This window comes from Terriglobales bacterium (genome assembly GCA_035567895.1).
In the GTDB taxonomy this organism is placed as follows: domain Bacteria; phylum Acidobacteriota; class Terriglobia; order Terriglobales; family Acidobacteriaceae; genus Gp1-AA112.
On the sequence record DATMPC010000034.1, the window covers coordinates 57,213 to 104,529 of the forward strand.

General features: G+C 56.5%; 39 protein-coding genes and 1 tRNA gene. 18 read left to right on the forward strand and 22 right to left on the reverse strand.

All coding sequences use genetic code 11. The features are described from left to right. Positions 1 to 194: 194 nt before the first annotated feature. From VNX88_08160 to VNX88_08180, 5 genes are all read left to right on the forward strand, one after another. Positions 195 to 1,805: a hydantoinase B/oxoprolinase family protein gene (locus VNX88_08160; protein ID HWY68625.1), complete on the forward strand. Its 1,611-nt coding sequence runs from the start codon at positions 195 to 197 to the stop codon at positions 1,803 to 1,805. Positions 1,806 to 1,831: 26 nt separating this feature from the next. Then, positions 1,832 to 2,215, forward strand: a complete 384-nt coding sequence (locus tag VNX88_08165) for a DUF3566 domain-containing protein (protein ID HWY68626.1) — start codon at positions 1,832 to 1,834, stop codon at positions 2,213 to 2,215. A 112-nt stretch (positions 2,216 to 2,327) separates the two neighbouring features. Beyond that, positions 2,328 to 3,383: an L-threonine 3-dehydrogenase gene (tdh, locus tag VNX88_08170; protein HWY68627.1), complete on the forward strand. Its 1,056-nt coding sequence runs from the start codon at positions 2,328 to 2,330 to the stop codon at positions 3,381 to 3,383. A gap of 116 nt (positions 3,384 to 3,499) precedes the next feature. Continuing rightward, positions 3,500 to 5,041 carry an acetyl-CoA carboxylase biotin carboxylase subunit gene (accC, locus tag VNX88_08175; protein ID HWY68628.1) on the forward strand — a complete coding sequence of 514 codons (1,542 nt, stop codon included), beginning with the start codon at positions 3,500 to 3,502 and terminating at the stop codon, positions 5,039 to 5,041. Then, positions 5,038 to 5,532, forward strand: coding sequence for a biotin/lipoyl-containing protein (locus VNX88_08180; GenBank protein HWY68629.1), 495 nt, complete (start codon positions 5,038 to 5,040; stop codon positions 5,530 to 5,532). Before accC ends, VNX88_08180 begins: the two co-directional genes overlap by 4 nt. Before the next feature lie 433 nt (positions 5,533 to 5,965). On the opposite strand, the gene VNX88_08185 is transcribed toward VNX88_08180, so the two are convergent. The 4 genes from VNX88_08185 to lptD form a co-directional block, all read right to left on the reverse strand. After that, positions 5,966 to 6,961 carry a Gfo/Idh/MocA family oxidoreductase gene (locus VNX88_08185; protein HWY68630.1) on the reverse strand — a complete coding sequence of 332 codons (996 nt, stop codon included), beginning with the start codon at positions 6,959 to 6,961 and terminating at the stop codon, positions 5,966 to 5,968. Beyond that, the gene (locus tag VNX88_08190; protein HWY68631.1) at positions 6,958 to 8,004 is read right to left on the reverse strand and encodes a SurA N-terminal domain-containing protein; all 1,047 of its coding nucleotides are present in this window, start codon (positions 8,002 to 8,004) and stop codon (positions 6,958 to 6,960) included. The genes VNX88_08185 and VNX88_08190 overlap by 4 nt, the downstream gene beginning before the upstream one ends. 165 nt (positions 8,005 to 8,169) lie before the next feature. Then, the gene (locus tag VNX88_08195; protein HWY68632.1) at positions 8,170 to 9,135 is read right to left on the reverse strand and encodes a thioredoxin domain-containing protein; all 966 of its coding nucleotides are present in this window, start codon (positions 9,133 to 9,135) and stop codon (positions 8,170 to 8,172) included. 57 nt (positions 9,136 to 9,192) lie between these two features. After that, the gene (gene lptD / locus VNX88_08200; protein ID HWY68633.1) at positions 9,193 to 11,682 is read right to left on the reverse strand and encodes an LPS assembly protein LptD; all 2,490 of its coding nucleotides are present in this window, start codon (positions 11,680 to 11,682) and stop codon (positions 9,193 to 9,195) included. Here lptD and VNX88_08205 point away from each other — a divergent pair. From VNX88_08205 to VNX88_08220, 4 genes are all read left to right on the forward strand, one after another. After that, positions 11,667 to 12,737, forward strand: coding sequence for an RDD family protein (locus tag VNX88_08205; protein HWY68634.1), 1,071 nt, complete (start codon positions 11,667 to 11,669; stop codon positions 12,735 to 12,737). The genes lptD and VNX88_08205 overlap by 16 nt on opposite strands. Positions 12,738 to 12,787: 50 nt before the next feature. Further along, positions 12,788 to 13,552, forward strand: a complete 765-nt coding sequence (locus VNX88_08210) for an ABC transporter ATP-binding protein (GenBank protein ID HWY68635.1) — start codon at positions 12,788 to 12,790, stop codon at positions 13,550 to 13,552. A gap of 2 nt (positions 13,553 to 13,554) precedes the next feature. Then, the gene (locus tag VNX88_08215) at positions 13,555 to 15,282 is read left to right on the forward strand and encodes a hypothetical protein (protein HWY68636.1); all 1,728 of its coding nucleotides are present in this window, start codon (positions 13,555 to 13,557) and stop codon (positions 15,280 to 15,282) included. A gap of 363 nt (positions 15,283 to 15,645) precedes the next feature. After that, complete coding sequence (locus tag VNX88_08220) at positions 15,646 to 16,104, forward strand: GatB/YqeY domain-containing protein (protein HWY68637.1); 459 nt, start codon at positions 15,646 to 15,648, stop codon at positions 16,102 to 16,104. Between the two features lie 218 nt (positions 16,105 to 16,322). On the opposite strand, the gene galT is transcribed toward VNX88_08220, so the two are convergent. The 4 genes from galT to VNX88_08240 form a co-directional block, all read right to left on the reverse strand. Further along, positions 16,323 to 17,354 carry a galactose-1-phosphate uridylyltransferase gene (galT, locus tag VNX88_08225; GenBank protein ID HWY68638.1) on the reverse strand — a complete coding sequence of 344 codons (1,032 nt, stop codon included), beginning with the start codon at positions 17,352 to 17,354 and terminating at the stop codon, positions 16,323 to 16,325. A gap of 33 nt (positions 17,355 to 17,387) precedes the next feature. Further along, positions 17,388 to 17,831 (reverse strand): YraN family protein, encoded by a 444-nt coding sequence (locus VNX88_08230; GenBank protein HWY68639.1) that lies wholly within the window; start codon positions 17,829 to 17,831, stop codon positions 17,388 to 17,390. Between the two features lie 123 nt (positions 17,832 to 17,954). Next, positions 17,955 to 19,322, reverse strand: a complete 1,368-nt coding sequence (locus VNX88_08235; GenBank protein HWY68640.1) for an acetyl ornithine aminotransferase family protein — start codon at positions 19,320 to 19,322, stop codon at positions 17,955 to 17,957. 310 nt (positions 19,323 to 19,632) lie between these two features. After that, positions 19,633 to 20,073 (reverse strand): response regulator, encoded by a 441-nt coding sequence (locus VNX88_08240; GenBank protein ID HWY68641.1) that lies wholly within the window; start codon positions 20,071 to 20,073, stop codon positions 19,633 to 19,635. Positions 20,074 to 20,318: 245 nt separating this feature from the next. Here VNX88_08240 and VNX88_08245 point away from each other — a divergent pair, with 245 nt between their 5' ends. Together VNX88_08245 and VNX88_08250 are read left to right on the forward strand one after the other, a co-directional pair. After that, on the forward strand, positions 20,319 to 21,302 hold the full coding sequence (locus tag VNX88_08245) for an EamA family transporter (GenBank protein HWY68642.1): 984 nt from the start codon (positions 20,319 to 20,321) through the stop codon (positions 21,300 to 21,302). 119 nt (positions 21,303 to 21,421) lie between these two features. After that, positions 21,422 to 22,171 carry an acyloxyacyl hydrolase gene (locus VNX88_08250; GenBank protein ID HWY68643.1) on the forward strand — a complete coding sequence of 250 codons (750 nt, stop codon included), beginning with the start codon at positions 21,422 to 21,424 and terminating at the stop codon, positions 22,169 to 22,171. Between the two features lie 100 nt (positions 22,172 to 22,271). Here VNX88_08250 and VNX88_08255 read toward each other — a convergent pair whose 3' ends face one another. From VNX88_08255 to VNX88_08265, 3 genes are all read right to left on the reverse strand, one after another. Continuing rightward, positions 22,272 to 22,577, reverse strand: coding sequence for an FmdB family zinc ribbon protein (locus tag VNX88_08255; GenBank protein ID HWY68644.1), 306 nt, complete (start codon positions 22,575 to 22,577; stop codon positions 22,272 to 22,274). Positions 22,578 to 22,800: 223 nt separating this feature from the next. After that, a complete protein-coding gene (locus tag VNX88_08260; GenBank protein ID HWY68645.1) occupies positions 22,801 to 23,184 on the reverse strand; it encodes a hypothetical protein in 384 nt (127 codons plus the stop codon). Positions 23,185 to 23,365: 181 nt separating this feature from the next. Then, positions 23,366 to 24,178 carry an ATP-binding cassette domain-containing protein gene (locus VNX88_08265; protein HWY68646.1) on the reverse strand — a complete coding sequence of 271 codons (813 nt, stop codon included), beginning with the start codon at positions 24,176 to 24,178 and terminating at the stop codon, positions 23,366 to 23,368. Between the two features lie 16 nt (positions 24,179 to 24,194). Here VNX88_08265 and VNX88_08270 point away from each other — a divergent pair, with 16 nt between their 5' ends. After that, entirely contained in the window at positions 24,195 to 24,782 is a 588-nt protein-coding gene (locus VNX88_08270) for a DUF2393 family protein (GenBank protein HWY68647.1), read from the forward strand. On the opposite strand, the gene VNX88_08275 is transcribed toward VNX88_08270, so the two are convergent. The 3 genes from VNX88_08275 to VNX88_08285 all read right to left on the reverse strand — a co-directional run bounded on the left by VNX88_08275 (position 24,783) and on the right by VNX88_08285 (position 29,042). Further along, positions 24,783 to 25,604, reverse strand: coding sequence for a lysophospholipid acyltransferase family protein (locus tag VNX88_08275; GenBank protein ID HWY68648.1), 822 nt, complete (start codon positions 25,602 to 25,604; stop codon positions 24,783 to 24,785). 148 nt (positions 25,605 to 25,752) lie between these two features. Next, on the reverse strand, positions 25,753 to 27,102 hold the full coding sequence (locus tag VNX88_08280) for a folylpolyglutamate synthase/dihydrofolate synthase family protein (GenBank protein HWY68649.1): 1,350 nt from the start codon (positions 27,100 to 27,102) through the stop codon (positions 25,753 to 25,755). 188 nt (positions 27,103 to 27,290) lie between these two features. Further along, positions 27,291 to 29,042, reverse strand: coding sequence for a multiheme c-type cytochrome (locus VNX88_08285; GenBank protein HWY68650.1), 1,752 nt, complete (start codon positions 29,040 to 29,042; stop codon positions 27,291 to 27,293). A 255-nt stretch (positions 29,043 to 29,297) separates the two neighbouring features. Between VNX88_08285 and VNX88_08290 the strand changes: the two genes are divergently transcribed. Continuing rightward, positions 29,298 to 30,599, forward strand: coding sequence for an enolase C-terminal domain-like protein (locus VNX88_08290; GenBank protein HWY68651.1), 1,302 nt, complete (start codon positions 29,298 to 29,300; stop codon positions 30,597 to 30,599). 192 nt (positions 30,600 to 30,791) lie between these two features. Here the strand turns inward: VNX88_08290 and VNX88_08295 are convergent, their stop codons facing one another. Together VNX88_08295 and VNX88_08300 are read right to left on the reverse strand one after the other, a co-directional pair. After that, the gene (locus VNX88_08295) at positions 30,792 to 31,760 is read right to left on the reverse strand and encodes an aldo/keto reductase (protein ID HWY68652.1); all 969 of its coding nucleotides are present in this window, start codon (positions 31,758 to 31,760) and stop codon (positions 30,792 to 30,794) included. Further along, complete coding sequence (locus VNX88_08300) at positions 31,757 to 32,551, reverse strand: aldolase/citrate lyase family protein (protein ID HWY68653.1); 795 nt, start codon at positions 32,549 to 32,551, stop codon at positions 31,757 to 31,759. Before VNX88_08300 ends, VNX88_08295 begins: the two co-directional genes overlap by 4 nt. Before the next feature lie 158 nt (positions 32,552 to 32,709). On the opposite strand from VNX88_08300, the gene VNX88_08305 reads away from it, so the two are divergent. After that, positions 32,710 to 33,966, forward strand: coding sequence for an MFS transporter (locus VNX88_08305; protein HWY68654.1), 1,257 nt, complete (start codon positions 32,710 to 32,712; stop codon positions 33,964 to 33,966). Between the two features lie 142 nt (positions 33,967 to 34,108). Beyond that, positions 34,109 to 35,809, forward strand: a complete 1,701-nt coding sequence (locus VNX88_08310) for a dihydroxy-acid dehydratase (protein HWY68655.1) — start codon at positions 34,109 to 34,111, stop codon at positions 35,807 to 35,809. 75 nt (positions 35,810 to 35,884) lie between these two features. On the opposite strand, the gene VNX88_08315 is transcribed toward VNX88_08310, so the two are convergent. Next, a complete protein-coding gene (locus VNX88_08315) occupies positions 35,885 to 37,594 on the reverse strand; it encodes an IlvD/Edd family dehydratase (protein HWY68656.1) in 1,710 nt (569 codons plus the stop codon). A gap of 77 nt (positions 37,595 to 37,671) precedes the next feature. Next, positions 37,672 to 38,718 (reverse strand): 2-dehydro-3-deoxygalactonokinase, encoded by a 1,047-nt coding sequence (locus VNX88_08320; protein ID HWY68657.1) that lies wholly within the window; start codon positions 38,716 to 38,718, stop codon positions 37,672 to 37,674. A gap of 161 nt (positions 38,719 to 38,879) precedes the next feature. Here VNX88_08320 and garD point away from each other — a divergent pair, with 161 nt between their 5' ends. Next, positions 38,880 to 40,430, forward strand: a complete 1,551-nt coding sequence (garD, locus tag VNX88_08325) for a galactarate dehydratase (GenBank protein HWY68658.1) — start codon at positions 38,880 to 38,882, stop codon at positions 40,428 to 40,430. Positions 40,431 to 40,457: 27 nt separating this feature from the next. On the opposite strand, the gene VNX88_08330 is transcribed toward garD, so the two are convergent. Both VNX88_08330 and VNX88_08335 read right to left on the reverse strand, forming a co-directional pair. Then, on the reverse strand, positions 40,458 to 40,946 hold the full coding sequence (locus VNX88_08330) for a hypothetical protein (GenBank protein HWY68659.1): 489 nt from the start codon (positions 40,944 to 40,946) through the stop codon (positions 40,458 to 40,460). Positions 40,947 to 41,057: 111 nt separating this feature from the next. Beyond that, positions 41,058 to 41,133: transfer RNA gene (locus VNX88_08335), tRNA-Ile, on the reverse strand. Between the two features lie 301 nt (positions 41,134 to 41,434). On the opposite strand from VNX88_08335, the gene VNX88_08340 reads away from it, so the two are divergent. Together VNX88_08340 and VNX88_08345 are read left to right on the forward strand one after the other, a co-directional pair. Further along, positions 41,435 to 43,228, forward strand: a complete 1,794-nt coding sequence (locus VNX88_08340) for a 2-oxoacid:acceptor oxidoreductase subunit alpha (GenBank protein HWY68660.1) — start codon at positions 41,435 to 41,437, stop codon at positions 43,226 to 43,228. 13 nt (positions 43,229 to 43,241) lie between these two features. Beyond that, on the forward strand, positions 43,242 to 44,138 hold the full coding sequence (locus VNX88_08345; GenBank protein HWY68661.1) for a 2-oxoacid:ferredoxin oxidoreductase subunit beta: 897 nt from the start codon (positions 43,242 to 43,244) through the stop codon (positions 44,136 to 44,138). Between the two features lie 103 nt (positions 44,139 to 44,241). Here VNX88_08345 and yidC read toward each other — a convergent pair whose 3' ends face one another. Both yidC and rnpA read right to left on the reverse strand, forming a co-directional pair. Further along, the gene (yidC, locus tag VNX88_08350; GenBank protein ID HWY68662.1) at positions 44,242 to 46,005 is read right to left on the reverse strand and encodes a membrane protein insertase YidC; all 1,764 of its coding nucleotides are present in this window, start codon (positions 46,003 to 46,005) and stop codon (positions 44,242 to 44,244) included. Between the two features lie 300 nt (positions 46,006 to 46,305). Continuing rightward, on the reverse strand, positions 46,306 to 46,782 hold the full coding sequence (gene rnpA, locus VNX88_08355) for a ribonuclease P protein component (protein HWY68663.1): 477 nt from the start codon (positions 46,780 to 46,782) through the stop codon (positions 46,306 to 46,308). Between the last annotated feature and the right edge of the window lie 535 nt (positions 46,783 to 47,317).

Here is a 47,317-nt window from a genome sequence, read left to right on the forward strand (position 1 = left end):
TTCTTTGTGGCCTTCTTTTTCATTGGCATGGTTATGTTCCTCCTTGTGGAACGTTCTCCCTTGATTTTGGAGAAGCTGCGAAAGCTGCTCCGCTTATTGCGTGGCCCCACTAACTACCACAAGATATTGTGCTCACTCTTTTCGGATGTCAAGAAATATTCATAAAAGTTCCGGCTCTTATAATCGCGATTCACATGCCCGATCCGGTTGAACTCGAAATTTTTCGCGAGCTTTTTCACTCGATCGCAGAAGAGATGGGCGCCTCGTTGCGACGCAGCGCGTTTTCTCCGAACATTCGAGAGCGGCGCGATTACTCATGCGCAGTCTTCGATCGGAGTGCGCAAGTAATCGCGATGGGCGATCACATGCCGGTCCATCTTGGTTCGATGCCGATGTCGGTGCGAGCCGTGATCGAGCGCTTGGATCTTGGTCCCGGTGACGTCGCGATGGTGAACGATCCTTTCGCCGGCGGCACGCATTTGCCAGACATCACACTAGTGGCTCCTGTTCACATCTCTCCGCGAAAGTCTTTAACCAGGAAACCCGATTTCTACGTTGCCTCACGCGCGCATCATGCGGATGTCGGCGGAGCAGCGGCTGGATCAATGGGACTCTCGCGCGAGATCTATCAGGAAGGACTGCGTATTCCGCCTGTCTTTCTTGTTCGCGCGGGAGCGATGCAACAGGATGTTCTAGAGATGGTCCTGGCGAATGTTCGTACTCCAGAGGAGCGTGAGGGGGATTTGGGCGCGCAGATAGCTGCCTGCAACACTGGAGCGCGACGACTGCAGGAGGTCTGCGAGCGTTATGGCCTGGCGCGCGTGCGCCGCGCTACTGAGGAACTGCAGGACTATGCCGAGCAGATGACGCGATCGCTGCTCGAAGGCGTCCCTCCCGGCGTGTATTCGGCGGAGGACTTTCTCGATAACGATGGTATCAACGATCATCCGGTGCGTGTCGCTGTCAGCATTCGAATTGACAAGCATAAGCGCGGAAACTCACAGCCGCTGGTCACGGTTGACTTTGCTGGGAGCGATCCTCAAGTTGAAGGCAGCATCAACGCCGTCGAGGCGATCACCTACTCTGCATGCTTCTATGTATTTCGTTGCCTGCTGGCCGAAGATGTTCCGGCCGCGGCGGGCATCATGCGACCGATTCGCGTGATTGCACCGAAAGGAACTGTGGTGAATGCCGATCCTCCGGCGGCCGTGGCGGGAGGGAACGTCGAGATGTCGCAGCGCATCGTAGACACTTTGTTTCGCGCATTGGCGCAAGCTATGCCGGATCGTATTCCTGCTGCGTCTTCAGGAACAATGAACAACCTCACCATCGGTGGACTCTTCCCCAGCGACCATGCCCGTGCGGGCGAGCCGTTCGCATACTACGAGACCATCGCCGGCGGGATGGGCGCGCGTCCGACCCAAGACGGAATCTCGGGTGTACATACGCACATGACCAACTCACTGAACACTCCAGCTGAGGCGCTGGAGTATGCGTATCCATTTCGGGTAACGAAGTACTCGCTGCGGCCGAACAGTGGAGGAGTGGGAAGGCATCGAGGGGGCGACGGAATCGTACGCGAGCTGGAGTTGCGGTGTGAGGCCGAGGTCACCTTGCTCGCGGATCGGCGTCTGCGTGGTCCCTACGGGCTGGACGGCGGAAACGATGGGACGCCAGGACGAAATGTCATCATTCAGAGTGATGGCTCCGAGGCGCCGATTCCGGCGAAAGGAAGCGTTCGTCTCCGGCGCGGTGACCGGATTAGGATTGAATCGCCCGGCGGTGGAGGTTGGGGAAGGGCTTGATCCAGTTTGATAGCGAGGCGTGACTAATGACCAAAATTCGAACCGTTCGCGTCTTCTCAGCAGCGAAAGTAAATGCACTTCTGTATGGAATTCTGGGATTGCTCATCGCTCCCTTTCTGATGCTTGGGCCGGGACTTGCAATGATGGGCGGTGAAAAACGTTCTGGCGGATTCGGTGGGGTCATCGCCGTTGCTGCAATCGCTCCCATCTTTTATGGGTTGATCGGCTTCGTCGCCGGAGCAATCATGGCTTTTATCTACAACGCGATTTCACATTCGGTTGGTGGAATTGAAGTCGAACTTGATTTTCCACCCTCGCCAATCACGACTGTGCCTTCCTTGCCGGTCTCCGCGCCGCCAATCGCTGCGTCGAGCGAGCCTGCTCCACCAGTTCGCCCTGAATTCGAGTGATAAACTGAGAAGTTTGGCCACGCTGCTTTGACGACTATGAGTCAGCAGCTTCGAGACGCAGTCCGCCGCGGCGGATGTCTCTACCCTATGCCCTACGAAGGATCGTCGTCGCATGCCTGAAACAATGCAGGCCATCGTTAAGCCGCAGGCAGGACCCGGCTCAGAGTTGCGGGCGGTGCCACGGCCGGAGATTGGGCCCACAGATGTTCTCGTCAAGGTTCAAGTAGCCTCCATTTGCGGTACCGACCTGCACATTTACGAATGGGACGCGTGGGCACAGAAGCGCATCCATCCTCCGCTGGTTCCCGGACACGAGTTCTGCGGGACCGTCGCCGCGATAGGCCGCGAAGTCACGAGCGTGAAAGAAGGCGACTTCGTCTCGGCGGAGATGCACGTAAACTGCGGCAAGTGTTTGCAATGCCGCACTGGCGAAGCGCACATCTGCCAGAACGTGAAGATTATTGGCGTCGATGCTGATGGCGCGTTCGCGGATTACGTAAAGATTCCCGAATCGAATATTTGGAAACTCGATCCGTCTATTCCTGCCGACTATGCCTCGATCCTCGATCCGCTGGGGAATGCTGTGCATACGGTTCTCGCCGGCGAGATTGCAGCCAAGACCGTCGCGGTGATTGGCTGTGGTCCCATCGGGCTGTTCTCCATTGCCGTTGCGCGAGCGGTTGGAGCTTCACAAGTGTTTGCACTCGAAGTGAATGAGCATCGCCGAAAGTTAGCGAAGGCGATGAAGGCTGACCATGTGTGCGATCCGAGCAAAGGTAACGTGAAGCAGTTTGTTCTGGAGCGCACCGACGGAACCGGTGTGGACGTAGTGCTCGAGATGTCGGGACATCCAGATGGCATCAAAACGGGATTCGATATTTTGCGTCTTGGCGGCCGTGTCTCGTTGCTTGGGATTCCTTCAGTTCCGATCAAAATGAATTTCGCTGAAGATCTGATCTTTAAGGGCGCAATCGTGCAGGGCATCAATGGCCGCCTCATGTACAAGACCTGGTACCAGATGCAGGCTCTGCTCAAGGCCGGCAAGCTCGATCTTTCTCCGGTGATCACCGACCGCATGCCTCTGAAAGACTTCAGCAAAGGTATGGAGCGTTTGAAGACCGGTGAGGCGAGCAAGATATTGCTCTATCCGAATGGGATGGAAAGATAACCCCTCCAAACTACAGAGGACACAGAGAGCAGAGAGGGGGTTGAGGGTCGGCTGGGACTTATGTTCATTTTCCTCTGTGTTCTCCGTGTCCTCTGTGGTTAGTTGAACCACCGTTCATGACATCAGCTGCCCCATTCAAGAAGATCCTTATCGCGAATCGCGGCGAGATCGCGGTGCGTGTTATTCGCGCGTGCCGCGAGATGGGCATTCTTTCGGTTGCCGTTTTTTCCGATGTTGATCGTGCTGCGCTGCACGTGATAAAGGCTGATGAGGCTTATCACATCGGTCCTGCTGCTGCCGCCGAATCCTATTTGAATATTCAGCGGATTCTCGATGTCGCCAAACGAAGCGGCGCCGACGCCATCCATCCTGGCTACGGATTTCTTTCCGAGAACGCGCAATTCGCCAAGGCTTGTGGCGAAGCTGGCGTTAAGTTCATCGGACCCTCACCGGCCGCCATGGAGGCAATGGGATCGAAGACGCGTGCACGCGAAGCTGCCGATCGTGCCGGGCTCCCGCGTGTTCCCGGTTCGGTACGCGCGCTGGAGTCCGTGGCAGAAGCAGAAAATGTGGCAGCGTCGGTTGGGTATCCCGTGATGCTTAAGGCGGCGGCTGGCGGAGGGGGCAAGGGAATGCGTCGCGTTAACAAGCGCGACGAGTTGGCCTCGGCGTTCAGCGCCGCGCAGAGCGAGGCTCTACGGGCCTTTGGCAACAGCGATGTGTACATCGAGAAGCTGATTGTCCAGCCTCGTCACATAGAAATTCAGGTGCTCGGCGACGAGCACGGCAATCTTATGTATCTCGGCGAACGCGAGTGCTCGGTACAACGGAGGCATCAGAAGGTAATCGAGGAAGCGCCGTCTCCGGTTGTTGATGGAGCCATGCGTCAAGCCATGGGTGAGACCGCAGTGGCCCTGGCGCGAGCCGCTGGATACTACAACGCGGGGACCGTCGAGTTTCTGGTTGACCAGAACATGAATTTCTACTTCCTGGAGATGAACACCCGTCTGCAAGTGGAACATCCGGTGACGGAGCTAGTGACGGGACTCGATCTCGTGCATTTGCAGATCTTGATAGCCGCAGGAGCGAAGCTTCCGTTCGCGCAGAGCGATCTGCAGCTTCGCGGACACGCTATCGAAGTGCGAGTCTACGCAGAAGATCCGGACAACAACTTCTTTCCCTCACCTGGGAAGATCATGCGCTTGCTTACACCCTCTGGTCCAGGAATTCGCGAGGACAGTGGCATCTACGAAGGCTGGACAGTGCCGCTAGACTATGATCCGATGCTGGCAAAACTCATCGCGTATGCTCCAACACGCGAACAAGCAATTCGCCGCCTGCGACGCGCTCTGGATGAATATTTCGTTGGAGGGATAGCCACTAATCTGGGACTCTTTCGAGAGATCCTCGATGATAGCGAGTTCGTCTCCGCAAAGATCGACACTGGTTACCTCGATCGCCTCATCCCAGCTCGCACCGCATCGGTATCTCCGATGAACGATACAGGGGAGAGAGTGGCTGCAATCGCTGCCGCGCTAATGCAATCAGCCCAGAATGGCAAGGCGTTGTCTACGAATAACGGGGTGAACGGCGGCAGCCACTCTCCGAGCGATCGGTGGAAGCGCGTTGCGCGCCAGGAGGCGCTGCGCAAGAGATGACCTTCGATGTGACGGTCAACGGCCGCGATTACCGCGTCGAACTGGAACAAGCAGAGACTGGAAGCTGGGCGGCCCGCGTAAACGGCGAGCAGGTTGCAGTCAACGCCGCGAATACTGCCGCTGGAGTGCTGTCCGTGCTGATCGGGAGCGAGTCTTACGAGATTGTTGCCAATGCTGCTCAGCAGCAGATTGCGATTGGAGGCGTTCGTTATTCAGTTGAAGTTCGCGATCCGCGATCCTGGCGTACACGCCGCGCGCGTGCCGGCGGTCAGGATGGGGCAAAGAAAATCACAGCTCCCATGCCAGGGAAGGTTGTCCGCATCATCGCCCAACCGGGCACCGAGGTGGAACAAGGCTCAGGCGTCATCGTGATCGAAGCAATGAAGATGCAGAATGAGCTCAAATCGCCGAAGAAAGGTATGGTTGTGAAGATCCTTGCCGCCGTGGGAGCGTCGGTCAATGCGGGAGATGTGTTGGCGGTAATTGAATAAGAACCGCACGCGAATTTGGAACCGATTCCCCTTGAGGTCAGCGCGTCGTTGTCCGATCCGGCTTCTGCTTTGTTCCTCCTGAATGATCTCGAAGCCAAAAACGCGACAAGAGCTGCTATAAGGCACATCACCGGAATCACAAAGATGTCGATCCTGATGTTGTAACGGGCAGGCACGGTGGCAACGCAACACCATCCAAGCAGCCAATTAGCACCCACGATAAAGATCGGGTGAAGAAACAGCTTCGGCCGGTAATGTGTTCCCTGGTAACCGCGCCTTATCCCATCGTAGAGTGCCTGGATCGATGCATAGAAAACTGCACCGAGGAAAGTTGCGAAAAACGCGGCGCAAACAACATCGTTGTTTTCCATGCTCCAGCTAACGAACCGTGCCCCAACTAGCGATTGCCACTTTCATCATGACAACTTTCAACTCAAATCTCTTCCCGGCTTCCGCTTTTGACACTGCGATAAGCAGCATCGAGCACCTGCTGGTTACGCAGTCCTTCGGTTCCCGGCGCCACGAATGGAATCCCTTGTTCTACGTGAAGCGCGAAAGCGTCCACCTGATCCGCATACGTTGTGTCGTTGGAGATGTGTTCGGTGGAGATCTCGCCGCCAATCGGTCTAGTGTGCAGTGCAATCGCGTGATCGACGGCCAGGGCATCTTCAGCTCCCACCAGTCCTCCGTCTCCCATAATCCATAGTGGGCTGCGGTATTCGCCTCGCGTGGAAACTGTTACAGCAGCAATCGGTCCTTTCTGGAACTCCAGCACCAACGTTGCCGCCGACTCTACCGCTCCTGATTCATTGTCGTAAAGAGCCCGAGCGAATACTGCACTGACTTCGTCCTGAAGGATGTATCGAAGAGCATCGATGCAGTGGACGCCAACGTCTCCCACAGGACCACCGCACGCCAGGCTCGGGTCTGAGATCCAGGTCCTGGCATGCTGGCGGGTGTAGTAGTGAAATTCCGAACGGGCGAGCAATGGCTTGCCGATCGTGCCTGCAGCGACAATCTCGCGAATCCGGTTGACACTCGGTTCAAAGCGAAAGTTTTGCGCAACGCCCAGCGGCACTCTGGCGCCTTCTGCAGCGGCAAGCATGCGCTCGCACTCCCCTGCATTCATCGCCATCGGTTTTTCGCACAGCACCGGTTTACGGTGCTCAAGCGCAACGAGAACGTGCTGAAGGTGTAGCGCGTCTGGCGATGCGACGAAAATTGCGTCGACGTCTGACGATGCGCAGAGAGCTTCCGGAGAATCGTAGACCTGAAGCGGGAATTGACTGTACTCATTTCTCGCTTCCTGCGCTTTTCGCTGATCTCGGCGCCAGAGACCGGTCACTGTGCAGTGCTTCGCCTGGGAAAACCCCGGCATAAGTCGCTTGACTGCGTGAAGGCCGAAGCCCAGGATTCCGTAGCGGATCACTTCACGTTCTTGAGCAGATCTTCGGCGTAATAGTTGGAGATCTTCGCCTCATTGTGCACGACGTCGTAGTAGGCAGCCTTCAGTAGCTGCTCGCAGCCGTCGCGCAGTTGTTCGCGGACGAATTGCTGCACGCGCGGATCGTTGAGTTCGCGTTGCCCTGCGGGTTCCTTCGAAATCAACCGAACGATGCTGTATCCGATGGTGCGTTTGCTGGCGCCGTCGACCATGGGAAGAGGATGACTCACCTCGCCCGGCTTGAGTTTTGAGACAGCAGCATAAATCTCGGGATTGGTGCGCAACTGCGATTCCGAGATCATGCCCATGTCGCCACCGTTTCCCGCAGTATCGGGCTGCTCGGAATAGTTCATCGCGACCTGGGAGAAGTCATCGCCGCTTTCAAGGCGGTTTTCGATCATCTGGATCTTCTTGCGAGCATCAGCCTCGTTTTGCGCTTTGTCGTTCTTGAGATTGCTCACCTGCTGCGCCGGCTGCGCCGTAACCACGATCTGCGCGAGATGATAACGCGGCTCGATCAGGTTGAACTGCGCCTTATTCGCGTTGTAGAAATCGGTGATCTCTTTGTCGCTGATGTTGATCTTCGAAGTAATTTCTTTGTTCAGGACCTTCTCGATGGTGAGATTCCGCCGCACGTCGCGCTTCAGATCGTCGAGCGACATGTGGCTGTCCTTCAGCTTCTGATCGAATTGTTCTTTGGTGTATGGAGCTTTCAGCTCGTTAAGCTTGCGATCAACTTCATCGTCCGTGGCGAGCAAGCCAAGCTTCTCCGCGCGCTGCATCATGATCTCCTGATCGATAAGCTGTTTCAGGATATTCAGCCGCAGGCTGTCTGCCTGTTCGCCAGTGGGCTTCTGAGGGGCGCTGGACGATTGGTTTTCGTAGTACTTGTCCACCTCAGCCCGGCTGATGTTGCGTCCGTTCACCTTCGCCAGAACGTCGGCGCCATGTTGCGAGCTGCCGCAGCCAGCGAGTATCGCGCAGAAAAAGAGGATTGGAAAGTAAGAATAGCCGCCAAACAATTTCAAAGGTCAAGCTCCACAGTACGCACATTCCATGGGACGAATGAGGGGAATTGTACAGAGGATTCGCGAATTGTGTAATTCGCGATCGCGTATGCGCTGGTGCGCGATTCCGCTATTTCGCGCAACGTTCCCGTACAAAATTTACCAGATTGCGTAAGTCTCTCAGCCCTATTGGTTGTTCGTCTTCGGCTCTGGACTTACTGAAGTTGCCGGGGACGAAGTGGCGGCAGATGATGTGGGAGCCGGAGGCGTCTGCCCGGCATCCTTCAAGGCCCGATCAATCACATTGCGTAGCTCAGCGTCTGGCACAGCCCCAAACAGCCGTTCGCCATTGACGAACAGGGTAGGAGTTGCATCCACCCCCAACTTGTCGCCCTCGGCCATTGAGGCTCGCACGGGCGCCTCATCCTGTTTCTTTACGCAGGCACTCAGTTGCGCAATGTCGACACCATGCTTCTTGCCGATGTCTTGAGTGATCTGGTCGAGCTTCTCGTACTCTTCCTTGATATCGCGCTTTTCGCCGTTGATAGTCTTCTGATTGGCATGAGCGTAGTCGGCGAACGCCCAATAGGCATCGTTATTCTGTGAAGCTAAGCAGTTCGCGTTGATAGCTGCGTGCATGGCCCAGGGATGAATCGCCGTGAGTGGATAATCCTTGTAAACGATCTTTACCTGATTGCCGTAGGTCTTAATCAGCTCAGGGAAGAGTGTCTGGTGCATCTTCGAGCAGAAAGGGCACTGGAAGTCGTCGTAGTTTACGATGACAACTTTGGCGTCCTTATTTCCGCGCTCCGGACGTCCATTCATGTTGATGGACTCCATTACGTCTTTGCTGATGTCAAGCTTTTGCCACTCGATGAGCGTCTTGTTGTCCTTGGAAACGAGGAAGTCGTGCGTGGTGCTGCGACCGTCTCGCGAAAGCGTGACGGGAACCTTGTCGTAGCCGGGAATTTCGCTGGCTTCCCGTTTGCCTACTGTGACGCCCAGCGTCGGTGGCAGGCTGAAGGTGCTCCGCACCTTCTGCTCAATCCTGCGGTTAACCGCAGCAGTGTCATCCGCGGGCTTGCTGGACTGCGCAGAACAGCCGAGCGTACATAACAGAGTAGAAACAAGAAGCAGTCGAAATTTCAACAACGAGAGTACCTCTGGAGTGGCAAGACGCCACTTCGATTATCTCACGCGAAAAAAACCCTAAAAGACACGTTCCTGGCGCCTGAGGTTACCAAAGGTCCCGATGTTGGCGAGACTAAACGCGAATCGATATTGGCTCTCGTTGCGCACTGGTCCCAACACAAAGCGGCGATATTCAAAGTTGAGCCCGCAGCAGTCCCAGTTGTAAGAGGTCTGAACGGCTGTGTACTGCAAAGAAGTAAGGTTCACGTCGTAGCCGACGTTCCCTGCCAGGCTGAGTCCGCGCCGCGAAGGGCTGCCGATCCCGGCAGTTGCGCGAAACTGGTTGAATTTCTCCACTGTCGGCGTTGAACTCGACAGGAAGACTTCACCCGGAGCGTGCAGCAGTGCATGGCTCCCGCCAACGAAGTAGTGTCCGACGTGATAGTCAAAAAAAACATCACTGGCATTAATGCGTCCCTTTTTAGGATCGTAATCGAGCAACCATTGCAGATCGGTATGCTGGCTGGTCCGAATGTGCAGCCTCGACGTCACGGGGGAGAATACCCTCGGTTCCGTTAAAAAAGCGATTCCTGAAAACTCGACTGTAGTCTCCAGAGCATTACGCACTCCCGGCACTAGCGCTCCGCCAAAGCGTGGATCGATGAAGTACTTTTGCGCGACCTCCCAACTCAGTAATTCTGTCGCAACATGAGAGCACGGCGTATTGGGATCGTTTTTCTCGCATTTTTGATTTCGGGGCTTGATGTAAATGCGGTTTGTGAGCCCATACTCGACTTCATTCGTATTGCTGACCAGGTCAGTGCTATCGAATCGGATTATGCCCAGGAAATTATTCACCCCTGTCACGTAGCGGTAGGTCATGCTTGGCTCGATGGTGTGCTTCAGCGGTTTCCCAAAAATCCCTTTCTCATAGATCTTTTCCAGCCGGGGCGGACGAACTTCCAGTTCGCCTTCGAAGTCTTTGCGGTTTAGAGGATCGTTAATCGTGGAGCCGATGTCCAAAGCGGTTTCCGGAGTTTTGTGCTGACTGTAAAAGGTGTCGCGGACTGCGACCGCCGGACGAAAGGTCCAGCCCCGAAGAAGCAACGGCAGAGCGAGCCGCGGATGGGCGTCGAGTCGGGCTACGAGGTTCGCTGAACTAAAAGTCGGACTGCGGCGAGAGAGCCCGGTAGCGGAGGCATCGAACCCGTAGAAGAAAGGCGTGCCAAAGAGTTGGCGGTCGACGGAAGAGGCATCGATGCTGGGCACGTGCAAGATGCTGAAAGAGTCCCCCTTAGTCGTGCTCTGAAAATTCTGGTAGCGCTGCGCGAGAATGCCGAGCGAGTAGCCATTGTCATTGCGGCTGGCGAACACGTCGGATTTGACTTCAGAATTGACAGCTGTGGTGAAGGTCTCGGCAAAGGCAACGCGAAAGAGATAACTGCTGAGGTATTCAACATTGGCCACAGCGCGCACGTTTTGAGGGAAGTACTGCTCTGCCTGGATCTTTACGTCCTCTCCACCCTGATCGACATGCGTCGGGCCCAAGCCTCGGTCGATCACACCGAAATAGGTGGCGGTTAGATGAGAGTTCTCGCTGGTGACCGCGCGGAAGTTCGCGTGTTCGGCGAACCCACGCTTGGAGAAATATTCAAGACCAAGGGTGGCGTCCATGCTCCGGTTAATCGCCCAGAAATAAGAGTCTCCGAGTATGGTTCCCTTTACTGATGATTGGCCTACGCTTGGTATCAGGAATCCCGACTGCCTTCCAAGGTGCTCGACGGGATGCTCAGCGAACGGCAGGTACACGACCGGAATGGTGCGTATGCGGAACGTCGACTGGTGCAGCTTGGCCAACCCTCCCACTTCAAAGTTGATGCGTTCGGCGGTGAACGTCCACTTTGGATGCGGTAGTTCGCACGACGTGATCGAACCGTGATGCACTACGAAAAGGTTTGGTCCGGTCTTGTCTACCTGTCTGCCGGCAAAAGTGAATGGACTTGAAGTCGTGAGCGTCGTGCGGCGCGATCCCAGTTTGAGTCCCGTGGTTCCGTGTACGCCGTAGAACTTCCCCGTGGCATTGGTGACGTTGTACTCCGCACGCGCCGCCTCCATATGAATGTTGTATTCGCCGCCCTGCAATTTCACGTGACCGGTGGCTACTGCTTCACCGGAGCTTGAGTCGTAACTAATCTCATCGGCGTAGAGGACGTAATCGCGAAAATCAATTTGTGCATCGCCATGCAGCATGTAGCTCGTTCCCGACTGCTCGAACTGATCGGCGACGATGTACACAAGCTCGTCCCGATATTTCAGAGTTGCGGCAGCACGGCCTTTAAGCTCGGGCGGCTGTGCTGGTGGGTGTGCCTGGCTGGATTGCTGCGAATCTGGGGAGATCGGCGAGCTCGCAGAGAAAGAAGAAGCCGCCGTGGAACTTGCTTGCATTAACGGAACCAGCAGTAGCACCTGACAAATCGCTAGTGCCGTGTTAACAAAGACATTGCGGCGGAAATTCATCCGAATCGCTGAACTTAGCATGCCGGATGTGACGCGTGCAAAAACTGGCACGCGCTCCTGCCGCAGCATCCAACACCAGTATGGCTTGTCCGCGATGTGGTAGCGATTGCACTTGTGCCTGCTCCGGCGCTCCGATTCCCTCGCAGGATTGGCGCCGCCAAGTCTCCCTCCAGGTTCGAGCGCACAAGGTGCGCAAACATCGCAGACTCGATCCTGATGCTCCGCAGTTCGACTTCGATGATCGGGCTCCTTTGCAACTTGGAGAGACCTCGACCGCAACAGTGCGAAATTCAAGCTGGCGCTGGGATGAAGGTGTGGTTGCAACCACTGCTCCGGCTCCGCCAGTCGCTGCCGAGAGCATTCAGACTCCGAAACCGGAAGTCCATGCTCCACCTTCGCGCAAGGAAACTATTTCCTCACAAGCTCCCAGGATCGACTACTCCAGCGACTCCACGGCCGCTGCTTTGTCTGAACGTCCACCGCTCGCGCCTTTTCCGCGTATCAACACGCCGGTGCCGAAGATCATCGAATTCCCGCGCCTTCAGGCGCGTCAGTATGAGTTGGCAGAACCGGTCGCAGATCAGCTAAGGATCTTTGAAGCGGAGGAACTGCCGCCACCGGCACCGAGCCATCTAAATGAGATCGAGATTGCTCCTGCAGAGCCCACGCACGTCGGATTAGACGAAATCGAGATTCCTTTGCAGACTGCTCCGCTCGAGCAACGCGCCTATGCGGCGGCCGTAGATGTTGCGATTCTGATCGGCGCTATGGGCCTCTTCGGCATCACCGCAGAATTTTTTGCGAACTCGTTGCCGATGACGAAACCTCTGATTGAGAGCGTCGCAATCTGTGGCTTCCTGCTACTTACGATCTACTATCTGCTCTCCCTTTCGCTGGGACAGGGCACGGCCGGCATGCAGGCGTCCGGGTTGCGAGTCACGACTTTCCTAAACGAGACACCATCGCGAAACCTGATGCGCTGCCGCGCTTTGGCGACTGTGCTCTCCTATGCCGCGATGGGAATGGGATTCGCGTGGGCCCTTGTCGACGAAGACTGTCTCTGCTGGCACGATCGCATCACCCGCACCTACTTGACCTCGAAATAATCCCTGCCATAACGGAACTGCGCTCTTCAGCGTGGTGTCTATGGCTTCGTATGCTCGAAGCCCGCAATCTCACAAAGCGGTACGCCGCAATCGCCGCGGTGGCGAATGTGAGCTTCACTATTCGTCCGGGGCAGATTCTCGGATATCTGGGTCCCAACGGATCAGGCAAGAGCACCACGGTGAAGATGCTCACCGGGCTCATCGAACCTTCAGACGGCGAAATCTTTTTTCGCGGAGAGAACGTGCTGAAGAACCGGCTCTGGTTTAGCCGTCGTTTCGGATACGTTCCGGAAGAGCCCCATCTCTACACCCACCTGACCGGACGAGAATATCTCCAACTCGTAGGCCGCTTGCGTGGAATGGAGAAAGCAACTCTGGAACGCAGGATCGACGCAATGCTCGATCTCTTCGGATTGACTGAGTTTCGCGATACGCAGATGTCGTCTTACTCGAAGGGCATGCGACAAAAGGTGTTACTTTCAGCTGCACTACTTCATGATCCCGACGCCCTGATTCTCGACGAGCCATTTTCAGGCCTCGACATCACGGCCGCCCTGGTCTTCCGCACACTGCTGCAGGCGCTGGCTGCGGAAGGCAAGATGATCCTGTATAGCTCGCATGTGCTGGAAGTAGTGGAGAAGGTCTGCTCGGAGGTCTTGATTCTGCACCGCAGCCGCGTCGTGGCATACGATTCGGTCGCACGGTTGCGGGACTTGCGATCGTCTTCTTCGCTCGAGGACGTGTTTGCGCAACTCGTGATGCACGAAGATGCGAGCGTTGTGGCCTCGCAGATGATTGCCGTAATGCGAGGCTGAACATGCGCGAACGTTACAGGGCATGGCTGGAAGCCACTCATAGCGCTTTGTTTGAGCTGCATCGGCATTACGCGCGGCAACTCTTTCAGAGCGATCTCATCACTTCGCCCGAAGACCTCCGGCGCGTCATCATCACTTGCCTCGCCGGCGTCGCGTCAATCGGGTTTGTAGTTCCCAAACTCTATTACAAAAAGTATGAGTATCTGGGACTTGGTCCAAACGTAGATTTGTATCGCCGCGCGATCTACTCCGATCAGCTTTTCTTTGTGGTGATGACGATGCTGGGCATCGCAGCGCTAGTCACTTTTCGCTGGGATTCGCTTTTTCCGAATCGGGAAGATTATCTGATTCTACGCCCACTCCCGCTTAAGCTGTCGCAGATTTACTTTGCCAAGCTGACGACGCTTAGCGCTCTGACGCTGCTGGTAATCGCATTGCTCACAATCCCCTGCGCTTTTTCTTTCGCCTCCGTCATTTCGGGCAACCATGATCTCGCGCCCTCATGGCAGGAGATGGCAGCGCAGGTTGTTGCGACATTCTGTGCCGGCATCTTCGTGGTCTTCGCACTCGCGCTGTTGCAGGGGCTGCTCATGAACTGCGTCCCGCTGAGATGGTACGCGCGAGTCTCGGCCTCGATGCAATCCCTGCTGCTGGTTGCGGTTCTCTGTGCCATACCGTGGGCGGTCGATCTGCCCAATGCAGTGCAGTCGATCGATCTTCGCCCGGCGTGGAGCTCGTATGCGCCGCCGCTGTGGTATTTCGCGATCTACGAAGAGTTGCTCGGCCGCGCTGACTCTTACGACAGCTCGCTTGCGGTCCGTGGCGCGGTGGCTGCGGCTCTAGCGCTGGGAGGCACGATCCTGGTGAGTGCTGTTTCTCACCGGCGTTATGCCCGACGAATCTTCGAGTCCGAGGTCCAGACACGTCGCTCGCGGCTGAGAGTCGTAGAGTGGCTCGCGGAGCGGCTATCAGGTGAGTCACGTGAATCGGCGATTTTGCTGTTTGCGCTGCGCTCGCTCGATCGTATGAAGCAGCACCGCATGATTCGCCTGGTCTATGCCGGTGTGGGCTGCGCCCTGGTTCTGGAGAGTGGCATTGGAGTAATTCTCACCGGTGCTCTCAACAAGGGACCAATTCACCGTGGCGCTGTCCTCGATGCTGTCTTTGCGCTTCCTCTGATGTTGTTCTTCTTTCTCTTCACCGGATTGCGTTATGCATTTCGCATCCCCGTGGATTTGCGGGCGAACTGGCTTTTCCGGTTGACCGCACAGAATGCCATTACGGAAAGAAGAAGGGCCGTCCGTCTCATCTACATTGGCTTTGCGTTGTTGCCGGCGCTGGCAGCCACCGGCCCGTTCCTACTCATGGTCATGGGGCCCTGGCGCGGCCTCTATGCCATCGCATTTGCGGGATTGATAGCCGCGCTCATCATCGAGAATGAGCTCGAAAATACCGATACGATTCCACTCACCTGTTCTTATCTCCCGGGTAAGCGGAACATCCTGCACACAGGAATCATTTACTGGTTTGTGGTCTTCGTGATTACGACGGTGCTCACAGCCCTCGAAGCGATTGGCGGAGCCAATTCCGTGCGGGCCGCGCTCGTAATCGTGATGCTTTCGCTTCTCGCCTGGCGACGGCGACCCACAGCGACGGTCGATACACTCGAGCTTCGGTTCGACGATCTTCCTGAACCGGCGGTGGCTACGCTCGGCTTGTCGGGGGAATGAGGATTATCTTTGACGACGTCGTAGTGCTCCGTTTCGAGAATGACAACGGGCGAAGCGCCATTCGCTCAATTCGATTTGGGCTTAAGCCGATCCTCCGCCAGGCACTGTCATCCCTCACTCCGCAGCGACGCTGTTGATGCTGTCAGAAATTTCAATGCGGAGTGGGGATCTGCTTTTTCTCGATGAACACAAAAAAGCAGATCCCCGCGTCCGCCGCGGCGGACGCGAGGGGTGACAGTTTAGACGTTGCTTGGGATTTCAAATTTTGGGTCAATCATCAACCGACGCACGACCAACGGTAATGAGGCTTCTCCACACACGCGCTCGCTATACTAACGTGAGCCTTTGTTGAGGAGCCCACCTTTGACTATCTCCGAGCGCATTAACCAGGACATCACAACGGCCATGAAAGCGCGCGAGGAGCATCGCTTGAGCACACTGCGCATGGTGAAGTCGGCCATCAAGAACAAGGAAATCGACAAGCGCGCACCACTCGACGATCAAGAAGCGATGGCCATCCTGAACACGCTGATCAAGCAGCGCAAAGACTCGATCGAGCAGTTCACCAAGGGCGGACGCCAGGAGCTAGCCGACAAAGAGGCTGCGGAGATTGTCATCATCGAGGGCTATCTGCCAAAAGCGGCGGGAGCGGAAGAGATCACGGCGATTGTCCGCGCGGCGATTTCCGAAATGGGATCGCCGACGATGAAGGACATGGGAACGGTGATGAAGAATGCAATGGCGAAGTTCGCGGCTACAGGCACGCGTGTGGATGGGAAAGTCGTGAGCGAAACGGTGAAGAAGCTGCTGAGTGGCGGGTAGCCCACCCTTCATTATGAAACTGTCATCCTGAGGCCCGTTGTTGGCCGAAGGACCTCCCGAGATATTTCAGTCTTGATTGCGGCGTCCCGGCATTTTGGCGAGGATTTTCGTGAAAGAGCCAAGATGCGACAGTTGAGTCTAGATCATTCCGGGAGGTCCTTCGGCCAACAGCGGCCTCAGGATGACAGTCTTCCAAATTTTGCAAAATCACGGGGCGCCTACCGCGTTTCCGCCAGCTCCGGCGCCTCCACGACTGCCTCGCGCAGATACCTGGCTGCCTCTTCCGGCGACGTGGGATTGATGTAGAAACCCGTACCCCACTCGAATCCCGCAACCTTTGTCAATTTGGGAATCAGCTCTATGTGCCAGTGATAGTACTCTGCGTGCTCCTGCGCTGCGAGTGGTGCGGTGTGGAGCACCATGTTGTATGCAGGCCGTTCAAGCACCGCATCCATCTTGCCAATCACCAGCCTGATCATCTGCGCCAGGCTGGTGAAGTCTCCTGAGCTGGCATTCTCGAACGATGCTTCGTGGTTCTTTGGAAGGATGCAAGTTTCAAAAGGAAAACGAGGAGCATAAGGAGAGACGGTCACGAATCCGCGATTCTCAGCTACCAGGCGCGCTTCCTCATCCGAGCTTTCTTCGTGAACGATGTCGCAGAAGATACAGCGCTCTTTCAGCTCATAGTATTGCTTAGCGCCCTCAAGCTCTTCCAGCACGCGGCGGGGAACAATCGGCAACGCGATCAACTGTGAATGGGGATGCTCCAGGGTGGCGCCGGCAGGTTCGCCGTGGTTCTTGAAGATGAGAATGTATTTGAAGCGGCGGTCCTGTTTGAGATCGACGATGCGATCGCGGAAAGCCCAAAGCACGTCTTCGATGCTCTTCTCAGGCATGTTGGCGAAAGTTTGCGCGTGATTTGGCGTCTCGATGATCACCTCATGCGCGCCGATGCCGTTCATGCGATCGTACATGCCGTCGGCCCGGCGATCGAGGTTCCCTTCAATCCCGAGTGCCGGATATTTGTTGGGGACCACGCGCACTGACCAGCCGGGCTTGTCTCGGTCGCCATGTCCATGGCGAAAGGCCAGTATCTCGGGCGGAGTTTTGGCTTCATTGCCTGGACAGAAAGGGCAGAATCCGCCCTTGAGAACTACTGTGTGCCGGATGAAATCACTTGGTCTGCGTGCGCGATCGGTCGCGATAATGACCCAACGTCCTGTGACAGGGTCCTTCCTAAGTTCGGGCAACTCGGGTCCTTTCCCAAAAAACGAAAGCTCATTTTATGACATACGGAAAGCGTCTCTGAACAGAGTTATCTCAGGCAAGTTACCTTCGAGGTATACGCTGATTACATCGAACCGGAATTGTGGCGATTTTCCGTTGGTATGCAAATAGTTGCGCAGGAACTCGCGAGCCAGGCCAGAGAGCGTTTCCCGCTTTTCGTCATCGACCGCAGCTTCGGCAGGCATGAAGTTGCGGCTAGTGCGCGTTTTGACCTCGACGAAGCATAGCGTCTCCTTCTCCCAGCCGATCAGATCGATGTCGCCACGGCGACGTGGTGAGCGGTAATCGCGCGCCACGAGCGTGTATCCAAGCTTGCGCAGGTAAAAGTAGGCTTCGTCTTCTCCGCGCGCTCCGGAGACTAGATGTGGAGCTCGTTCTGGAGCGCGCCCGAGTTTGGACGTGAGTTGGTCGAGTGCGCGAAGTGTGGAGCGGAGAAGCATCGTGTTCCGTTTGTCATTCCGAACCGTCCGCCGCGGCGGACGGTTCGGAATCCCTACGTTAACCCAAGAGGTCTCGGTTCGGTAGGGATTCCTCTTCCGCCATTGGCGGATTCGGAATGACAATCAGGATCCCAGCTGACTAATACACTTCTCCAGCACATCCAGCGCATAGTCGCCCTGCTCTTGAGTGACGATGAGCGGAGGTGACAGCCGGATGGAACTCTCGCCGCAGCCGAGCAGGAGCACACCATTCTCAAATGCCATTTCAACGATGCTGTCGCGCACCTTCGACACCGGAACCTTGCTTTGCTTGTCCTTCACGATCTCGACGGCCAGCATGAGTCCCTTGCCGCGAACGTCACCGACCATCGAGTACTTTTGCACCCAGGTGGACATGCGCTGCTTCAACTTCTCGCCTACAGCGGCTGCGTTCTGTAAACCTTCGCGCTCAATTACATCCATGCTGGCCAGCGCAGCTGCGATCGCCACAGGATTGCCGCCAAATGTTGAGGCGTGCGATCCGGGAACCCAGTCCATAACACTGGCACGGCTCATCGTAATTCCCAGCGGCATGCCCGAAGCAATGCCTTTGGCGATGCAGACGATGTCGGGCTCGACTCCCGCGTGCTGGATCGCCCACCACTTACCAGTGCGACCGGCCCCGGACTGCACTTCGTCGGCCACCAGCAAGATTCCGTGCTCGTCGCAAATACGTCGCAGCTCGCGCAGGAACTCCGGCGGCGCAGGCACGTAGCCACCTTCTCCCTGGATCGGCTCGACAAAGACTGCGGCGACATCCTCGGGCGGCACCGTGGTCTTGAACAAACGCTCTTCGATGAACTTTGCGCAGGCAAGACCATACTCGCGCTCGGTCTTCCCCTCGCCGAAGCGATAGGTATAAGGGTAGGGAACGTGCGTCACGCCAGGAACGAGCGGCGCAAAGCGACGACGCTGTTGCGGCTTCGATGCGGTTAGCGAGAGCGATCCCATGGTGCGTCCATGGAATGCGCCATAGAAGGCGATCGCACCCTGACGTTTCGTGTGGTAGCGCGCCAGCTTGAGCGCGCATTCCACTGCCTCGGTTCCAGAATTCCCAAAATAGAACTTGTGCGGGCCGGCCATCGGGGCGATTCGGCTTAGACGCTGGGCAAGCTGCGTCATGGATTCGTAGTAAAAGTCGGTGCCCGACATGTGGATCAGCTCGCCCGCCTGCCGCTGAATTGCAGCAACAACATCGGGATGACAGTGCCCGGTGGAGGTCACGGCAATACCCGCGGAGAAATCGAGGAATTCGTTTCCGTCGACGTCTTCGATGATCGCTCCGCGGCCACGCTTCGCAACCAGCGGATAGGAACGGGTGTAACTGGGCGAAATCAGGCGATCGTCATCGGCGATGATGCGCTTCGCGTTCGGACCTGGTAGTTCGGTCTTTATTTTAGGCAACGCGGATTTTGCTGCGCCTGCCGGGCGGCTCATGGTTTCTGTTGGCATTGGAATTTCTCCTCGCGAGAGAGCGCTACATTCGTGCGATGTGGGTCGTGGGCTGTGAGTGGAGCACCTGCCAAGGTGCCTCTTAAATGCAGCCCGAGTTAGCGAGGGTGAAACTAGTCGCCGGCAAAAAGATTGGCCCGAACGTTAGACGGGAGCACAGCGAGGTAGCGCCGAGGACCAGCAAGATAATTCAACCAGCACGGTGGAGTTCCGTGGGTTGTAAGCCGGGTCAGTGACGAATTGTAGCCAGCCGCGTACATGTATCCCAGTCTAATTATAACTGCGCTGGCAACGCCACTGAACGACTCGTTCAGGCAACGTGGGCCGAATGCGCGGAATCCGAGTCGTCGCTCGTGGCTTTCGCCTCTTCCTGCTCCGCCAGTGCCGGATCCTGAATCTTGAGCAGATCGTGCAATTTCGTGATCAGGAAGCTCAGGCTTCCTTTTGGCAGAGTGCAGGTAACATTCGCGAGCAGTGGATCGTGAATCTCTTTATAACCCGTATGAAGGATGATCGGAACCGCCTGGTCTTCTTCGCGTAGTACTTTGGCGACTTCGCCGCCCGACATCCCTGGCATCGCGTAGTCCAGAACCACGGCATCGCATTTGATTTGGCGGAACAGCTCAATAGCGGAAGGCCCATCTTTGGCGCTCAACACGCGAAACCCGCGCCGTTGCAGCATGATTCCCAGTGGCTGAAGAACAGCAGATTCGTCGTCCACACACAGAATTACGTAGTTGTTCTCGGCCATTAGGGTCCCCACATCTCAATTAGATTCAGAATAAAGCCGTGCGGAAGCAGGCTACAAGGAACAATAGGTCATGTCCTGTTTCATATTCTGTGCAAGTATTTTTGAAGCGCGACGTGACTTTTGACGCTCTATGTGATGTACCGAGCTTTGCTAGGCATCCGCAGCTTTCTGGGACGAAAAGTTTGCGGTCGAATATCGGATTGCAGGCTCATAAGTTCCGCCGTATCAACGTCTAACGACCAACAATGGCTACCCTCACCCAAGTGCCGGTGCGCGAACGGCAGGAACAGAATCATCGCTTCCGCATTGGGTTGAGTTTTGGCCTGGTATACCTCTTTTGGGGATCAACTTACCTCGCGATTCTGATCGCTGTGCGGCATTTTCCGGCGCCCGTACTGGGTTCTTTGCGGTTCCTAATTGCGGGCGCCCTGATGCTGGGCTGGTGCCTTTTCAGCGGCAAGAAGATAGCGATCACTCGCGGAGATTCTCTGCGATTGTTGCTCGTGGGCGTGCTGCTCCTAGTCGGTGGCAACACCGTACTTGCCTGGGCGGAGCAATACATCAATAGCGGAATAGCCGCAATGATCGTAGCCGTAGTTCCAATTTGGATCGCAACGGTCGAAGCGCTGTTTGGCGGCGACCGACTCAATCGGCTCGGCTGGGCGGGCCTTCTGCTCGGAATCGGCGGGCTACTCGTTCTTCTTTGGCCAGACATCGTGACCGGCGGTGCAATTGGACGTAGGGACCTCGTCGCCTCGCTCGGTCTTATGCTTGGATCTTTGAGCTGGGCAGTGGGCTCGGTGCTGTCGCGGCGTTTCCAGCTCGGAGTAGGACCGTTCGCCGCAACTGGGTGGGAGATGATGTTTGCAGGCGGGGTGAATGCGCTTCTTGCTCTCTCCTTTGGCGGCTTCCATCGCGCAGACTGGTCTCGAAGCGGATGGCTCGCTGTGGCTTATCTGGTCACGTTCGGGTCTCTAGTGGGATTTACGGCCTATATCTGGCTGCTCGAGCATGTTCCTACGCCCAAAGTTGCTACATACGCTTATGTGAATCCTGTGGTTGCGGTATTTCTGGGGTGGCTTCTCGGAGGCGAGCACATTGACCGCTACATGCTGTTGGGAATGGTGGTGATTGTCGCGGCCGTAATTCTGGTGACCAGTTCAAAGCTGCGTTCGGGAAAATTACAGCCAAGCCAGCAGGCGTCGCCCTGCGAAGCTGGGGCGGATTGACGAAAGCTTTTAGCGAGCGGCTATTGGCCGTTCGGCCGGGACGTATTCCCGATCTTGGTCGCTTGCTTTGCTGATTCACTTCCTTCCATTTACTCTGAGTAGGCAGTCCTCGACCGCGAATGGCCCTGCGCATACTTCTCCTTCTGCTCCTCTCGCAGTTCACAACCGCATTCGCGCAAACGAAGTCCGTTTCTGCCGAGTTTTACACTGATGCTCTTCGCGCTGGAGCTAATGAGTATCAGTTCTGGTCGGGCTATTCACCAACTTCGATCATGTGGATCGGCAAGACCGAAGCTCGACGACTGTTTATGGTGGGCGCTGGATGGCATCGCGTTCTTCTGGCTGGAAATTCCGTAGCGTGGAAATTTACGGTAGACGCTGTGCCCCTAATCCTCGTCTCTCAGCCAACGATTACCGGCCTTGAGCCCACTTTTACCGGGACTTTTCCCGATGTCGTTTTTGCAGGTTGCAACGGACCACCGGTGACCTTCGAGACCGTAAACAATCCAAAGCTAACGCCGCCGCCGGGCTCCGAATCATGTCCGCATTCCAGTAGAAGAACCACATACGGGTTCGGATTGGAACCTGTAGGCTTTGATTTTAACTTTCGCCGGCGGCACAGGTTTCAACCCATTGTGGGAATTAACGGTGGATTCGCGAAGTTTACTCGTGACGTTCCGATCAGCAACTCGAACTCGTTTAATTTCACGTTCTCGCTTCGTGGCGGCGTGCAGATATTCACTAGCGAGTCGCGATCTGTGACGATCGGGTATCGTTTTCATCACATCTCAAATGCCAATACGGGAAATCCATTCAACCCGGGCATAGATTCGAACTTCATTTATGCGGGATACAGCTTTCACCGGTAGCGGCTTGGGCTTGTTAGTGAATGGCCTTACCTTGACTGACAAGGACTCGCAGCCGAGAGGGTGTCAGGGATAGCAACGAACTAATCGCTGTTCGGCACAACTACTCTTTTGGCGAGGAACTGCTCTTCGTTTCTGTCTTCGATTCGCTCTTGCTTTCCGTCTTGCCGGGAGAGCTTGTATCGCCCTTGTCTCCAGGTTTCGCTTCCGATTTATCCTTGGAATTGGTGCCAGACTTCGCGTAGTCGGTTGCGTACCATCCACTGCCCTTGAATTGGACAGCGGGCGCGTGCAGCAGACGTTCGACTTTGCCTCCGCACTTCACACATTCCGGATCAGGCGCCGCTACGCTCTGAATCTTCTCGAAGCGATGGTGACACTTCTCGCACTGAAACTCGTAAAGAGGCACAGTTCTCCTTGTAATGGCAACGTAGACCTGCTAGCGATTCTAGAGGTTGGTAAAAAATTGCGCCAATGCAAGTCTGCGCCTTCTCAGCAAAGCAAAAGGCTTCCTTCCACCCGATTCAGGATCGCCTCGCCCAAGTCGATTCAGGCAAGACCAAAGGTGGTTCAGAAGCCTTCGTCTTCCGGCACATATGCCGGCTTTCCGCGCGGTGTAACGTCTTTAAACTTCATGCTGCCCGAGGCAGCGCACGCGTGGCATCAGCGACTGAGCGAACGGCCATCACACGCTGCTGGTTGCGCAGCCTCATCCAGCGCAATGCAAAAGCACAGAAGATGAGCGCTCCCATTGCCACCGGATCAGGCACCAGCGCAGCCTTCAGCGACGAGCGCACCGCACGCTCCGTCGCCTGAGGCCCAAGTCGATCGAATGTTCGGCTGGGACTTGCCGCAATGGTGCGCGGCGCACGTCCGCTCAATTGCGCGGGAACATATCTCGCCGTGGGCGCCGGCGTGTTTATCCAGGATCCATTCGGCGTGGCGCTAACTCGTGGCGCCACGGATAGCAGCACGAAAAACGCTGCCAGAACCGGTCCTTTCCTGTGGGAACTCACAACAACTTTAGATGCCAGGGTGTGCTGCAGGTTGGACGAAATATCACCCGAAATATCGCCCGACTAGCAGCTTTCGCGGGGAATGATGACGCTAGTTGGCGCATTCAACGGCTCGCAGATAGCCACTTCATTCAGTTCCCACACGATGCCGCTCACTAATTGATTTAGAACGCTGCTTGATTTAGAACGCTGCAACTTCCGGAGTCGCGGCGATGAGTGTCCTGGTGTATTCGTGCTGCGGTGACGAAGTGATTTGCACTGCATCGCCGATTTCGACGATCTCGCCCTTGCGCATCACTGCGATCCGCGTCGAGAGATAGCGCACAATCGGCATGGAATGTGAGATGAACAGATACGTAAGCCCAAACTCGCGCTGCAGCTTAGCGAGCAGATTCACGATTTGCGCGCCCACACTCACATCCAGTGCGGATACTGGCTCGTCGAGCACGAGAAATCGCGGCTTAAGCGCAAGCGCTCGCGCAATGCCAATACGCTGACGCTGTCCGCCGGAGAACTCGTGCGGATAACGATTCAGCGCACCTTCGTCTAGTCCCACAGCATGCAGCAGTTCAGCGGCTCGATGGTGAAGATCACCTTGTCCGACCTCTCCGCCAGCGCCAGCGTGAATGATCCAAGGCTCGCACACGATGTCGAAGACACGCATTCGCGGATTGAGCGACGCGAATGGATCCTGAAAAACAATCTGCACATCGCGCCGCAAGCGACGCAAGTCTGCTCCCGATGCCGTCAATACATCGCGTCCATCAAAGCGGATAATCCCGGAAGTAGGCTCAATCAACCGCAGCAGCATTCGTCCCAGAGTTGTCTTGCCGCATCCGGATTCCCCTACTAAGCCCAGAGTCTCTCCGGGAAAAATCTCCAGAGAAACTCGATTCACTGCCCGCATCTCTTCGGCTCCGGAGCGTGAGAGCAGCCCGCCTCCACGCGCATAGACCTTCATGAGTTCCCGGACCTCAACCAGCGGCGTGGGCATGAAGCGATGCTAGCAAATGAGTGGCAATCTGCTGCGTCTAAGTAACGTAGGCGGTACAATCCACGTCATGGGCGGCTCTTCCAGTCACGTGCCCTCGTTCGGCGCGCCATCGGGTAGCGAAGAACGGTCGCGTCCACCGATAGTTCCGATTGCGATTGGCGTCGTGCTGGTTCTCGCGGTCATCGGGCTGTTCGCCTTTTTTGGACGACGCGGCACAAACCAGAACGCAACTCCTGGCACAGCCGACCCATACGCAGCGAACCTGGCGATCTTTGACGTTGCGATGAGCACAGCGGCGAACTTTGCCGGGCAGGAAGTCACTTATATCGAAGGTAAGATCAAGAACAACGGGAATAAATCTGTCAAAAACGTCCTGGTACAGTTCGTCTTCCACGACTCCTTAGGGCAAGTAGCTCAACGCGAGCCCGGACAACGTCTGATGGTGATCACCACGCGCGAGCCGTACATAGACATTGCACCGCTGGCCAATGCGCCATTGCACCCGGGGCAGACCAAAGAATTCAGGCAGACTTTCGAACACGTGAGCGCAGACTGGAACATGCACCTTCCCGAGATCACGGTCGTTCGAACCTCCACCGACTAATCACGCCTGTCGGCGCGGATCGGGCACGTGCGCATTCGTGTAGTACATATCTTCGATGGCGCGCTGCGTGGCGGCAGCAAGGGATCCCATGTCGCGAGTTGTGAAATTCGCCGGCGAGATCGGCTCACCAATCAGAAGCAACAACTCTCGCGGCTGAATGTGATAGGTGTTCATCGGCAATGCTTCAAACGTGCCTACAATTGCTATCGGCACCACCGGGACTTGCGCTTTGATCGACGCGTAAAATGCTCCGCTCATGAACGGCATGATGTGCCCATCGGCGGCGCGTCCACCTTCGGGAAAGATCACCAAGGGCATTCCCGATTTCAAACCTTCAATCGCCTTGCCCAGGCTACGAATAGAAGCGCGCGCATTACTGTGATCGACTGGATACTGTCCCGATCGCTTCAGATAACCGCCCACGAAGGGATACCGAAACAGGTGTTGCTTCGCCAGAATGCGGAACTGAAACGGCAAATTCGCGAACAGCAACGGGATATCGAGGGCGGAGATGTGGTTGGCCGCATACACCGCGGGGCGAGAGGTATCGACGCGATCGAGACCCACAACCCGCACCGGACACATCGCCGTACGCAAAATCCATCGTGACCACGTCCGCGCAATCGCATGTTGCTTCGCTCCCCCACGATCCACAAACGACGCAGCAAACGAACCGCTCCCCAGCAGGCACGTGTAGGAAAAAATCAACGGATCCAAAACGAAATAGGAGCGCAGCCGGCTAAGCCAATGAGGTAGCCGTGCTGGCGCCGTCATGGAACTCTGCTGCTCTTCAACCTCGATCAAGCTGGAGCGATTATCCACGTAAACATTGTAAAGAAGCCGTTCGTTGAGCGTTCGGAGTATCGGGAGGCAATCTGCAACGAATCGTCTCTCCCCATTGGAGACACACAGGCACTATATGAAACTCAGAGACCATGACTCCTAAGCGACTCTTGGGGCACTTTCCAGACTAATGAGCGTGTTTGAGACGTTCCAGAGCCTCTCCCACCAGGTAAACCGAACCGGTAATCACGATAGACCGATTGCGCTGGCGCGCAACCTCAACCGCCTGTTGCAAAGACTCCGCGCTGATGATCGTAGTTCCCACGTGCGCGGTAAGCTCGCGAATCTCTTCCGCCGAAGCAGCGCGCGGACTGTTTACACGGGTAGCAATCACCTCTTCCGCTAATGGGAAAAGAATCTCACCAATTTCAGCGATAGCTTTGTCGCGCATCGCGCCAAAAATGATCGTGACTGGCTGTCCCTGATAGCGCGACGTCAGCGCGGAGCGCAGTGCCCAGGCTCCATCAGGATTGTGAGCCACATCGAGCACGACCTCAGGCGAGCCGGGAATCACCTGGAATCTTCCCGGCCAGCGCGTGCTTGCGACGCCCGCAGCGATCTGTTGAGCAGAGATTTCGTATCCAAAGCTCTGCTTCAATTCCACCGCAGCGGCGGTGGCCAAAGCAGCGTTGCGCAGTTGATGCCGACCGGCGAGCGGAGAATCGATCGTCACTTGCTCGCCCAAGACGTCCAGCGGGTAACGATTATGAGGCGCCCCGCCCGACTCTGCCTCGAACGCCTCCGACGCGGGGGTAATCGGCGGGACGTACGTGCTCGCGTTCACCACGCGCGCGCCGAGGGTGCGAACAGCGTCGCCTAGGGCGTCGTTTACCTCAGGATGCTGCGGCAGAGTCACCAGCGTCCCCTTCGGGCGAATAATCCCCGCCTTTTCGTGAGCGATCTCGGTAAGCGTGTTGCCGAGCCATTCCGTGTGATCGAGCGAGATGTCGGTGATCACGGATAGCAGCGGATCGGCTACATTGGTAGCATCCAGCCTTCCGCCGATGCCAACTTCCAGTACCGCGATGTCTACGTCTGTGCTCGCAAAATGCTCAAAGGCCATCGCGGTGAGCGTCTCAAAGAAGCTCGGATGCTGTTCCAGCTTGCCCGCCTGAACCAGAGTTTGCGAGATGTCTTCGATGCGCCCATGCATCTCCGCGAATTCCGGATCGCTGATCGCCTCGTCGTCGATCGCGATGCGCTCATTCACGCGCACAAGATGAGGCGACGTGTAGAGCCCAGTTCGATAACCTGCTTGGTGAAGGATGCTGGCAAGCATTGCCGAAGTCGATCCTTTGCCATTCGTGCCCGCAATAATGATGCTGGGAAAGCGTCGCTCGGGATGCCCAAGCGCCTCCGTGAGCACTCGCATGTGCTGGAGATCGAACTTGTGCCGAGGTGTCTGGCCCTGCTGCGTCCAGAGCTCCGGAGCAAGCGACAGCAGGCTCTCAACCGCAGATTGGTAGGAAGTGGCCAAAGTTGATTCTATTTTAGAGCCGAATTAGGATCGTCGCCCGCAGCGGGAGGTCCGACTGGCCGTTCAACGTTTTCTCAATTGCAAATCGCTGCTTTTTCCCTGAGCAGGGAAAATAGCAGGCAAAATTTTTCCGTGAGAAGAAACAAGCTGGACAAAGGTGGCGGAGAACTGATCAACGTTCTGAACTTCTAGCGGGCCGTACTCTCGGCCTTAGTCGGTACGCATTGCTTCAGCAGATCGCGCACTGCGTTTTCCTGAGGAAAATTTTGATTCGCCTTACCCAACACCTCGCAGGCCTGGTCGCGTTTCGTCAGAGATAAATACGTGCTTCCGAGGAGGCGGTAAAGTTCTACATCATAAGGAATCAGCTCAATGCCCTGCCGTAAGACTTCCACGGCCCGGGTTTCCTGCCGAGCCGCGATCAACATTTTTGCAAGTTGCTCGAAATCCGCAGGCTGCTTCGTGCCCTGAATGCGAGCTCGATCGAGGTAGGTAATCGCGGCATTCAGACCTTCCAGATTTCGCTGCTGCAAAGAAAGATCGGCTAGCGCCTGCAGAACGGTGATGTTGTCGGGATCTGTCTTCTCAAGCACTTTCGCAAGCTTCCAGTAGTGTTGTCGATACTCCGGATGGGAAAGCATCACCTGGCGGTAAGCCTGTAGCAAGGCAAGCGGAGGCACAACGCTGTTCTTCCCCGGTTCGGCGCTTAAATGAACAAGATCCGGCAGCTGCGCGGTAGTCATCTTGAATGCAGCATCAGGAAATGGTTGTTGAGGCGTGCGGATGATGCGGTGATTCGTTAGCACCGAATGCGAGATGACCTTTACATCACGCTTCGGCATATGGCAACCAATGCAATTATCCGCCGGGCTTTGCTTCTGCCGTTCGGCTAACGCAACCGTGCAACTCTGTTCCGTGTGGCAAGTCATACAGCGCACGCGGAAATAATCTGGCGCGTCAGTTTCTGTTGGCTGCGTATGGGGATCATGGCAGGTAATGCAGCTCAGCTTGCCGACACTTTCGCGATAACACTTGCTCAACCGCATCGATAGGTAGTGCTCGAGCAGGTCATCCTGCGGCGGGGTCTGCGTGTTGAAGGGGACCATGAAGATGCTGAGCGTGCTGTCCACGCTTGAGCCCGGGTGAAAGTCGTTGAATTGCTTTCCTTCCCGGAGAGCTCGCGCATCGCCAGTCTGGTGGCAGGGCAGGCACACATTGTCGGCAAGCCATCCGGAAAGCTTTGCTGGATTCACGATTGTCTCGGCACTTGCCGCCGCCATGTGCGCTTCACCGGGGCCATGGCAGTTCTCGCAGCCCACTGCGAGCTGCTGAAATGGAGGTTTCTGGAACTTGCCATTGCCGTCAGGAACGGGCTGCGCGCGCCCGCTGTGGCAGCCAATACATCCCGGCAGAATCGGACGGCTGAAGCCATAGTCGGCGTACTGATAGCCAGGCGACAACGCCCAAGTGTTGGCGTTCGAGTAGAACGAGAGCGGAGTTTCAAATAAGTAATCGCCGCGCTTAACGATTCCCCCAAAGCCATTCGCGCCGGCGCCGATGATCCATTCGACTTTGTGGGTATCGCGAAACACTTCTTTCCCGTCGGCCGCCGACTCAAACTCGCTCTGGTAAAGCGCGCCATCTTTCACGTATTGCTCAAAGTGCCGGTTTAGTCGCTGATCGAAAATGGATGCGGAAGTCGGGATGCTTTTCAATAGAGGAGTATCCACTTTCACCATCGATCGGCCCATATCGGTCCGGGAATACTTCTCATAGATATCGTTATGGCAGAGCGCACATTCCTGGGAGCCAACGTATCCAGCAGTCGAAACCAGCGCTGGAGGATGCGCTCGGCTGCTTTTCGCGCCTGGCGGCTTCTTACGGCTCGATTGTGCTGCCACTGCAACGATGAAAATTAGAACAATGAGCAAGAATTTCAAGGCTGCCGGCCGGCGATTTCGCTCACTGAAACTCGCGAAGTACATGCAAATATGATGTTGCTCGTTTATACAGCAACTAGTTCGCGAGGCAGCGTGGTTCCGGCAGCCGTCGGGCGGCTGTCAAATGGGAAAACGATTTCACGGATGTCGGTCAAGATGGATTGGGACTGTTAATCCACGGAAACCTTACGAGCATGCGCCCTCGCCTGCTCGTTCTGACCGCCGGGCGAGGGGGGCGGGACCACGGAAGTAAAGATGAAGATCGTCGAGATTCGCGTTCACTCCATCACCATAGCCGATCCACCGCTGCGGAGTTCTTACGGCCTCCATGCTCCTTACGCTCTCAGGACCATTCTGGAACTGGAGAGTGAAGACGGAATTACGGGGATTAGCGAGACTCACGGCGGCGATGCCATCGCGGAGAGTTTTCAGCAGCTAAAGCGTCAGCTGGTTGGCGCAGATGCTTACCGCGTTGCCGGCAACCTGCTGCCGATGATCGATGCCAGCGCTCCTGGCGATCGTTCGCAGACCTATTACCTTCCCGGTGAGAATCCACTCGACGCGGCGGCGCGGCTCTACTCCGCAATTGAGATCGCGTGTCTTGATCTCATTGGCAAGTCCATCGGCAAGCCTGTTTGCGATTTGCTTGGTGGACGGGCACGCAGCGAAGTTCCATTCTCCGCGTATCCGTTTTACAAGCATGCCGGTGGAGGTGGGGAAGGAGATGACCTTCGCTCCGACGAATACGGCGAAGCGCTAACGCCGAAGCAGTTGGTCGCGCAGGTTAAGCAGATGTTTACGAAGTATGGGTTTCAGGAAATCAAGTTCAAGGCCGGAGTTCTCGATCCTGCGGCAGAGATCGAAACCGTACGACAGCTTCGCGCAGAGTTTGGACCGAGAGTTCCAATCCGCCTCGATCCCAATTGCGCGTGGTCCGTGGCAACTTCAGTCGAGATCGGGAAGGCGCTGCGGGAAGAGCTGGGGAATGGTGGATATCTTGAAGATCCAACCGCGAACATCTCTGGAATGGCCGAAGTACGAAAGAAGCTACTCGCTGCGGGAGTCCAAACTCCGCTGGCCAGCAATGTTGCCGTGACTTCTTTTGCTGATCTTCCCGAATCCATCAGGACCGATGCGGTGCAAGTTGTGCTCTGCGATCCACACTACTGGGGAGGCATCCAGCAGGTGCAGCATCTTGGCAAACTTTGTCACACCTTCGGCCTGGGACTGTCGATGCATTCGAACTCCCACCTCGGCGTTTCGCTCATCGCGATGGCGCATGCTGCTGCGGCAACTCCGCAACTTACGTATGCGTGCGACACGCACTATCCGTGGCAGTCAGAGGAGGATGAAGTGGTCGCAGGCGGACGGGTCCCAATTGTGAACGGCTGTGTGCAGATTTTGGAGAAGCCAGGCCTGGGATTGGACCTCGATCACGATCAACTCGCTCGGGGGCGAGAGCGCTACGCCAAGTGCAAGTACCGCAAGCGAGACGATGAAGCCGAAATGCGCAAGCACGTGGATCCAAACTGGCGCAGAGTGCTGCCGAGATGGTGATGCGTTTAAAGAGCAAAGCAAAATCAACAACTCACGCAGATGAACGCAGATTTGCAGATTCACGCAGATCGTTTGAGAGAGTGAAGAGCATTGCAGACGCTTTGAAGCCAGTTTTCAATCTTGAAAATCCGCGCGTATCCCCGAAATCTGCGTTCATCTGCGTGAGTTGTTGATTTTGCTTTTGCGTCGAGCCTACCGGTTGTACGCAGGAATCGGCCCGCGCAGTTCATTCCATATTTCGTCGCAAGCCTTCACCACGTCGTCAGGAAGTGGTCCCTCCTCACACGCGGCAAGATTCTCCGCCAGTTGCTCCGGACGCGATGCTCCCAGAATCACGCAATCACTGACCGTGTGATGCAGAAGCCAATTGAGCGCGAGGCTTACGAGTGAACGGCCCGCTTTCTTTGCGATTGACTGCAGCTTCTCGACAGCCGCGAAATCTTCCGGATGCCAATAGCGGTCCTGATACAACTTATTGCTGTCAAAGCGCGTGCCCGGCGTGACCGACTGAATGTGGTGCTTGCCCGTGAGTAAGCCCCCGGCGAGCGGATTGTAGACAATGTTCGACAGCCTGAAATGCTTCGTCATCGGAAGCCACTCCTGCTCGATGCCGCGAGCCAGCAGGTTGTACATCGGTTGCGTGATGACCGCCGGCTTGTAGGAGTTCTTCTCCGCAATGCTCAGCATTTCGCTTTGTTGCCAGGCCGCATAGTTCGACGTGCCGGAATAACGAATCTTTCCTTGCCCGGTCAAGAGCTCCAGCGCTTCCAGCGTTTCCTCAATTGGAACTGCATAGTCGGGAAAGTGCAGATAGTAGATGTCGACGTAGTCGGTTTGGAGTCGTTTCAAGCTTTCGTCAATCGCTCGATAAATGGCTCGCTTGGAGAGTCCGCTTTCGTCTGCGCCTTCTCCCATTTTGAAGCGAACCTTTGTAGCAAGGATCTGCTTGGCGCGCCTGCCTTTCAGCGCCTCTCCCAACATCGTTTCGGCCACGCCTAGCTGATACATGTTGGCGGTATCGAAAAAGTTGATTCCCGCTTCGATGCATTGGTCGACCATGCGAGTGCAGGTCTGCTGATCGGCGGGTTTGCCGAAGGTCATAGTGCCAAAGCACAGACCTGAAACCGCTAGATCAGTCTGCTTGAGCTGTTTGAACTTCATCGTGCGGTAGTGCTCACTTTCCGGTTTTGAAGTGCGGCGCTCGCCTGCTTGACGATGGATTGGGCTCCGATCCTTAGACAGGCCACATCGTTGCCGCAGAAAAGGATGTCAACGCCCTGATCGGCCCAAAACTGAACATCGGGCAATGGACTGCCCACAGCAATCAGCTTTCCGTGCTTTCTCGCACTGCGAATGCACGCCTGTGCCGCTTCAACTACCTTGGCGTGTGTCGTCTCGCCTGGTACTCCGAGACTCGAAGACAGGTCAGCAGGGCCGAGGAAAATGTCGACTCCCGGAATGGCACACAGTTCCTCGGCGCGCTGTACAGCCTCCGCAGTTTCAATCTGGATCATCAGACTGAGCTCTGTGTTCAGCTTCTGCTGCGCCTGTGGCAGGCTATCTACCATGCCGTAATCAAGAGCCCGTGGAACGCTGAAGTAGCCACGCGCGCCGTCCGGACGAAAGCGCGCATGCTGAATGAACTCACGAACAATCTGCAGTGAATCGGCCATGGGTAGATCGATGATGTCGGGTCCGCACTCTGCAGCCTTCAACACATTCTCGCGGCGGCTGTCAGGAATGCGGATCATCGTGAGCATGCCTGCTCCCGAAGCGATTCGGCAAAGGTCGGCGGCCTGCGCGAAGGTGATGAAGGCATGCTCCATCTCGATCCAGAGCACGCGAAAACCCAGCTTGGCGGCGATCTCTACAAATATCGGGTCGTAGAAGTAGGCGGCGATCCCCAACAGCGGACCGCCGTGCTCTTCAACTACTCGCGCGATTCGCGACATCACTCAGCTCCGGAGATCGTAATCAGCAGCGGATGACAAGCAGCGGATGAATTGATAATGTTCGAGGCGCGTCTCATTTCCCGTTTCATTCAGCACAACTCGATGACTCAGAATGAGCAATGCAGAGAATACAAGATAAACCCACGTCTCTCTCCTAAATGACCGAACAACGGTGGTTGCGGATTCTCTCTGTCTCATTCGTGATGTACACAATCGCCTACATAGATCGCACCAACGTTTCCATGGCGCTGCCTGCAATGAGCGCCGAACTTCACATGGATCCTCGGCAGGCTGGAGACGCCGTGGGATTGTTCTTCTGGGGATATTTGCTCCTGCAGATGCCGGCAGCGTACCTGGCACAACACTGGAGCGCTAAGCGAACGGTTGCGATTCTACTGGTGGCGTGGGGCCTCTGCTCGGTCGCGACGGGCTTTGTACACACTCTTACGCAGTTTAGGCTTATGAGACTGGTTCTAGGGCTCGCCGAAGGCGGAGTCTGGCCGGCAGTTCTTGTCCTGGTCGCACACTGGTTCCCTCGCGCCGAACGCGCGCGCGCAAACGCCTATTGGATGCTGTGCCTTCCACTGTCCGTAGTGATCTCGTCTCCGCTCTCCGGATGGCTGCTCACGCACTGGAACTGGCGTGTGCTCCTGATTGTCGAAGGTGCCTTCCCGTTTCTCTGGCTGCTCGTCTGGCTGCTGAGCATCGATGACTTTCCGAAACAAGCGAAATGGATCTCTGCGGAAGAGCGCCAATATCTCGAAAAAACGCTTGCAGCCGAGACTGCTGACGCCAAACCTCAGGAGCGAGTCAGTTACCTGGCAGCACTGCTGTCACCCCAGGTCTTGATCCTCACTACGATCTACTTCCTCCGAAACTTTGGCAGCTATGGTTCGCTGTTCTGGCTTCCAACCGCTCTTGGTAAGGCGAAGAAGCTGAGCGATCTGACGTTGGGAAACGTAATCACGATCCCTTATCTGCTGGCAGCCATTCTGATGGTAGCCGCGGCCAAGAGCTCCGACAGAACCGGGGAGCGGCGCGCGCACATGAGCCTCACGCTGATCGTGTCTGGAGCATCGTTTTTGGGAGCATTGGTTACTCAGCGCTTTCCATTCCTATCGTTTTCGCTGATTAGTTTGGCGGTTGCTGCTGTGTATGCATCCCTGGGCCCATTTTGGGCATTGCCAACTGAGACGCTGCCGCGCAAAGTTGTGGCGACTGCGATGGGACTTATTAATGCGATCGGGAATCTGGGCGGCTACTTCGGTCCGGTCGTAATTGGACACTTCCTGAAGCAGTCGGGCGGCTTTGTTTACGGATTTGGAATTGTCGGCATTGCGCTCATCATCGCGGCAGGAATGTCATTCATGTTACGTCCTGCGAAGCCGGCTGCAGTAGCGACCGTGAGTTCCTGAGGGGAGTGGCGAACACGAAGGGCACGAAGGAAAAAGCCAAGGTCACGGGGCAACAACAATCCCTTGTGACCTCCTCCTTTGCCTTCGCGACCGGAGCCGGCCCTGAGCGCAGTCGAAAGGGTGTTCACCTCTAAAGGTTTGCATGTCTAAACCAAAGGGCCTCGATAATGGCCTGACAAACTATGGTGATCGCGACTTCTCTCGCTATCTGCGGCGATCGTTTGCCCGCTCCATGGGTATCTCGCAGGAACTGTTAGGCAGGCCTGTCGTCGGCATCGCGGTTTCCGGCAGCGGGTTCAACAATTGCCACCGCACGATGGACGAGCTCACGGCGGCGGTTTCACGCGGAGTGCTCGCCGCAGGAGGTCTACCCGCAACGTTTCCAACCATCTCTCTAGGCGAAGTCTTCCTCAATCCCACGAGCATGATGTTTCGCAACCTGATGTCGATGGATGTGGAGGAAATGATTCGCGCGCAGCCGATGGACGCTGTTGTGCTCATCGGTGGATGCGACAAAACTGTTCCTGCGCAATTGATGGGTGCGGCATCTGCCGGCAAGCCGGCGATTCAGCTCGTGACCGGCCCGATGATGACGGGGCGATATCGCGGCGAGCGTTTGGGTGCCTGCACCGACTGCAGGCGTTTCTGGGCCAAGTATCGCGCTGGAGAAGTTACTGAAAAAGAAGTTTCGGAAGTGGAAGGCAATCTGGCAGTCACAGCCGGAACGTGTGCCGTAATGGGAACCGCGAGCTCGATGGCATGCCTGACGGAGGCTCTCGGAATGTCGCTACCGGGAATGGCAGCGATTCCGGCCGTGCACTCCGCGCGCATGGTGGCTGCGGAGCAAACAGGCAAAGCTGCAGTGCGACTGACACAACAGTCGATTACACCTGAACAAGTGATCACCGAGCGCTCTGTAGAAAACGCGTTGCGAGTCTTACTCGCTCTCGGTGGATCGACGAACGCCGTCATTCATCTCACCGCCATTGCCGGACGTTTGGGCATTCCTCTTTCGCTCGCGCGACTTAACGAGATCTCCGATGAGACTCCCGTGCTCGTTGACCTAAAACCCGTGGGTGAAGGTTACATGGAGGATTTTTATGCAGCAGGAGGAGTAGGCGCAGTATTACGGGAGCTGCGACCGCTGCTGCATCTCGATTGCATCGGAGTGGATGGTCGCCTGCTACGCGAACGTCTGGAGGATCCCGAGCCATGGATCGACAGAAAAGTCATTCACCGTTTTGCCGAGCCGATAGCTTCGACGGGAGGAATCGTAGCGCTCCAGGGAAGTCTTGCGCCCCAAGGCGCGATTCTAAAGCGCGCGGCTGCGACTCCAGCTCTGTTCGAAAGCGAAGGCCGTGCGGTGGTTTTTGAAAATCTCGACGACATGGCTCAGAGGATTGACGATCCGAATCTCGACGTCTTGCCCAATGACATTCTCGTGTTGAAGAATGCGGGCCCTATTGCGGCAGGCATGCCGGAAGCCGGCTACCTTCCCATTCCCGGAAAGCTCGCACGTGCTGGAGTCCAGGACATGATTCGCATCTCCGATGCGCGCATGAGCGGAACGGCCTACGGCACCATCGTTCTTCATATCGCTCCGGAAGCGGCAGCCGGCGGGCCGCTCGCGATTGTGCGCAACGGAGACCGAATCGCGTTGTCGGTGGCCAAGAAGAAGATCGATTTGCTCGTGCCCGAAGAGGAACAAAAGCGCAGGTTTGCATCGTGGGCGCCTCCGGCTCAGCCTGAGCGGGGGTATGCGGCTCTCTATTGGCGGAGTGTGTTGCAGGCTCCTGAAGGATGCGATTTCGATTTCTTGGTGAAGGGAAAAACGGCCCGGTAGATCCTAGAGTGACCAGGTGTTGCAAGCCGCATGGTAGAGACGCAGCATGCTGCGTCTCTACGAGGACGATGGCGTCTAGTGACTGTCTCGTGGCACACCAGCACCGCTTCCGCCGGGAAGAAAATCGAGATCGGCGCCACGATCGGCCTGCATCACGTGATCCAGGTAGAGCTTGTAGTACCCGCGTTCGAAAATCGGTTGCGGCGGCTTCCATGCGGCGCGGCGCCTTGAAAGTTCGGCTTCCGGAACATTTAACACTAGTTTTCGGGCATCGACGTCTAGTTCAATGACGTCACCGTTCTGCACCAGGGCCAGCGTTCCACCCGCGGCAGCCTCTGGTGAGACATGCAGCACGACGGTCCCAAAGGCGGTGCCGCTCATCCGTGCGTCGGAGATGCGGACCATGTCTGTGATTCCCTTCTTCAAGATCTTTGGCGGGAGTGGCATATTCCCAACCTCGGGCATTCCTGGATATCCACGCGGCCCACAATTCTTAAGCACGAGAACTGAGCGCTCGTCGACATCCAGTTCGGGAGTATCGATTCGAGCGTAGAAATCCTCGATGTTCTCGAAAACAATCGCGCGTCCAGTGTGCTTCATCAGTTCCGGAGTAGCTGCGGATGGTTTAAGAACAGCGCCGTTTGGACAAAGATTCCCATGCAGCACTGCGATACCGCTGTTGTCCCGAAATGGGCTTTGCGCGGAATGGATCACGTCCCGATCGAAGCACTCGGCGTCCGCCACGTTTTGTCCGATCGTCTTTCCGTTGACCGTAAGTGCGTCGTGATGGATCAGATCCCCAAGCTCGCGGATCAACGCTGGCAATCCGCCTGCGTAGTAGAAGTCCTCCATCAGGTACTTGCCCGCAGGCATCAGGTTCAAGAGACAAGGCACATTACGACCAAGCACATCCCAATCGTGCAGTGTAAGTGGAACGCCGATGCGGCCTGCGATGGCAAGCAAGTGAATGACTGAATTGGTCGAGCCGCCGATAGCGCCAACAACGCGAATCGCATTTTCGAATGCTTTGCGCGTGAGGATCTTTGACATGCGCAGATCCTCCTTCACCATCTCGACGATCCGGCGGCCGGCCGTATGAGCGAGCGTGTAGCGGCGCGAGTCCACCGCCGGAATGGCTGCGTTCGTGGGCAATCCCATGCCGAGCGCCTCCACAACGCAAGCCATCGTGGATGCGGTTCCCATCGTCATGCAGTGGCCGGCAGAGCGGCTCATGCAAGCCTCAGCAGCCATGAAGTCGCACATACTCATGGCGCCGCAGCGCACGTCCTCGCTGAATTTCCACACATCGGTGCCCGAGCCGATATCCCGACCGCGGAACTTCCCATTCAACATGGGGCCGCCCGAAAGCATGAGCGCCGGCAGATCGCAACTAGCGGCGCCCATCAGAAGTGCAGGCGTGGTCTTATCGCAGCCCGCGAGCAGGATGACTCCATCAATCGGATTCGCGCGAATCGACTCTTCTACGTCCATGCTCACGAGGTTGCGGAACAGCATGGTCGTGGGCCGCATGAGCGTCTCGCCCAGCGACATCACTGGAAACTCGAGTGGGAAGCCTCCGGCCTCGTAGACTCCACGCTTCACGTGGTCCGCGATCGTGCGGAAGTGTGCATTGCATGGCGTGAGCTCCGACCATGTGTTACAGATCCCAATCACCGGGCGTCCGTCGAACAGGTGATCGGGCAATCCCTGATTCTTCATCCAGCTTCGGTGGATAAAGCCATCGCGGTTACGCAAACCAAACCATGCCGCACTACGTAGCTTCATGATTGCAGGTCCTCCACAGAGACTTTTAAATCAAATGTTCGCGTGTACCAGCAGCAGCGGACGATCTGCTGAGCTGGTCATTCGCGTGTGCTCTTTTGCGAAGCGGATTCGAGCGAAGGCAAGGCTCCAACCAGGATTCGTCGAAGAGCCTCGAGCAGCGCCGTCTCAGCCTGCTTTTGGGTGATGATCGTTGCTGAAATCTGCTTTTCCGATAGCGCTGTCTGCCAAGCTTCTGAGATCGCCGAGTGTCCCACCAGAGCAACGCTGGTGTGGGGTCCAAGGGTACTGCGAGCTAGCAAAGCATCGAGGTCCGAGGCGATGAATGCGCCAACAACGAACGCGAGACGATCTTCCCGACTGCCCTGATTTGCCAGATCGAGCAGGCGGGCACAGAACAAAGAGCGCGCCAGACCTGACCCGCGCTGTTCCTTCATACCGGCTTCAACCCATTTCGATGACAATCTTTCAGGTTTCTCTCTTGAAAGAGAACCGGCGAGAACGGTGTGCAATTGCACCGCGTGAAGTAGTTCTCCAGAAAGCGACGTGACGCTCGACTGGATTCTTCCATCAGGGTCCAGTTGAATCGCTTTCCAGTGCGATCCTAGATTCAGCACGATCGCTGGTGGTTGAATCATTCCGAGCGCTGCCAAGCCCGCACACAGCGTCTCCTCGCCGCGCATCACATCGACGTCGTTGATCGAGTCGGTGGTCGCATTGGCAGGACCAGAGCGAACTCCAGGAACCAGAAGGAAGGGAAGGTCGGAGACGTCCGGGAAGTGATGCCACCGCGCGGCGGCCGTTAGTTCGTCGATTCCCCCAGAAGGCCGTATGTGTGGCACTTCTGTGAGGCCCAAATTGGAACCAATCATCCCGGCTGCCACAATGTATTGAGGACTAGAACATTCGCCGCTGCGCTGAGTTTCGTGACAAGCTTTTGTGATTAGCTCCCGTAATCCTTTGCGAATTGCCCCGCTGCCGTCGCGTGCAGAGTCGCGAATTCCAATCAACTCGTTTGCGCTTGCCACGATCCGGTCACCGCACATGAGCCACACGCGAGTGTTGGTTGTGCCCATGTCGACGTAGACGGCTCGAACGTTCTCCCGACCTCTCGCGACGCTCGTCACTCTTCCGATGCCTTTTATTGCAGGGACCCAGGGTCACTGCAATATACGTTAGTTTGAGCACTTGGGTGTTGATAGACGAAACGACGGCTTCCGCGACATGGTAAAGACGCAACATGCTGCGTCTCTACCATTCATGCTTGCGTTGTAACATGAGGCTCGCAATGAAGACCGAGAGGGCGGCGCCACCATACGTTCGTGTGCACAAGCGCGACAACGTTGCGATCGTTGTCGATCCTGACGGATTGCGCGCCGGAACGACGCCTCCCAACGGGCCGACACTGCAAGACTCCGTTCCTCAGGCACACAAGATAGCGCTCAGCGAAATAGCAAATGGCACACCGGTGATTCGGTACGGTCATACTATCGCCTTCGCGAAGCGCGCAATCGCGGCGGGATCATGGGTTCGGGAGGAGCTTCTTGAGGTTCCACCGCCTCCTGCGCTCGACCAATTGCCGCTCGCGACAGCAACTCCCGCTGCCCTACCGGCCCTGGCTGGCTACACCTTCGAAGGCTTTCGCAATGCCGATGGCAGCGTTGGAACGAAGAACATTCTCGGCATCACCACAACTGTGCAGTGTGTCGCGCCCACGGTAGACTATGCCGTTCGGCGGATCAAAAACGAGCTTCTTCCGCGATTCCCAAATGTGGACGATGCCGTCGCGATAACCCACACCTACGGTTGCGGAGTTGCTCTCGAAGCTCCGGGAGCGGAGATCCCGATTCGCACGCTGCGGCACATCGGTTCTCATTCCAATCTGGGCGCGGCTCCGCTGGTCGTGAGCCTGGGGTGCGAGAAGCTCCAGCCTGATCGCCTGTTTCCGAGTCACAATCCAACACGCCTTCCCGTTCTCGAAAGCGATCCCCTCGTAATCCGCATGCAGGACGAGCGCGGGTTTGCGGAAGTGGTAGCTGCGATTCTGCGCGCCGCGGAAAAGCGGCTGGACCAACTAAACCGCCGTCGGCGCGAGACTGTACCGGCATCGGAGCTGGTTGTAGGACTGCAATGCGGAGGTAGCGACGCATTCTCAGGAGTAACCTGCAATCCGGCAGTCGGATTTGCGGCCGATCTACTTGTGCGCGCGGGAGCCACGGTTATGTTTTCTGAGGTCACTGAGGTGCGCGACGCTGTGCATCTGCTCACTCCGCGTGCCGCCAACGAGGAGGTGGCGCTCGATCTAATCCGCGAAATGCGCTGGTACGACGAGTATCTAGCTAGAGGCGCAACCGACCGCACTGCCAATCCCACTCCGGGAAACAAGCGCGGAGGCCTCGCCAACGTAGTTGAGAAAGCGCTAGGTTCCATTGCCAAAGCTGGGACGTCGGCTCTTGCAGCCGTTGCTACCCACGGAGAACGCGTTACTGGCAAAGGATTGGTCTTCGCCGCCACGCCTGCCAGCGACTTCATCTGTGGCACGCAGCAGCTGGCGTCGATGAACTTACACATATTCACCACCGGCGAGGGGAGCCCCTACGGCCTCGCCATGGTTCCGGTGATCAAAGTATCGTCTCGTACTGCACTGGCCGAACGGTGGCCCGACCTAATCGATATAGACGCTGGACGCATCGCTACCGGGACTGCAACCGTCGAGGATGTGGGATGGGAGATTTTCAGATTCATTCTGGACGTAGCAAGTGGCCGCAAACGCACCTGGGCTGACCACTGGGGACTCCACAACAGTTTGGCTCCGTTTAACCCCGGTCCAGTTACGTAACCCGCCGTAGAGATGCGGCGCGCTGCGTTATCGAACAGCTGAATACTTGCGAATGCTGAGAGCGATCGGCAATCCAACGCAGAACATGTGGATCACGATTCCAACGATCATCATCTTCAGGGAGAACGGAGATCTTCTGGCGGCCGAAAGCGGGATGACGACCCGCTGCATGAAAAAGTACACGGCAATCCCGTAGAGAAAGCCCGCTGTAACCGCTTGTTTCGTAAGAAATGACATGAAGCGGCTGGCCACGAAATATGTGGTGGCTGCCCCAAAGGCGATCACAAAGTGCAGGAATAACCCAAGCGCCGCCGTTGGCAGTCCGCCCTGCCGGGCACTCGGGCCCATCACTCCAGTAGCGATGCCCTGCAAAAGTGGAATCGGTTTTGCGCCGAAGTAGCCATAGACGACGGTGGCGGCGGTGATGTCGCACACTCCGCAGGCGAACCCTGCCCACAAGATGGCGCGAAGGGCGCTCGGTTTCCGTATTGCGATGGCGGTGCCAGATGCACTCATTGGTCCCTCTCACTTGAATCGCAATACTCTGAACGAGTCGAATGAGGAACATCAACAGCAAATTGCGTTAACGGAAATTCTGTGGGGACTAGTCGTTGTGATCGGAAAATCTGGTGGGCCCGGAGGGATTCGAACCCCCAACCAAGAGATTATGAGTCTCCTGCTCTAACCGTTGAGCTACAGGCCCGTGACTGGCAATATCAGTCTCGCATAAGCCAGATAACCAGACCATCCGCAAGTTACCAGGCCCGAGGGGAAGTTTTCACCACGGAGACACGGAGGCACGGAGAGACACAAGAATCAACCACAAAGGACTCGAAGGATCACGAAGGAAAAAAGGGTAGGTTTCTTCCTTCGTGTTCCTTCGTGTCCTTTGTGGTTTCACTCCGGTTGCAAGCCGAGGGCGGCCGCCCACAAAGCCAAGGGCGTCACAATCCGTGGCCATTTGGGTGTATGCTTGGGCCGCAAAAAACTGGGGAACCCCCACAATGACCCAAACCTTCGCCATCGGTATCGGAGGCGCTGCCGGTCAGGGTGTGGCTACGCCGGGCGACATCTTCGCGAAAATCTTCAGTCGTCGCGGTCTGCACCTGAACGCCTACAACGCCTATCAGTCCATTATTCGCGGCGGTCACACGTTTCTGACTATTCGCACAGGGCCCGACAAAGTCACCAACATTGGCGATCGGATTGACCTCCTGATTCCATTGAATCAGGACACCATGGATCGCCACCTGCGCCTGTTGAATGCGGGAGCCGCATGTATCTACAACAGTGACGCGATCAACCCAGGTCCAACGGCGGATGGTGTACAGCTCTGCCCGCTTCCCGTTTCGAAACTGGCGGATATCAGCCGCAACAAGGTTGCTCAGAACACGCTGGCCGTCGGCGCGGGACTGAGCATGATGGGCATCGGCTTCCAGGCGCTGGAGACGATGCTTATCGAGCAGTTCAAGAAAAAAGGCGATGCCGTGGTGGCGGAGAACGTCGCCCTCGCTCGCACCGGCTACGACTATGCCTCGCAGAACTTCAAACCGTTCGATCCGCCGCTGCCGATGACCGACCACCGCTATGCTGTGCCCAGCGGAAACATGGCGCTGGCGATGGGCGGCGTGGCGGCTGGAGTGAAGTTCTACTGCGCCTATCCGATGAGTCCATCCACTGGAGTTCTGCACTGGATGGCTTCGCATGCGCGCAAGGCGGGCGTCATGGTTCGTCAAGTCGAAGACGAGATTGGCGTCGTCAACATGGCCATCGGGGCTGCCCATGCAGGCGTTCGCGCCATGTGCGCAACCTCTGGCGGTGGATTTGCGCTGATGAGCGAGGGCCTCGGCATGTCGGCGATGATGGAGACTCCAGTCGTTGTGATCGACTGCCAACGCGCTGGACCATCGACGGGTGTACCAACAAAGACCGAACAAGGCGATCTCTGGCAAATGCTGGGCGCAGCCTTCGGCGACTATCCGCGGGTCATCGGCGGTCCGCTGGACATTGGAGACTGCTTCAAAATCATTCCTGAAATCTTCAACGTCGCCGACCGCTTCCAGTGTCCGGGGATCGTGCTCTGCGATCTCCTCCTCTCGGAGGGCAGGCTCAGCGTCGATCCGAAGGAACTGGACTTTAATCCGCCCATCGATCGCGGCGAGTTGATTACCAATGGCAACGGAGCCAATGGTTCGAATGGAACCAATGGGAACTACAAGCGTTACCAGATTACCGAGAGCGGGATTTCACCGCGTGCCATTCCGGGAGTGCCCGGTCACATCCACACGGCCGCAACTGACGAGCACGATGAAGACGGCGTGCTTATCAGCGACGAATTCACGAATCCCACCAAGCGCCGCGCCATGATGGAAAAGCGCATGCGGAAGCAGACCGGGATTGATGCTGCAGTTCCACCGCCACATCTGTTGGGTCCTCGCGAGGCCGAAGTCACCCTGATCGGATGGGGATCAACTTATGGCGTGATCGGAGAAGCCTGCGCAATGCTGAACGAGCAGGGGATCTCTGCCAATCAACTCCAGATTCGCTGGCTGGTGCCACTCCATGGCGATGCGATCGTTGACATCCTCAAAGATGCGCGTCGCACGATCATCGTGGAAAACAATTACAGCGGCCAATTCGCTCGCTATCTGCGCAGCGAGACCAGCTTTGTGCCCGATGGACATATCCGCAAGTACGATGGCGAACCATTCATGCCGCACCACATCGTAGAAGCGGTAAAAGAACAGCTTGCGGGCAAGAGCACACTTTCGGTGCCCGCGCACGAAATCATGGTTTAGAGGAGAAGAAACGATGGCGACCGCTACGCTAACGACCAAACCGCTAACGATGGCCGACATGAAAGGGAAGGTCGACCCGGATTGGTGTCCGGGATGCGGTGATTTTGGTGTGCTCGCCGCGCTGCAGAAAGCGCTGGTGGAGCTGCAGATCCCAACTCACAACATCGTGGCCATCAGCGGCATTGGCTGCTCTTCAAACCTGCCCGGCTACATCAACACTTACGGCATGCATACGCTGCATGGACGCTCACTGGCGGTGGCGACAGGCGTGAAGCAGGCGAACCATGAGCTCACCGTGATCGTGACCGGAGGCGATGGCGACGGCTTCGGCATCGGCGGCAATCACTTCGTCCACACGATGCGGCGCAACGTGGACTTGCTCTACATCGTGATGGACAACCAGATTTACGGTTTGACTACCGGCCAGACTTCTCCGACCAGCCGCCTGGGCATGAAAACCAAGAGCATGCCCTTCGGCAATATCGAGGCTCCCGTCAACCCGATCACGATGGCCCTCGCCGCCGGCGCGACGTTCATCGCCCGTGGCTTCAGCGGCGAACAAAAGCACCTCACCGAGTTGATCAAGCACGGCATCGAACACAAGGGCTTCTCGTTTATCGATGTCTTTAGCCCGTGCGTTACCTACAACCTCGACAATACTTATCAGTGGTTCCGTCCGCGGGTAAAGAAGCTCGAAGATGACGCAACCTACGACTCGACTGACTGGACAGCAGCGATGGAACGATCAACCTTGTGGGGAGAAGAAATCCCAATCGGGAAATTCTTCGAACGCACCGATCTTCCGGCGTTGCATGCAGCTGAGCCGGTTCTGAACGACGGTCCGCTGGTTCACCGCGATCTGCGATTGCCTGCTGAGGTGACGCGCGGGTTCATCGAGGAATTGATGTAGCGGCGTAGTCGGACTGAACCGGGGAAGAGCGAACACGAAGGTCACGAAGGCTAAACCCTGGAGGTCACGAAGCCGTTTTTGCTTATTGCCTATCGCTTATTGCTTATCGCTGCTTTTTCAACGCTCTCTTCTGCAAGTGTGCGCGCATCTCTTGCCCAAACTTTGTCTTGTTGAAAGCAAGTTGTTGCACGATGCCGATGATGTTGCCGGCTGCCCAGTACAGACTCAATCCTGCCGACAAGTTCCACGTGAAAACGCCCAGCAGCAGAGGCATGGTGAACTGCATCATCTTTTGCTGTGCAGGATCCATGCCGGCCTGTGGAGTGATTTGCTGCATGAGGAACATCGACACGATGAAGAAGATCGTGAGCACATGCGAGGGGCTGGAGAGATCGTGCAACCACAGCCACCCCGCCTGACGCAGTTCGATGGCACTGCTCAGCATGGTGTAGAAGGCCCACAGAAAGGGCAATTGCAGGAGATTGGGTAAGCACCCGCCAAGCGGGTTCACACCTTCGCGCTTGTAGAGTGCCTGCAACTCGCGGTTCTTCTCGGCCTGGCGTGGATCCGTGAGTTTGTAGCGCTTGTACTTGTCATTGATCGCAGTCACTTGAGGTTGCAGCTTCTGCATCCGCATTGCTGACTTGATGGTCGAGATGCGCAGCGGCAGCAAGGCAACGTTAATGACCAGGGTCAAAATCAGGATCGCCCAGCCATAATTTCCGGTCCAATGTTCGTAAGTCCATCGCAGCCAGAGGAACAGTGGCTTAGCGAAGAATGAGAAATAGCCAAAGTCCAGCAGCTTTTCCAAGGAAGGACCATTGGGCTGCGGCGAGATGCTGGCTGGAGTCGAATAAGCACGGATGTTGGAGATCACATCCAACGCTTTCGGTCCAACGAATATCCGTTCGCTCGTCGGTCCCCCGGGCGTCCCTACTGCAATGCCCAAAACAGGAACACGCTCCTGGTCGTTAGGATCGGGCTTATCGGGATTTTTAGGGATGCGAATCTCGTTATGGAGTGTTACCGCGGCCACGTGATCCGGATCGTCAGGAAGAAAGGTTGCAGCGAAGTACTGATCCACGCCGGCGGCCCAATTGAAGGGGCCGTTGATGGTGGCGCCGCCGCTTACTTTCTTCAGCGCCATGCGTTCGACCTTGTCCTCGCGATCGATATCGATGCGCGCAGCGGCGTATGAAGCTGGATTCGTAGCGTCGCCGAATCCCGATGGCCATGCCGGGTAAGCAGTGACATACGAACCCTTCTGGGCGACCGAGGTCTCGACCCGAACTTCGTAGCTGTGGCTGAACGTGAGTTTCTTTTTGACGGAGATGTCACCGTCGGAGTACTCGAAGGTAAGGGTCTTGCTGTCACCTGAATTGTCTTCGGTCGCTACGTACAGGACTTCATTCAACTTTTTGCGCAGCGACTCGTCATAGGCAAACAGCGAGAGCGGATATCCATACTGTGGAGGGGCGACCGGATTCACCAGTTCCTGCGGCTGTCCCTGATCGTTCTTGTATTTCTTCAGAACCCAGGACTTCGCGAGTCCACCGCGATTGCTGAAGGTGATGCGATAAAGATCGTTCTCGACAACTGTCGGAGTCTCGGCGGCAGCTTGTTTTGTTGTAGCTGCACTTGCCGGTGGTCTGACCGATGCGATTGAGGTCGGCTCCGGCCCTGCAGGCGCGGCATTCTGCTGCGCAGATCTTTGGATTTCTTCCTGGCGTTGCGGGGGAGCCGGTGGCTTGTAGTACTTCGAAATGACCTGTTGAGTAATAAAGATAACGACGAAGGTGAGAGCAAAAGTGAGTAGCAGCCGTCGCTCTGAGCCTGGCTCTTGATTGGGTGTTTGGAAATCGTTCAACGTAACCTGCCAAAATTTTGCATAGTTCTAAGGTCGAAGCTGCTCGTGATGTGAAACGTGTGGCACCGGATCGTATCCGCTGGCTCCGAAGGGATGACAGCGCAGAACTCTGCGAATCGCAAGCATTCCCCCGCGCCACCAGCCATGTTCAGCCACAGCCTGGGCCCCATACTCTGAGCAGCTCGGACTGAAGCGACACGAATTGCCAAACAGAGGCGAGATCCAAAGCTTGTACCAGCGAAGCAGAGCTTCCACTGAGCTTTGACGATTCGCAATCTCCGTGAAGGCGGTTATCACTTGTTAATGCTTTCTCGCGGCCAGACGCCCGGGATTGGCCGACCGCTGCTGTTGAGAAGGCCGACTGTTCTTATCCGTGCCTGATGCTGCCTTTTGTTCAATCACGTCAAAAGCGCGAGCGACCTCGGCACAGAGCTGTTGAAAATCGATCTCCAACACAACCTTCTTTGGATTAATCACAATATCCAGAGGACGCGTGAGTCGTCCAAGATTCTGAGTGATCGCAGCTCGCACTCTACGCTTAATACGATTGCGGATGACAGATTTTCCCATCGCGCGACCCACCGTAATTCCGATCCTCGGCTCCCGGGTACTCCCTGAATTCGTTCCAGCATCTTCTAGCGCCTCAGAACCTACAGACTCTCCGGGACGTAACAGATAAAAAGCGGTCAGGGCCTGCGAAAAATGACGTTGCCCGCACCGGTACACCACTTCAAACTCGGCGTGTTTTCTTAATCGATGCTCACGGGGAATCGACATCGGGCTTACATCCTCCGTAGAGCCTCGCCCAGTTCGCCTTCATAATCGTTTTTGGAGGATGTTGAGAGGGGAGGCGCGGTCAGAACGCGCCGCTTACTCGCGGAACCCGGGCTTCACGGAAACCCGCTTACGCCCTTTCGCACGGCGTCGGGACAACACCGCCTGGCCGGACTTGGTCTTCATACGGGTCCGGAACCCGTGCGTCTTACTCCGCCTCCGGCGGTTGGGCTGAAATGTGCGCTTCGGCATCGAGCAATGCACTCCTAGCTAAAAATATTTGCAGTGAGCAAACCTTAAGTATATCGGAGCAGTGCGGTTGCGGCAATTTTGCGGGCGGACTCGACAACGGGTCAGTTTGGCGATTACCTACTACGCGAAATGCAAGCAACTTCTTAAAACTGTCATCCCTTCTATAACCACGACGGCTCTGTCAAGGACGAAATAGGCAACACGAGTCCGCTGGCGTGGGCGATGAACGTTGTTTGCCCCGGCCTTTCCCTTATTAGGAGGGGGTTGGTTTTGGTGTTGCCTTTGC

What these genes read in the sequence shown, in the direction of transcription:
- VNX88_08160 (HWY68625.1), top strand. Translation starts at nt 195, where the DNA reads ATGCCCGATCCGGTTGAACTCGAAATTTTTCGCGAGCTTTTTCACTCG.
- VNX88_08165 (HWY68626.1), top strand. Translation starts at nt 1,832, where the DNA reads ATGACCAAAATTCGAACCGTTCGCGTCTTCTCAGCAGCGAAAGTAAAT.
- tdh (HWY68627.1), top strand. Translation starts at nt 2,328, where the DNA reads ATGCCTGAAACAATGCAGGCCATCGTTAAGCCGCAGGCAGGACCCGGC.
- accC (HWY68628.1), top strand. Translation starts at nt 3,500, where the DNA reads ATGACATCAGCTGCCCCATTCAAGAAGATCCTTATCGCGAATCGCGGC.
- VNX88_08180 (HWY68629.1), top strand. Translation starts at nt 5,038, where the DNA reads ATGACCTTCGATGTGACGGTCAACGGCCGCGATTACCGCGTCGAACTG.
- VNX88_08210 (HWY68635.1), top strand. Translation starts at nt 12,788, where the DNA reads ATGCTCGAAGCCCGCAATCTCACAAAGCGGTACGCCGCAATCGCCGCG.
- VNX88_08215 (HWY68636.1), top strand. Translation starts at nt 13,555, where the DNA reads ATGCGCGAACGTTACAGGGCATGGCTGGAAGCCACTCATAGCGCTTTG.
- VNX88_08230 (HWY68639.1), bottom strand. Translation starts at nt 17,831, where the DNA reads ATGCTTCTCCGCTCCACACTTCGCGCACTCGACCAACTCACGTCCAAA.
- VNX88_08235 (HWY68640.1), bottom strand. Translation starts at nt 19,322, where the DNA reads ATGCCAACAGAAACCATGAGCCGCCCGGCAGGCGCAGCAAAATCCGCG.
- VNX88_08240 (HWY68641.1), bottom strand. Translation starts at nt 20,073, where the DNA reads ATGGCCGAGAACAACTACGTAATTCTGTGTGTGGACGACGAATCTGCT.
- VNX88_08245 (HWY68642.1), top strand. Translation starts at nt 20,319, where the DNA reads ATGGCTACCCTCACCCAAGTGCCGGTGCGCGAACGGCAGGAACAGAAT.
- VNX88_08250 (HWY68643.1), top strand. Translation starts at nt 21,422, where the DNA reads ATGGCCCTGCGCATACTTCTCCTTCTGCTCCTCTCGCAGTTCACAACC.
- VNX88_08265 (HWY68646.1), bottom strand. Translation starts at nt 24,178, where the DNA reads ATGCCCACGCCGCTGGTTGAGGTCCGGGAACTCATGAAGGTCTATGCG.
- VNX88_08270 (HWY68647.1), top strand. Translation starts at nt 24,195, where the DNA reads ATGAGTGGCAATCTGCTGCGTCTAAGTAACGTAGGCGGTACAATCCAC.
- VNX88_08290 (HWY68651.1), top strand. Translation starts at nt 29,298, where the DNA reads ATGAAGATCGTCGAGATTCGCGTTCACTCCATCACCATAGCCGATCCA.
- VNX88_08295 (HWY68652.1), bottom strand. Translation starts at nt 31,760, where the DNA reads ATGAAGTTCAAACAGCTCAAGCAGACTGATCTAGCGGTTTCAGGTCTG.
- VNX88_08300 (HWY68653.1), bottom strand. Translation starts at nt 32,551, where the DNA reads ATGTCGCGAATCGCGCGAGTAGTTGAAGAGCACGGCGGTCCGCTGTTG.
- VNX88_08305 (HWY68654.1), top strand. Translation starts at nt 32,710, where the DNA reads ATGACCGAACAACGGTGGTTGCGGATTCTCTCTGTCTCATTCGTGATG.
- VNX88_08310 (HWY68655.1), top strand. Translation starts at nt 34,109, where the DNA reads ATGTCTAAACCAAAGGGCCTCGATAATGGCCTGACAAACTATGGTGAT.
- VNX88_08315 (HWY68656.1), bottom strand. Translation starts at nt 37,594, where the DNA reads ATGAAGCTACGTAGTGCGGCATGGTTTGGTTTGCGTAACCGCGATGGC.
- garD (HWY68658.1), top strand. Translation starts at nt 38,880, where the DNA reads ATGAAGACCGAGAGGGCGGCGCCACCATACGTTCGTGTGCACAAGCGC.
- VNX88_08330 (HWY68659.1), bottom strand. Translation starts at nt 40,946, where the DNA reads ATGAGTGCATCTGGCACCGCCATCGCAATACGGAAACCGAGCGCCCTT.
- VNX88_08340 (HWY68660.1), top strand. Translation starts at nt 41,435, where the DNA reads ATGACCCAAACCTTCGCCATCGGTATCGGAGGCGCTGCCGGTCAGGGT.
- VNX88_08345 (HWY68661.1), top strand. Translation starts at nt 43,242, where the DNA reads ATGGCGACCGCTACGCTAACGACCAAACCGCTAACGATGGCCGACATG.
- rnpA (HWY68663.1), bottom strand. Translation starts at nt 46,782, where the DNA reads ATGTCGATTCCCCGTGAGCATCGATTAAGAAAACACGCCGAGTTTGAA.